44 protein-coding genes and 2 pseudogenes are annotated in these 46,970 nt (G+C 71.5%); 16 read left to right on the plus strand and 30 right to left on the minus strand.

Going from position 1 to position 46,970, the window contains the following annotated elements; genetic code table 11:
* Together IE241_RS32945 and IE241_RS32950 are read left to right on the plus strand one after the other, a co-directional pair.
* The coding region (locus IE241_RS32945) for a transglycosylase SLT domain-containing protein (protein WP_190025548.1) at positions 1–699 on the plus strand (699 nt) is incomplete at its 5' end.
* A gap of 154 nt (positions 700–853) precedes the next feature.
* Positions 854–1,411, plus strand: a complete 558-nt coding sequence (locus IE241_RS32950) for a DUF4232 domain-containing protein (RefSeq protein WP_190025549.1) — start codon at positions 854–856, stop codon at positions 1,409–1,411.
* A 76-nt stretch (positions 1,412–1,487) separates the two neighbouring features.
* Here the strand turns inward: IE241_RS32950 and IE241_RS32955 are convergent, their stop codons facing one another.
* On the minus strand, positions 1,488–3,272 hold the full coding sequence (locus tag IE241_RS32955; RefSeq protein WP_190025550.1) for a protein-arginine deiminase family protein: 1,785 nt from the start codon (positions 3,270–3,272) through the stop codon (positions 1,488–1,490).
* 98 nt (positions 3,273–3,370) lie between these two features.
* Entirely contained in the window at positions 3,371–3,931 is a 561-nt protein-coding gene (locus IE241_RS32960; protein WP_308433776.1) for a GNAT family N-acetyltransferase, read from the minus strand.
* Positions 3,932–4,133: 202 nt separating this feature from the next.
* Here IE241_RS32960 and IE241_RS32965 point away from each other — a divergent pair, with 202 nt between their 5' ends.
* Complete coding sequence (locus tag IE241_RS32965; RefSeq protein ID WP_190025551.1) at positions 4,134–4,880, plus strand: HNH endonuclease family protein; 747 nt, start codon at positions 4,134–4,136, stop codon at positions 4,878–4,880.
* A gap of 41 nt (positions 4,881–4,921) precedes the next feature.
* Here IE241_RS32965 and IE241_RS32970 read toward each other — a convergent pair whose 3' ends face one another.
* The 7 genes from IE241_RS32970 to IE241_RS33000 form a co-directional block, all read right to left on the minus strand.
* Positions 4,922–5,437 carry a GNAT family N-acetyltransferase gene (locus IE241_RS32970; RefSeq protein WP_190025552.1) on the minus strand — a complete coding sequence of 172 codons (516 nt, stop codon included), beginning with the start codon at positions 5,435–5,437 and terminating at the stop codon, positions 4,922–4,924.
* A gap of 235 nt (positions 5,438–5,672) precedes the next feature.
* A complete protein-coding gene (locus IE241_RS32975; RefSeq protein ID WP_190025553.1) occupies positions 5,673–6,308 on the minus strand; it encodes a GNAT family N-acetyltransferase in 636 nt (211 codons plus the stop codon).
* Between the two features lie 57 nt (positions 6,309–6,365).
* A complete protein-coding gene (locus IE241_RS32980) occupies positions 6,366–7,616 on the minus strand; it encodes a glycosyltransferase (RefSeq protein ID WP_190025554.1) in 1,251 nt (416 codons plus the stop codon).
* A complete protein-coding gene (locus IE241_RS32985; protein WP_190025555.1) occupies positions 7,613–8,389 on the minus strand; it encodes a MerR family transcriptional regulator in 777 nt (258 codons plus the stop codon). Before IE241_RS32985 ends, IE241_RS32980 begins: the two co-directional genes overlap by 4 nt.
* Positions 8,390–8,477: 88 nt before the next feature.
* On the minus strand, positions 8,478–9,218 hold the full coding sequence (locus IE241_RS32990) for an NADPH-dependent F420 reductase (RefSeq protein ID WP_190025556.1): 741 nt from the start codon (positions 9,216–9,218) through the stop codon (positions 8,478–8,480).
* Positions 9,219–9,313: 95 nt separating this feature from the next.
* Complete coding sequence (locus IE241_RS32995; protein WP_190025557.1) at positions 9,314–9,778, minus strand: DNA-binding protein; 465 nt, start codon at positions 9,776–9,778, stop codon at positions 9,314–9,316.
* Between the two features lie 112 nt (positions 9,779–9,890).
* On the minus strand, positions 9,891–10,442 hold the full coding sequence (locus IE241_RS33000) for a GNAT family N-acetyltransferase (RefSeq protein ID WP_190025588.1): 552 nt from the start codon (positions 10,440–10,442) through the stop codon (positions 9,891–9,893).
* Between the two features lie 147 nt (positions 10,443–10,589).
* Here IE241_RS33000 and IE241_RS33005 point away from each other — a divergent pair, with 147 nt between their 5' ends.
* The gene (locus IE241_RS33005) at positions 10,590–11,981 is read left to right on the plus strand and encodes an FAD-binding oxidoreductase (RefSeq protein WP_229900174.1); all 1,392 of its coding nucleotides are present in this window, start codon (positions 10,590–10,592) and stop codon (positions 11,979–11,981) included.
* 43 nt (positions 11,982–12,024) lie between these two features.
* On the opposite strand, the gene IE241_RS33010 is transcribed toward IE241_RS33005, so the two are convergent.
* Entirely contained in the window at positions 12,025–12,786 is a 762-nt protein-coding gene (locus IE241_RS33010) for a class I SAM-dependent methyltransferase (protein WP_190025558.1), read from the minus strand.
* A 104-nt stretch (positions 12,787–12,890) separates the two neighbouring features.
* Between IE241_RS33010 and IE241_RS34730 the strand changes: the two are divergent.
* Positions 12,891–13,682: pseudogene (locus tag IE241_RS34730) on the plus strand (alpha/beta hydrolase fold domain-containing protein); the annotation flags it as partial.
* Between the two features lie 45 nt (positions 13,683–13,727).
* A complete protein-coding gene (locus IE241_RS34525) occupies positions 13,728–14,615 on the plus strand; it encodes a Vgb family protein (RefSeq protein WP_229900190.1) in 888 nt (295 codons plus the stop codon).
* Between the two features lie 143 nt (positions 14,616–14,758).
* On the opposite strand, the gene IE241_RS33020 is transcribed toward IE241_RS34525, so the two are convergent.
* Positions 14,759–15,940 carry a multidrug effflux MFS transporter gene (locus IE241_RS33020; RefSeq protein WP_190025560.1) on the minus strand — a complete coding sequence of 394 codons (1,182 nt, stop codon included), beginning with the start codon at positions 15,938–15,940 and terminating at the stop codon, positions 14,759–14,761.
* 352 nt (positions 15,941–16,292) lie between these two features.
* Between IE241_RS33020 and IE241_RS33025 the strand changes: the two genes are divergently transcribed.
* Positions 16,293–17,090 (plus strand): aldo-keto reductase family protein, encoded by a 798-nt coding sequence (locus tag IE241_RS33025; RefSeq protein WP_190025561.1) that lies wholly within the window; start codon positions 16,293–16,295, stop codon positions 17,088–17,090.
* 127 nt (positions 17,091–17,217) lie between these two features.
* Positions 17,218–17,814: a GNAT family N-acetyltransferase gene (locus IE241_RS33030; protein WP_190025590.1), complete on the plus strand. Its 597-nt coding sequence runs from the start codon at positions 17,218–17,220 to the stop codon at positions 17,812–17,814.
* Here the strand turns inward: IE241_RS33030 and IE241_RS33035 are convergent.
* The 6 genes from IE241_RS33035 to IE241_RS33060 form a co-directional block, all read right to left on the minus strand.
* Positions 17,783–18,898, minus strand: a complete 1,116-nt coding sequence (locus tag IE241_RS33035) for a PP2C family protein-serine/threonine phosphatase (protein ID WP_229900176.1) — start codon at positions 18,896–18,898, stop codon at positions 17,783–17,785. The two genes, IE241_RS33030 and IE241_RS33035, sit on opposite strands and share 32 nt — an antisense overlap.
* Positions 18,899–19,079: 181 nt before the next feature.
* A complete protein-coding gene (locus IE241_RS33040; RefSeq protein WP_229900178.1) occupies positions 19,080–20,303 on the minus strand; it encodes a beta-ketoacyl-[acyl-carrier-protein] synthase family protein in 1,224 nt (407 codons plus the stop codon).
* An 840-nt stretch (positions 20,304–21,143) separates the two neighbouring features.
* Positions 21,144–21,299: a DUF6131 family protein gene (locus IE241_RS34530; RefSeq protein ID WP_229900180.1), complete on the minus strand. Its 156-nt coding sequence runs from the start codon at positions 21,297–21,299 to the stop codon at positions 21,144–21,146.
* 91 nt (positions 21,300–21,390) lie between these two features.
* On the minus strand, positions 21,391–22,119 hold the full coding sequence (locus IE241_RS33050) for a DUF4097 family beta strand repeat-containing protein (RefSeq protein ID WP_190025565.1): 729 nt from the start codon (positions 22,117–22,119) through the stop codon (positions 21,391–21,393).
* Between the two features lie 185 nt (positions 22,120–22,304).
* Entirely contained in the window at positions 22,305–23,084 is a 780-nt protein-coding gene (locus IE241_RS33055) for a 3-oxoacyl-ACP reductase family protein (protein ID WP_190025566.1), read from the minus strand.
* A gap of 45 nt (positions 23,085–23,129) precedes the next feature.
* Entirely contained in the window at positions 23,130–23,612 is a 483-nt protein-coding gene (locus tag IE241_RS33060; protein ID WP_190025567.1) for a MarR family winged helix-turn-helix transcriptional regulator, read from the minus strand.
* Between the two features lie 151 nt (positions 23,613–23,763).
* On the opposite strand from IE241_RS33060, the gene IE241_RS33065 reads away from it, so the two are divergent.
* Positions 23,764–25,701 carry an eCIS core domain-containing protein gene (locus IE241_RS33065; protein ID WP_229900182.1) on the plus strand — a complete coding sequence of 646 codons (1,938 nt, stop codon included), beginning with the start codon at positions 23,764–23,766 and terminating at the stop codon, positions 25,699–25,701.
* Between the two features lie 16 nt (positions 25,702–25,717).
* Here the strand turns inward: IE241_RS33065 and IE241_RS33070 are convergent, their stop codons facing one another.
* Positions 25,718–26,386 (minus strand): maltokinase N-terminal cap-like domain-containing protein, encoded by a 669-nt coding sequence (locus IE241_RS33070; protein ID WP_190025568.1) that lies wholly within the window; start codon positions 26,384–26,386, stop codon positions 25,718–25,720.
* 174 nt (positions 26,387–26,560) lie between these two features.
* Between IE241_RS33070 and IE241_RS33075 the strand changes: the two genes are divergently transcribed.
* Positions 26,561–27,103, plus strand: a complete 543-nt coding sequence (locus tag IE241_RS33075; RefSeq protein ID WP_190025569.1) for an FHA domain-containing protein — start codon at positions 26,561–26,563, stop codon at positions 27,101–27,103.
* A 39-nt stretch (positions 27,104–27,142) separates the two neighbouring features.
* Here the strand turns inward: IE241_RS33075 and IE241_RS33080 are convergent, their stop codons facing one another.
* A complete protein-coding gene (locus IE241_RS33080) occupies positions 27,143–27,859 on the minus strand; it encodes a dioxygenase family protein (protein ID WP_190025570.1) in 717 nt (238 codons plus the stop codon).
* A 37-nt stretch (positions 27,860–27,896) separates the two neighbouring features.
* A complete protein-coding gene (locus IE241_RS33085; protein WP_190025571.1) occupies positions 27,897–28,982 on the minus strand; it encodes an AraC family transcriptional regulator in 1,086 nt (361 codons plus the stop codon).
* 301 nt (positions 28,983–29,283) lie between these two features.
* Here IE241_RS33085 and IE241_RS33090 point away from each other — a divergent pair, with 301 nt between their 5' ends.
* Entirely contained in the window at positions 29,284–29,538 is a 255-nt protein-coding gene (locus IE241_RS33090) for a DUF1540 domain-containing protein (RefSeq protein ID WP_229900184.1), read from the plus strand.
* 136 nt (positions 29,539–29,674) lie between these two features.
* Positions 29,675–30,211: a flagellar hook-length control protein gene (locus IE241_RS33095; protein WP_190025573.1), complete on the plus strand. Its 537-nt coding sequence runs from the start codon at positions 29,675–29,677 to the stop codon at positions 30,209–30,211.
* A 62-nt stretch (positions 30,212–30,273) separates the two neighbouring features.
* Here the strand turns inward: IE241_RS33095 and IE241_RS33100 are convergent, their stop codons facing one another.
* Positions 30,274–31,911 (minus strand): CocE/NonD family hydrolase, encoded by a 1,638-nt coding sequence (locus IE241_RS33100; RefSeq protein ID WP_229900194.1) that lies wholly within the window; start codon positions 31,909–31,911, stop codon positions 30,274–30,276.
* Positions 31,912–32,159: 248 nt separating this feature from the next.
* On the opposite strand from IE241_RS33100, the gene IE241_RS33105 reads away from it, so the two are divergent.
* Complete coding sequence (locus IE241_RS33105; protein WP_229900186.1) at positions 32,160–32,888, plus strand: TetR/AcrR family transcriptional regulator; 729 nt, start codon at positions 32,160–32,162, stop codon at positions 32,886–32,888.
* Between the two features lie 30 nt (positions 32,889–32,918).
* Here the strand turns inward: IE241_RS33105 and IE241_RS33110 are convergent, their stop codons facing one another.
* The 9 genes from IE241_RS33110 to IE241_RS33150 all read right to left on the minus strand — a co-directional run bounded on the left by IE241_RS33110 (position 32,919) and on the right by IE241_RS33150 (position 43,239).
* Complete coding sequence (locus tag IE241_RS33110) at positions 32,919–33,710, minus strand: ABC transporter ATP-binding protein (protein ID WP_190025576.1); 792 nt, start codon at positions 33,708–33,710, stop codon at positions 32,919–32,921.
* Positions 33,707–35,905, minus strand: coding sequence for a prolyl oligopeptidase family serine peptidase (locus IE241_RS34735; protein ID WP_190025577.1), 2,199 nt, complete (start codon positions 35,903–35,905; stop codon positions 33,707–33,709). Before IE241_RS34735 ends, IE241_RS33110 begins: the two co-directional genes overlap by 4 nt.
* Complete coding sequence (locus IE241_RS33120; protein ID WP_190025578.1) at positions 35,898–37,244, minus strand: MFS transporter; 1,347 nt, start codon at positions 37,242–37,244, stop codon at positions 35,898–35,900. Before IE241_RS33120 ends, IE241_RS34735 begins: the two co-directional genes overlap by 8 nt.
* Positions 37,241–39,163: an FtsX-like permease family protein gene (locus tag IE241_RS33125; protein WP_190025579.1), complete on the minus strand. Its 1,923-nt coding sequence runs from the start codon at positions 39,161–39,163 to the stop codon at positions 37,241–37,243. The genes IE241_RS33120 and IE241_RS33125 overlap by 4 nt, the downstream gene beginning before the upstream one ends.
* A 160-nt stretch (positions 39,164–39,323) precedes the next feature.
* Positions 39,324–39,413 (minus strand): class III lanthipeptide, encoded by a 90-nt coding sequence (locus tag IE241_RS33130; RefSeq protein ID WP_190025580.1) that lies wholly within the window; start codon positions 39,411–39,413, stop codon positions 39,324–39,326.
* Between the two features lie 66 nt (positions 39,414–39,479).
* A complete protein-coding gene (locus IE241_RS33135) occupies positions 39,480–39,569 on the minus strand; it encodes a class III lanthipeptide (protein WP_190025581.1) in 90 nt (29 codons plus the stop codon).
* Positions 39,570–39,645: 76 nt separating this feature from the next.
* Positions 39,646–39,735, minus strand: coding sequence for a class III lanthipeptide (locus IE241_RS33140; protein WP_190025582.1), 90 nt, complete (start codon positions 39,733–39,735; stop codon positions 39,646–39,648).
* 6 nt (positions 39,736–39,741) lie between these two features.
* Entirely contained in the window at positions 39,742–42,318 is a 2,577-nt protein-coding gene (gene lanKC, locus IE241_RS33145; RefSeq protein ID WP_190025583.1) for a class III lanthionine synthetase LanKC, read from the minus strand.
* Between the two features lie 171 nt (positions 42,319–42,489).
* On the minus strand, positions 42,490–43,239 hold the full coding sequence (locus IE241_RS33150; protein ID WP_190025584.1) for an ArsR/SmtB family transcription factor: 750 nt from the start codon (positions 43,237–43,239) through the stop codon (positions 42,490–42,492).
* Between the two features lie 517 nt (positions 43,240–43,756).
* Between IE241_RS33150 and IE241_RS33155 the strand changes: the two genes are divergently transcribed.
* From IE241_RS33155 to IE241_RS33165, 3 genes and pseudogenes are all read left to right on the plus strand, one after another.
* Entirely contained in the window at positions 43,757–44,806 is a 1,050-nt protein-coding gene (locus IE241_RS33155; protein ID WP_190025585.1) for a helix-turn-helix domain-containing protein, read from the plus strand.
* Positions 44,807–45,095: 289 nt separating this feature from the next.
* Positions 45,096–46,172: a mechanosensitive ion channel family protein gene (locus IE241_RS33160; protein ID WP_190025586.1), complete on the plus strand. Its 1,077-nt coding sequence runs from the start codon at positions 45,096–45,098 to the stop codon at positions 46,170–46,172.
* A gap of 332 nt (positions 46,173–46,504) precedes the next feature.
* Positions 46,505–46,970: pseudogene (locus IE241_RS33165) on the plus strand (transglycosylase SLT domain-containing protein); the annotation flags it as partial.

Consider the following 46,970-nt stretch of genomic DNA (forward strand, 5'->3'; position numbering starts at 1 on the left):
AAGATTCACAAGTTCTCTGTTGCCGGTATTGCTGCGACCGGTGCCGCTGTCGTCGCGGTGGCCGTTGCTCCGCATGCTTTCGCTGCTGATGCGGCTCCGGCTGCTGCGGTGAAGCCGGTGGCGTGGAGTGCTGAGGCTTTCGGTCAGACGCAGCAGGCCGACCTGGAGAAGCATGCTGACGCCGCCGCCAAGGCCGGCGCGGACGCTGCCGCCGAGGCGAAGGCGGGCAAGGAGCGTGCCGAGAAGCAGGCCGCCAACCGCTCCACCGAGCGCAAGGCCATAGCCGCCAAGCCGGCCGCTGCGGCGAAGCCCGCTGCCAAGCCTGCTGCCCCGGCCAAGCCCGCCGCCAAGCCGGCTGCTCCGGCGAAGAAGGCCTACGCGGATGATCTTGAGGGCTGGATCGGTCAGTCGCTGGACATTCTGCGGGCGAAGGGTATCCCGGCTTCGTATGAGGGCATCAAGAAGAATGTGATGCGTGAGTCGACGGGTAACCCGCGGGCGATCAATGACTGGGACGTCAATGCGGTGAACGGTGTTCCGTCGAAGGGTCTGCTGCAGATGATCGACCCGACGTTCAAGGCGTATCACGTCGAGGGCACGTCCTGGGACATCTATGACCCGGTCGCCAACATCACCGCCGCCTGCAACTACGCGGCCGACAAGTACGGCTCGATGGACAACGTCAACTCCGCGTACTGATCAGCACCACACACTGCCGAGGGCGGTGGCACCCCACACCAACGGGGCGCCACCGCCCTCGCCGCATAGCCGGGGTTTCCGTGACCCGGGAGGAATGGACGGGCCAAGATGAGGTAGCCGGAAAGCAAAGACGTTCGAACGCTGGAGGGACACGATGTTACGGAGCACCCTGGGCAGGACAGCCGCCACGACCGCGGCGATAGCAGCGATAGCGGCGACGGTGGCAACCGCCACCGCCGTCGGCGGCGCGGAAACCGCCTCGGCCGCCCCGGCCGCCGGACGGACCCCGACCTGCGACGTATCGGGCCTGAGGGCCTCACTGACCGACAAGGGAGGCCACCAGAACGGCATGTCCCACGAGGGCACCGTGCTGGTGCTGACCAACACCTCCGGCCGTACCTGCGCGCTATACGGCTATCCCGGCCTGCAGCTTGAGGACGCCCGCCACCAGGCGGTCGGCACGAGCACCTCCTGGGGGAGCACCTACTTCATCCCCGACCCCGGCAGGAGCACCCTCGTCCTGAAGCCCGGGGGTTCCGCAGAGGCCGCGCTGGCATGGGCACACGCCGACGCCCCGCGGATGGTGCAGGCCGGGTACCTGCGCATCACGCCACCCGCATCCCGCGACCACCTGACGATCCCGTTCGAGAAGACGGTGACCAACGGCCACCTCTCCGTCACCGCGTTCACGGACAGCATCAACGTGTCCTGACGCTTCTCGGCGGAGCAGCCGCTTCACCTGCCCGGCCGGAACCGGGCAGCCGGCTGCCCTCGGCTGCCCTGCACCGTTACGTGATCTCGCGGAGGGCGTTCGTGGCGCAGTGCACTTCGCCGCCGCTGAGGTGGGCCCAGGAGAAGTTCTCCACCCAGTGCACCCGCACGCCTCCGGCGGCCAGGGCGCGCTCGGTCTCGCTGCGGAAGAGGTCACGGCCGGCGATGCGCGGCCCGTGGGGGCTGGGGGCGGCGAAGTCGCGGGCGGTCAGGGACAGCCCGTTGGCGAGGGCGGGGGAGAGGGCTATGTGGCGACGCGGCTGGCCCTTGCCCGATTCCGTCCTGTAGTAGAGGACCGGGAGCCGGACGATCTCCTGCGGTTTCAGGCCGGTTTCCCGCAGCAGGACCGCGAGCTGTCCGTCGATGTGCCGGGCGGCGTCCTCGTTGTCGCCGGCGTGCTGCTCGTAGCGCAGGAACTCGTCGACGGTCGGCTTGGCCTTCGCGGCCGTGTCCGCGAAGAGGCGCTGGCTTCCCTCACCCGCTCGCTGGGCCTGTTTCAGCAGAGCCACGGCCTTGCGGGGGTCGGAGACCGCCAGCGTCCAGCCACGTGCGTTGTCCGCCCGTACGACGTGGACGGTCTCGTCGACATGGCCCACCAGCAGCCAGGAGGTGTCCAGGACTACCGCAGGCTGCTGTCCCTGGGCGTTCAGCATCCCGACGAACGACGGATCGGGGCGGCGATCGGCACTGCTGCCGTAGAGGACCCGGCCTTGCGGATGACCGGCGTACGGCGGCAGGGACTCGAAGTTGCCCGTGAAGTTCAGCAGCTCGTCGACGTTCTTCTCGCGCCGGGACGTGGGCGTGTACTGCTGGACCACGCCCACATCGGGACCGCGCAGGTCACGGTAGAGGAGCCGGCCGGCGCGGCGAAGGCTCGCGGAGCGGCCGTCGGCGGACGTCCAGTAGTTGGGGGAGCGCAGCAGGATCCGCAGCGTTTGCCGGCCGTGGGGCGTCGTCTTGGTCACGTAACCGGGCTCGGCGATGTCCTGGCGCCAGATGTCCTTCCACCACTGCGCGGTGCCGGGCTGGAACCGCACGTCGCTCTCGGGAAGGCCGGACTCCTTCGCGGCCTTGCGCAGGGAGTCGGCGAACTCCTGCCACTGGCCGGGAGGACGCGTCGCGGCGGGGACCTCGACGGGCTGCCCCTCGCCCGGGCCCGGCGCGGCGGCGAAGACGTGCTGCGCGCGCTGCAGGTCGTGCTGCAGGAGCACCGGGGCCACGTGCAGGTCCGCCCGGGCCGTGCGGGTGACCCCGTGCTGCGTGACGGACACCGTCACGTCGATCCGGCCGTCCCAGCGCTTGCGGTCGCGCACGATGTCACGGGCCTCCACGGCCAGCTGCACTCCGCGCCGCAGTTCCTCGGCGCTCAACCGCCCGTCGGCGCCCAGTGATACATACTGCCCGTCGCGCATCACGAAGATGCGCGCGTAAGGGCTTTGGGCGGCGGGCAGCCGGACCCGGCCGTCGGCATGGCTGCTTACGGCTATGGGCTTCACCCTCAGCGGGGTGAGGTCTTCGGCATCGGCGGCGCCGTTGACCACCTCGTCGGCGGCGTCGTTGCATGCGGCCAGCCGTTCGTCGACGGCCACGTCCAGCCGGTCCAGGTCGCCGGGGCGCAGGGTGCAGCGCCGGGCGTCATCGTCGAGGTTCGGCAGCACGGTCTTGCCCTCGGGCATGCGCAGCTCGGGCTGGGCGGGCGCGGCCGAGGCCTGCGCGCCGACGGGGGAGATCAGCGTGGCGACGACGGCCGCGCAGGCCAGCACACCGGCCACGGATGCCCGCCTGTTCAGTGGTCTTTTCATGTCCTCCACTGTCGCGCTGCCGGCCTCCGCGCCGCATCGGCTACCGGGTGGATCTCCGGTTGCACCCTTGTATCCAGCTCAGGGTGGAGCCTCTCCACTCACGGGTGGAGATCTGCTGACGGGCGGAGATCTGTCGCCCCGTGCGGGCACCCACGGGGCGCCTTCGCCGCGCCACCGGAGGCCGTGACGTCCGGTTCCCAGCGCAAGGTCATGTCGGGCAGCGCCTCCATGTTGCGACTGCCGTCGCTGGTGTCCACGACGGTGAAGCCGTGGCGCTCATAGAAGGCGCGGGCCCCGGTGTTCTGCTGGAAGACATGGAGGGACACCCCGCCGGAGGCGTGCCGTTTGACCGCGTCCAGGAGCAGTGTGCCGATGCCCCGGCGGCGGAGGTCCGGGCGCAGATAGAGGTGCTCGAGCATCTCGCCTTTGACGGCGGCGTAGCCGGCCGTCTCGGTGCCGCGCACGGCGACCCAGGTCCGGCATTCCCGCAGAACGACCTCCCGGATCCACCAGGCCACCTCGTCGGGGGTGTGCTGCTGCGGCGGCAGGTAGGGCATGGTCGCCGCCCGGGAATCCCTGTGGATGCGTGCGATCGACGCTGCATCCTCCGGCCCGGCGTGCCGGATCACGGTCTTGTCGTCCTTGTCGTCAATATCCACTGCAGGAATGTACAAGTGCAGGGGAGAGCACGAAAGGACGAAGCCCCCGGCGATGGCGGCTGCGGTGCCACCGCACAGGCATGCCGCATACCGGATTTGTCTTACACAGGCTTCAGTGGCATTTTCGTTCTGTTTGTGGATCTGTCCGGCGGGCAGCTTGGCAGCGGAACGTTCCGGCGATGGGCGGGGGATGACGGTAGTGATGAGGCATCAGGTACGGGCCGGTGCAGGTGCGGCACTGGTATGTGTGGCCGGGCTCGTCCTCTCGGGCTGCGGCGGGGACAGCGCGGACCGGGGCAAGTCCCCTGGCCGCAGTACGCCCCCTGCCGCGTCGGCCTCATCCCCGGGGCAGGGGCCGGGGGACGGGAAGCCCGGCGGCGCGGGCGGGGATGCCGGCCTCCCCGCCCTGCCGTCGGCGGGCGAAGCGAAGAAGCAGCTGAGCGGGCTCGCGGTGGCCAAGCCCCGTCCGATGACCGGCTACAGCCGCGACAAGTTCCCGCACTGGGCCCAGCAGGGCGACAAGTGCGACACCCGCGAGACGATCCTCGGACGCGACGGCAAGGACGTGAAGCGCGATGCGCAGTGCCGGGCGGTCTCCGGCACCTGGCAGAGCCTCTACGACGGCAAGACCTTCACCGCGGCCTCCCAGGTCGATATCGATCACATCGTGCCGTTGGCCAACGCCTGGCGGTCGGGCGCCGACCAGTGGACCACGGACCGGCGCAAGGCTCTCGCCAACGACCTCACCCACCCTCAGCTGCTGACCGTCTCGGCGGCGACGAACCGCAGCAAGGGCGACCAGAGCCCCGACCAGTGGCAGCCCCCGGCGAAGACCGCCTGGTGCGTCTACGGCCGGGCCTGGACCTCTGTGAAGTCCACGTACGGCCTGACCGTCACCGAGGACGAGAAGAAGATGCTCACGACGATGCTGGGCACGTGCACATCGTGACGCCGGGCGGGACGCGGTGACGCCCCGCCCGGCGGCCCGGATCAGATGCCGAACGGCGCGGCGTAACGGACGGTGCCGGCCGGCAGTGGGTGATCGGCGTCGAGGGCGAGCGCCATCATGGCCTCGTCCGGGACGTCGATGGTCAGCCCGATGCCGTGGGCCGAGGCCCGGGTGAAGCCGAACCGCGGGTAGTACGCCGGATGCCCCAGGACGGTGACGAAGTGCTCGCCCATGCCCTTTGCGGCCTTCAGAGCGGCGCGGACGGCCGCGGAGCCGGCGCCGGTCTTCTGGCACTCGGGGAGCACGGCGACGGGGGCCAGGCACAGGGCCGGGACGTCGCCGATGTGGCAGCGGGTGAGCAGCGCGTGGCCGACCGGCCTGCCGCCGGGGTCGGTGGCGACGATCGACAGGCCCTCGATCCACGAGGGGTCGGTACGCAGGGCGTCGACGAGGTCGGCTTCCAGCGGGGTGTCGAACGCGGCGAGGACGATATCGCGGATGGCAGGGATGTCGGCGCTGGTCTCGGCGCGCGTGATCCAGTCGATGCGAGTGGTCATGACGGTACGGAGATCCGTTCCAGTGAAGTTCGTACGGGTGTCGCCCCGCGAGCTCACGCTCCCGGCGAGGCACAGCAGGATGCGGTCAGACCGTCGCCCGGGACGTGAGGGTGACCCGGGCGCTGCGCACGGCAGTGGCCTTCAGCGCGGTCATCAACCTCACCTCCCCACATCTCTCGCTTTCGGATACGAACACCGAAAACCCTACCATCCGAGGTTGGTGTGGGCTCTGGAATTACGGCCTGTAGACGCACGCCGCCAGCCGGGCGTGTGCCTTCCAGCCCAGCGTCTCGTACAGCGCACGCCCTTCGTCCGTCGCCCCCAGGACGCCGAGGGACGCACCCTCGGCCACGGCGTGGTCGGCGAGCGTGCGCATCACGAAGGCGCCGAGGCCGCGGCGGCGGTGGGCCTCTTCGGTCACCACCCGGTCGACGACCGCCTCGCGACCGAGCAGGGCCACCTGCCCCTTGGCGGCGAGTTCGCCCGCGGCATCGTGCACCCGGACGTACGCGACGCCGCCGCCGCCCGTCTCCAGGGACCCGGTGTATCCCTCGGGTGCGACGGGCTCCGTCGCCGACAGGTCCACGGCCATCAGATGGCCGGCTTCCTCCTCGTCGACCACCCAGCCCCGCGGCAGCCAGGGCCCGACGTCCTCGGGCTCCGCGGGCACCTTGAGCCAGGTGTGCGGGGCGCTCACCGAGGCCGCGGCCTCGCGTACCGCCGACTCGTGGGCACCGAAGAGCACATGGCGCCCCACCTGTCCGGCCTGCCCCACCTCGATGTAGACGCCCCAGGGCTGCTCCGCGGGCCGGGGTGTGTGCCGGGACAGGGCCCAGCCCGAAGCCCACACCCTGACGAGTTCCGCAATCATGACGCCTCCCGATGTAACCGTCACTCAACGGGAGTGCACATTACGCGGCGCCATGGGTCACGGCACTTTCTTTTCGATCTCCTCGACCACCCTCGCCGCGCCGTCCTCCGCCTCCATGCGCCGTGCGGCCTCTGCAGCCCGTTCCCGGTACTGCGGTTCCCCGACAGCCAGCCGCAGCGCTTCCGCCAGTCGGCCGGCGGTCAGTTCCTTGTACGGGACGGGGGTGGTGCCTGCGCCCAGGGACGCGATCCGCCCGGCCCAGAACGGTTGGTCGGCCGTGACGGGAACGGGAATCGCAGGGACACCCGCACGGAGGGCGGCCGCGGCCGTGCCCGCGCCGGCATGGTGCACCACCGCGGCCGTACGCGGGAAGAGCAGGGCGTGCGGCACGTCCCCGACGGCCAGCACGTCGTCTCCCACAGCGGACAGCCCAGCCCACCCCGCCTGGAGGACGCCGCGCACCTTGGCCTTGCGGAGGGCCTCCACGGCGATCTCGCTGAGCCGCTCGCCCTCACCGGCGCCCATGCTGCCGAACCCGATGAAGACCGGGGGAGGCCCGGACCGGAGGAAGTCGTCCAGTTCGGCGGGCAGCCGCCGGTCGGCGGGGCAGTGGGGCCACCAGTTCCCGACGACGTCCAGCCCGTCGCGCCAGTCCCGCGGACGAGGTACGAGCACGGTGCTGAACCCGTGCAGGACCGGCCAGTTCGACGCCTCCTGCCGTCGCCGCACCGCCCGGGCTGCGGCGGGCGGCAGGCCCAGCCGGGCCCGTAGACCGGCCGCCGCCGTCGTATGGAGCCTGTCGACGACCCGCAGGGAGATGCGGCCGGCCGCCCGGTTGCCCCAGCGGCCCAGCGAACGCCCCCCGCCCATCACCGGCCCGAACTCGCCCGTGGGCGTCACCGGCTGCAGGTACACCCCCATGCTGGGGGCGCCCAGTGCCTCCGCCACGTGCCAGCCCAGCGGAGCCGTCGTGGTGGAGAACAGCAGCAGGTCCGCACCCGCCGCGGCGGCGTCGGCGATGCCCGGCCCCAGCTCCTGGATGAAGGCCGACGCCTTGCGCATGAGGTCGGCCGTGCCGCCCGGACTCCCTCCGGAAACGCGGGTCCCTGCGGCCTGGGCCCCGGCGGCCTGGGCGCGCGGGTCCGCGGGCAGGCCGCGGAACTCCAGCCCGCTCTCCGCCACCAGGCCGGAAAAGGAGGCGGGCGCGGCGAGGGCGACCTCGTGGCCGGCGTCCCGCAGGCGGACGCCGAGCCCGGTGTAGGGCGCCACGTCGCCCCGGGAGCCGGCCGCCAGGATGAGGATCTTCACCGGTCCCGGCCTCCCTCGGCGTTGGCGTGGATCGCCGCACGGAGGAACCGGTCCAGCCCGGGGCGCTGTTCGGACGGGGGCACGACGAGCGCGAAGGCCCGGGAGTCCTCGACGTAGTCGTCGGCGATGCGGCAGTGCATCTCGGGCGGACAGGCAGTGAACCACCGCCCTATGTGCCGGCGGTGTTCCTCGGCCAGCTCCAGGACCCGTGCGCTGTCCGGAGCCTCGCCCGCGTTGAAGGCGGCGATCAGCTCGTGCCGCCAGGCGGCCGCCTCGGCCATGATCTGCCGCCAGTCCTCCTTGGTGTGGGCGGCGGCCCGGGCCATCGACTGCCGGTGGCCCTCGCTGTGCCCCCACTTGAGGTGCGCGTCGGTTGCGTAACTGAGGTCGAAGGCGACCTCGCCGAACACCTCGAACCGCTCCTCGGGCGTCAGCTCGACGCCCGTGCGCTCCACCTCCATGGCCCGCTCGGCCACCTCGACCAGCCGGTGCAGCTTGGCTATCTGCTCGTTCAGCATCCGGTGGCGATCGCGCAGGTGCTTCAGCGCGCCGGCCGCCGGATCCGCCATGATCGTGGCGATCTCGTCGAGGGAGAAGCCGAGCTCCCGGTAGAAGAGGATCTGCTGGAGCCGCGCCAGGTCCGCGTTGCCGTAGAGCCGGTAGCCGGCGGGGCTGCGCTCGCTGGGACACAGCAGCCCCGCCTTGTCGTAGTAGTGCAGCGTACGGACCGTGACCCCCGCGAAGCCGGAGACCTGCCCGACCGAATAACTCATGGACCTGCCCTTCCTCTCTCCCGCGCCATGCTGCGGCCTGACGTGGGGTGAGGGTCAAACCGAGTGGCCGGCCCATGTGTGGCCCGCGCTACGCCCGGAACGCCTCGGACCGCTCCCGCGAGGCCTCGGCGAGGGCCTTGGTCACCTCGTCCGTCCCCGCCCGGAGGCCGTAGACGGGCGTCGCGGGCTGCTGGCGCCAGGAGTCGTCGATGCCCCCGGCGTCGACCGTGTCGAAACCGAGCTCGTCGACGAGACGGCGGACGATCTCCTTCGCCGCCTCGTCGTCGCCGGCCACCGGCACGGCGAGCCGGTCCGGGTGACCGGCCGGCAGCGGCTTGTCCAGGAGGTCCTGGGCGTAGGTGCCGTTGAACACCTTGATGACCGGGTGGCCGATGTGCTGCTCGGTCCACCGGCTCTCCGGTAGGCCGTCCTCGATGGCTGCGATCCGGCCGTCCCGCTCCTTGGGGTAGTAGTTTCCGGTGTCGATGACGGCGACGCCTTCCGCAGCCCCGTCGAAGAGCCCGGACGGCAGGCCGGGGACCGCCTTCAGCGGAACGGTCACCACGACGACCTCCGCGCCCCGCGCCGCCTCGGCGGCGGTGACAGGGGTCGCCCCCGTCTCGGCGGCGAGCTCCGTGAGGGTCTGCGGGCCGCGCGAGTTGGCGACGGAGACGTCGTGGCCGAGAGCGGTGAGCCGGCGCGTGAGGTTGCCGCCGATGTTGCCGGCGCCGATGATGCCGATTTTCATGGAGTGTCCTTCGAGGGCTCGTGGTGGTCTCGTGCCCGGGCCAACCCTCCCGGCACGACACCTATTCCACTCTTCTTCCACTCTTCGCGCTGTGCCGGGCGAGTTCCTCGCCCGTCCGGTCGAAGACAGCTCCGGGGGAGCCGCAGGTGGCCGGGGCGGAGGCCCCCCGCTTCGCCCTACTCCGCGACGGGCTCCGTGCCGGACGCGGTCCGGTCGGCCAGTCGCTCGTACCGCTGCCGGGCGGCTTGCGGGGTGCTGAGCCCCAGGCCGAAGGCGATCTCCTGCCAGGTCATGCCGCGGCCTCGCGCCATCTGCAGGAGACCCGCTTCCAGCTCGTCCATCTCGCTCCGGGCCGGCGGGATCAGGCTCAGGGCGGCGGTGATGTCGGTGCGGTCCACCTCCGCCTCGCCTTCGACGGGCTGTGCGGCCCCGCTGAGCAGGAACGACACGAGCCGTACGGCTTCGTGGGGCCCGAGGATGGACGGGTGGACCTGGCGGCGGCGCTGTTCGTCGGTGGCCGCATGCCGCTCGGCGATGCGGAACAGGGACGCGTAGACACGCTGTGCCCGCGCCTCGTCCGCGGACGGGGGCGTGAAGGGGTCGGTGGGCTGGTCGGCGGGCTGCTCGGGAATCGATGGCATGTGATCAGGATGAGATGGCATGTGAGTCGTTGTCAACTGAATGTTGTGAACACTCTGTTCAAGTGGCGATGCGCGCCTTGTGCGCCGCCGTCGAGGAATTCGGGCGACCCGCCTACACCCCGGCCGGCGGCCGCTTCACGGCCGGGATCCGGTACACCACGTTCCGGCGCAGCGGCCCGTCGGGCACCGTCAGGTCGTCGAAGTCGTCGGCGGGGTCGTACGTCATGCCGATACGGCGCATCACCGCCTGCGACCGGACGTTGGTGGCCGTCGTCACCGCAAGGATTTCGGACAGGCCGAGTTCGCCGAAGCCGAATTCCACCACGGCGAGGGCGGCCTCGGTGGCGTAACCGTGTCCCCACGCCGGACGGGCCAGGCGCCAGCCGGCCTCCACTCCGGTGAACGGCATGTCCTCGTCCACCGGGTCCAGCCCGGCGAAGCCGATGAATTCGCCGGTGGCCACGACCTCCACGGCCCACCAGCCCCAGCCACGCCGGTCGAGATCGGCCTGGAAACGGGTGATGGAAGCCTCGCTCTGCTCCCGGGTGAGCACCTCCGGGAAGTATCGGCGGACTTCGGGATCGGCGTTCATGGCCGCCCAGGGATCGAGGTCGGACTCCCGCCACGCGCGGAGTGCAAGTCGGTCGGTTCGCAGTTCGGGCATCACGCCAACCTAATCCGACCACGGTCGCAGGACGAACGCATAAGCAGGCGGGGGACCCCTCCGGGTGGGCGGCGCAACCTTCTGCGGGATGGAACAGCACCGCCCCTTCGTCCTTCCTCGGACGGAGGCAGTGCCACACCCGACTACGTGCGCGTCGTCAGCACGACCGAACAGGTCGTCGACGCCGTGCAGCAAGCGGTACGCCAGGGCAAGCGCATCGCCGTCCGCAGCGGCGGGCACTGCTTCGAGGACTTCGTCGACGACCACTCCGTCCGGGTCCTCATCGACCTCTCTCCGATGACCGCCGTCTCCTACGACCCGCAGCGCCGGGCGTTCGCCGTCGAGCCGGGCGCCTCGCTCGGTGAGATGTACCGGCGCCTGTTCCTCGGCTGGGGCGTGGCCGTTCCGGCGGGTGCCACGGCGGAGGTCGGCGTCGGCGGGCACATCCTGGGAGGCGGATACGGCGCCCTGTCCCGCCGCTACGGCCTGGGCGTGGACCACCTCCATGCCGTCGAGGTCGTGGTGGTGGACAAGGCGGGCAAGGCCCGCAGCGTGGTGGCCACCAGGGATCCCGGTGATCCCCACCACGACCTGTGGTGGGCACACACCGGCGGCGGGGGCGGCAACTTCGGCATCGTCACCCGCTACTGGTTCAGGTCTCCCGGTGCGAAGGGCTCCGACCCCTCGCGGTTGCTGCCCCGGGCCCCGGAGTCCGCGCTCACTTTCAGCGCTTCATGGTCCTGGAAGGACCTCGACCAGCGCTCCTTCACCCGGCTGGTGCGCAATCACGGCAGCTGGTACGAGCGCAACAGCGCCCCCGGCTCCCCCTACGCCGGGCTGTTCAGCGTCCTGATGCTCAACAGCCGCAAGGCCGGAACCGTCGACCTCGTCGGGCAGGTGGACTCCACCGGGCCCGGCGCGCAGCGGCTGGTGGACGACTACGTGGCCGCGGTCGGCGGCGGGGTCGGGGCGCGGCCCGGCCGGAGCCAGGTGGACCAGCCGTGGCTGCAGGCCGCCGCCACCGTGCAGGAGACCCCTCCGGCGTCCTTCAAGGCGAAGGCCGCCTACCTGCGCAAACGTTTCACGGACCGGCAGACCGAGACCATCCACCAGCATTTGTCGGGCAAGGAGGGCGGCGAGATCAGCGGCTCGCTGTGGCTCGTCTCCTACGGCGGGGAGGTCAGCACCGTCGCACCCGAGGCGACCGCCGTCGCGCAACGCGACTCCGTCCTCAAGGCGGTCTACCTCACCGGCTGGGAACCGCAGGACGAACCCGGTCCGCGCCTGTCATGGGTACGCGACTTCTACCGCGCCGTCTACGCCGACAGCGGTGGCGTGCCGGTCCCCGGCGCCGTCAGCGACGGCTCCTTCGTCAACTACCCCGACACCGACCTGGCCGACTCCTCCTGGAACACCTCCGGCACGCCCTGGCACACCCTCTACTACAAGCAGCACTACCCCCGCCTTCAGCGCATCAAGGCCCGCTGGGACCCCCGCAACGAGTTCCGCCACGCCCTGTCCGTCCGCCTGCCCGAGTGAACTCACCGGGCGGCCGATCGCCAGGCGCGGGCCTGACAGCTACTCAGGACCGGGTGGCCACAAGGAGGTCCACGACGTAGGTCTCCTCCACCGTTCCGTCCGGGAAGATCTCCCGCAGGCGGACGCGTTCGTCGTCGAGGAACGCCCGGGCCCTTGCCTCGCCGAGGACGAGGAACGCCGAGTGACTGCTGATGTTGGCGAGATGCATCTCAAGGGGGATGGCGCGGCTCCAGCGCACCTGGCGGCGTGTTACCCGTAGACCGGCGAGCCCTGCGATCTGCGCGGCGCGGGTGTCGTCAAGGATCGTCGGGGACGGTGGTTCCAGCCCGCAGTGGCGGGCGATGCGCTCGTCCTGGGCGGCCGTCCACGGCACGTCCGAGGCGCTGGTGTTCCACCAGAGGGCGAGCGCACCGTCCGGGCGAAGGACCCGCAGCGCCTCGGGAACGGCGCGGGCGGTGTCTGTCCAGTGCCAGGCCTGTGCGTAGGTGATCAGGTCACATGAAGCGTCGGCGAGCGGCAGGGCGTTGCCGTCTCCGCGGACGAGCGGCACGTCGGGCAGCGTGCGGCGGAACTGGGCGGCCATACCGCCGCCGGGCTCGACGGCGACGACGTCGGCGCCGCGCTCGCGGAGCAGCACGGTGGCGATTCCGGTGCCCGCGCCGACGTCGGCGACACGGGATCCGGCGAGGGGGCGTCCCGTGAGCTCCTCGACGGAGTCCAGGAGAGCGGGCGGGTAGGAAGGCCGGTTGGCTGCGTACTGGGCGGCGGCCAAGTTGAACGACTCGGGGCGTGAAACGGCAGACATCCGCCCAGGCTATCGACGGCCCGAAAATATACGCCAGACATATATTTACGTTGCCGTCTTGAGGGGGTGGAGCGCAAGATTACCCCCGACGTAAAGTTCATCCGATGGCGGCAAATGCCCGCCGGAGAACGAGATCTGACGAACCCTACGGAGAACCGTTCTTGAACATCACCACTGTCCCCGCAACCCCCGCACAGGCCGCAGCAGTCCGTGACAGCCTCGGCGCAGCGCTCGCTGTTTCACTGCCGGCCGACGCCGAGGTGTCCGGCGACTGGGTCCGCGCGCCTGGAGCCGGGGACGGTGCCGTCGTCTACGTGCACGGCGGCGGATTCGCCCACACCATGCCCGAGGCCGAACGCGTCATGGCCTACCGGCTGTCGAAGGCCACCGGACGGCCGGTCCTGCGGGTGAACTACCGGCTGGCGCCCGCCCACCCCTACCCCGCGGCCTTGGAGGACGTCCTGACGGCCTGGCAGGGCGTGCTGGACCAGGGCATCCCCGCCTCGAAGGCCGTCCTCTTCGGCGAGTCGGCCGGTGCCACCCTGGTGCTCTCCGCCCTCCTTGAGATCAAGCGGACCGGCGGAACGCCGCCCGGTGCCGCCGTCGCCGTCTCGCCCGTCACGGACCTGGCCCTCACCGGTGCGTCCCTGTCCGCCGACGACGGCAAGGACGTGATGAGCCGCGCCGTCCTGGAGGCCATCGGTGCCCAGTACCTCGCAGGCGCGCCCGCCGACCAGGCGCCGCAGTCCCCGCTGTACGGGGAACTGCGCGGGCTGCCGCCCCTGCTGATCGCGGCCGGCGCGGACGAAGTGCTCCTCGACGACGCTCGCCGGTTCGCCGAGGCCGCCGAGGCCGCCGGAGTGAGCGTGTGCCTGGACGTCCACGAGGGCATGCCCCACGCCTTCCACCTGTCCGACCGGGGAGACGTCCTCCTCGACCGGATGAGCCGGTGGCTGGCCGACCCCGTTCGTGAGTTCACCATCGGCACGCCGGAAGCCGGGCCCTACGCGCTGACCGAAGGGCCCGACGGTGCCCTGTGGTGCACCCTGACCCACCAGGGCGCGATCGCCCGCAGGGGCACGGACGGGAGCCTGACCGTCCATCCGGTCGGCGCGGACACAGGCCCCACGATCCTCGCCCAAGGGCCCGACGGGTCACTGTGGTTCACCCAGTACCGGGCGCACCGCATCGCCCGTATCACCGTCGAGGGCACCGTCACCTCCTTCACCCCGCCGACCACCGGCGGAGGGCCGTTCGGCATCGCCGCCGGCCCCGACGGGGCGATGTGGTTCACGCTCTCCGGAGCCGACCGCCTCGGCCGCATCACCACCGACGGCGACATCACCGAATACCCGGCGCCGGGCGCCTTCCCCGCCGCCATCACGGCGGGCCCCGACGGAGCCATGTGGTTCACCCTCAACCAGGGCAACGCGATCGGCCGGATCACCATGGACGGCCGGACGACCGCCTGCCCGCTGCCCACCGAGGCCGCTGCGCCGGTGGGCATCACCGCCGGGCCGGACGACGCGCTGTGGTTCGTCGAGATCGGCGCCGGACAGATCGGGCGCATCACGGTGGACGGCGAGCTCACCGAGTACCCCCTGCCCGACCGCGAGACCAGGCCGCACGCCATCACCACCGGCCCCGACGGAGCGCTGTGGTTCAGCGAGTGGGGCCGCGGCCGCGTCGGGCGGATCACCGTGGACGGCCGGATCACCTCGTACGACCTGCCCCGGCCCGACTGCGAACCGCACGGCATCGCCCACCACGACGGGGCGCTGTGGTGCGCCCTGGAAACGGGCTCTCTGGCCCGTATCGAGGTCCCGTAGTAATCCCGCAGCAATCCCGCAGTAACCACCTCTGCGGCGACGCGCCGGGAACAGGAACGCCCCCTTCACTTGGCTGATCTTGGTCTGCCTCACGGGCCGCGGTCCGGGAGAGCACGTGAAGTGGCTCGTCGACAACGGCTACCTCAAGCGGACGTGACTGAGCCTGTCGTTCGGGTGAGAGTCAGGGCGAGGAAGGCCAGGGCGGCCGAGACGGTCATGCCGAGGAACATCGGGAACGCAGTGTGCTCACCGCCCAGGCCTACCAGCGGGGCGGCCACGGCTCCCAGCAGGCCCTGACCGGTTCCGAGAACGGCGGAACCGGCGCCGGCCGCGTGGGGAACGCGCTCCAGGGCGAGGGCGGTCGCGTTGACGGTCACCAGGCAGATGCCGGTGAGCGCCACGTACACCAGCCCCAGGGTGTACGGCAGGGTGAGGGCGTCGGCCAGGGCGAGCACGGTGAGCGCGGCGGAGCTGCCGACCATGACGTACAGGCCGGTGCGCAGGAGCGCTGCGGGGCTGAAGCGGCCGACCAGCCTGGTGACGGCCACGGTGGCCAGGGCTCCGGCGACGCCGGTCGAGGCGAAGGCCGCGGACGTCTGCCCGACGCTCAGGCCGAGCAGGTTCTGGAAGAGGAACGACGCGCCGCCGAGGTAGCAGAAGAGCACGGCGAGGGAGAAGCCGAAGGAGAGGGCGTATCCCAGGTACGGCCGGTTCCCCAGGACCTCGCGCACCGCCCGCGCCGTGGCGGCGGCGCCGCCCGTACGGCGCCGGTCCCTGGGCAGGCTCTCGGGCACGGCGACGGCCGCGGACACGACCGCCACGACCGTCGCGGCGGCCAGGACCCAGAACACCGTCCGCCACCCGCCGTTCTCGATCACGACGCCGCCCGCGACCGGGGCGACGACCGGGGCGAGGCCGGTGAGAGCCATCACGACGCCGAAGAGCCGCGCCGCCGTCTCGCCCTCGGCCACATCGGCTATCACGGCCCGTCCGATCACCACTCCGGCGGCACCGCTGAAGCCCTGGACGAATCGCAGGGCGATCAGCCATCCCAGCGACGGGGCGAGCGCGCAGAGCGCCGTGGCCGCCACGCACACGACGCTGCCCGTCAGCAGCGGCACCCGCCGGCCGCAGCGGTCGGAAAGCGGGCCGAGGACCAGCTGGCCCAGCCCCATGCCGATCAGGAAGGCGGTCAGGGTGAGCTGGGCGCCTGATGCGTCGGTGTGCAGATCGCCTGTCATCTGCGGCAGTGCGGGCAAGTACATATCCGTTGCCAAGGGCATGACGAAGGCGAGCAGCCCAAGGGCCGCGATCAGGACGGGCATCCGAATACTCCAGAGAAGGCCGTACGAAACGTGCTGTGCCGGACGCGGATATGCGTCATCGCTGTCCGAGATCTCGACGGTAGAAGTGGATGATCCTGATCCGCTTCCTTCATGCGGCCGGAACTGTGGCATCCGTTTGACCTAGTTCCCCGGAGCGGGCTTCATCGGACCGGCACGCCCGGTCCGCAAGGCGACGGAAGACCCGGGTCCTAGAACCGGCCGGCCGCGCACCGCCGGCCCGTAGAGCGCTGCGACGCCCATCCCCCTTCTCCGAGGCCCGGGTTGGGCGCTCGCGCAGGCCGGAGGCAGCTCATACACTGCTTCCCTTTGACCGCCTGACTCGGAGATGCACATGAGCCCTGATGCGCAGCTGAACCCCGCCTCAGTGCCGGGGGAGTCCTTCGACCGCACCCTGGCCCGGCAGTGGCTGAGGGAACAGATCGCACAGGAGCCTCCGGTCCTCGTCCGGATCGCGGGCCTGCACAAGGAAGCGCGGTCCCAGGTCGTCCGGGCCTGCTGGGCCAAGAAGGAGCGGAGCCGGCAGGACCGCCTGCGCAGCACTCCGGTGACCGGCCTGCTGCGCAAGAACGCCGACGTGAACCCACAGCATCTCGTCGGCGCCGGCGTCTTCACCGCGGACCACATCCTCGAGCTGGGTGCGAGCAAGCTCGCCGCCCGGGCCCACATCGACGCCAACGCCGCTGCGAAGTGGGTGAACGCGGCCAGGGACGTCAAACGGAAGCAGGACGGCGACGAGATACCCGGAGCTCAGCCCGCGCAATGGGCCGAGGAGGACGTCGCCCTGGTCCGCGCCCTGCTGGTCCTCGACTCCGTCACCGTCCTCCGCTTCGCGTCGCACACCCAGGGGCTCGCCTACGTCGGCGAGCGCGCACGGGTCCTGCTTGACGCGACGAGCTGGATGCGCTGGAAGCTGAACGCGGGCAAACACGCCGGGGTGATCGCCGACATCACAGAGCTGGCCGAATGGATCTCCTCCGGGAGGGCGGGCAGCCACGGGCCTCAGGTCGAGAGCCACCTTGCCAGGCACCTCACCATGGTCGACGAGCTGCGGGACCCGAACGAGGTCGCCCGGCTGTGGGGTTACCGGCGCGACGACCTGCTGGAGCTCCTGAGGGAGGAAGCCCTCTAGGACCGAGGGGCCCTTCAGGACCGAGGGGCTTCGCAAGAAACCGCCTGCCACAGGCCCCCACGCCACCCTCCGTGCGAAGATCCTTTCGCAGGTGCGCCGGTTCCGACTGTGGAAGTGGAAGGTGACGATGTACGCGATACCCCTGGGCGACGACGGCGCGGAGCTGCGCCCGGTCGAACCGTGGCAGGCCGGGGAGTTCCTGGCCCACATGGACCGAGGGCGGGAGTTCATCGGGGAGCACAACGGGCTTCCCGACGTCGTCACGGACCTGGAATCGAGCCGGGCGTTCCTCCGGACGTACGCGGAGAAGGCCGCGGCCGACACCGGGCGCCTCTACGGCATCCGGTCGGGTGGCGAGCTCGTCGGCGGGTTCCTGCTGAGGAGGCTGGACATCGAGCAGGGAATCGCCGAGGCGGGCTGCTGGCTGGAGCCGTCGGCCGTGGGCAGGGGCCTGGTGACCCGGGCCGCGCGCGTGGTCATCGACTGGGCCGTCGAGGAGCGCGGCATCCATCGCGTGGAGTGGTGGGTGTCGACGGGGAACACGGCCAGCATCGCCGTGGCCCGGCGGCTCGGGATGACGAAGGACGGCGTGCTGCGGGAGAGCTACCTGTACCGGGGGAAGCGGTACGACGAGGAGATCTGGTCGGTGCTCGCGCCGGAGTGGCGGGCGGCCGAGCGGAGTCCGAGCGGAGTCAGCGGCTCACATCCCCCGTGCTCCGGTTGATGGCCAGCAATACCAGGTCATCGGTGATCCGGCCACCGGTGTGGCGGCGCACATCCGCGAGGAGGGCGTCGAGCAGCGCGTCCGGCGAGGGAAAATCCCGCCCGTTCAGCCGGGCGACGGGGTCGTAGAAGGCGTCGGAGCGGTTGCGCGCCTCGCTGAGGCCGTCGGTGTACAGGAACAGGGTCGTCCCCGGCGGGAAGGGCACGCAATCGGTCCGGTCCTCGACGGTGCCCAGCTCCCCCAGGGCCAGGGGCAGGGCAGGCTCGGACGGCTCCACGCTGCGGACCGCGCCGCCGTGCAGCAGCAAGGGAGGCGGATGGCCGCGGTTGACCAGCCGCAGTTCGTCGCCCGAGGGCGGGATCTCGGCCAGGACGCAGGTGACGAACCCCTCGGTCCGCTCGTGGCCCTGCCGCCGCTTCGCCTCCCTCAGCAGGGCCCGGTCCAGCCTGGCCGCGATCCGGACGAGCGTGGGTTCGTCGTCGGCGGCTTCCCGGAACACGCCGAGCGCCACGTCCACCGCCTTGACGGCTTCCATGCCCTTGCCCCGCACGTCGCCGACCAGGCAGCGTACGCCGTACGGAGTGTCCTGCACGCCGTAGAGGTCACCGCCGATCTGTGCGTCCTTCACGGCGGACTGGTAGCGCACGGCGATCCGGAAGGGGCCGATCGAGGCCGGCGGCCGGGGCAGTACGGCGTTCTGCACGGCGAGGGCGATCTTGCGTACGGACTGCAGCCGCACGTCGCTGTAGTACATGAGGCGGTTGACGACGACGGCGATCGCCGAGACGGTCGCGACCGCCGCCAGTTCGCTGCGGCCGCCGGAGTCCCCGATGAGGCCGAAGTGGGTGAGCAGCGCGGCGTCGGCGGCGCATGCGCCGATGCCCGCCAGGATCGTTGCGCGCAGCGACAGCAGAGCGGCGGCCGCCATCGGTGCGGCGGTGTAGAAGGCTTCGGCGCTGAAGTGCGGCGCGGTGTTGTAGTCGAGGACGGCGCCTCCGGCGAGCAGGATCACCGGCAGGAGCTGGAGGTGGCGCAGGAACCAGCGCCTCTCCGTGGTGCTGCTCCCTGCGCTCGGTGCCCTCACGTGCCTGCTCCCGCTCGTCCGTGCCGTAGGACCGTACGACACGCTCAAGCATCGTCGGGCCGGATTACGGCTGCCAGTCATGGTGCGGCCGTATGGGTACGCGCCGGAACGCCGTCACGACTGCTCCGGACGGCCCCGAGCTCCCCCCCGGCCGGGAGGGGGAGGCGAGGCCTGAGACGGCTCAGGGAGCCGGAGTGAACACGAGCGAGGCGTTGTGACCGCCGAAGCCGAAGGAATTCGTCAGCGCGGCCGTCAGCCTGCCGTGCCGGGGCTGCCCCGCGACGACGTCGAGCTTCACCTCCGGGTCGAGGGTGTCGAGGTTCTGCGTGGCGGGGATGACGCCGTCGCGGACCGCGAGGATCGTGGCGAGGGCGCCGATCGCGCCGGCGGCGCCGAAGAGGTGGCCGGTCATCGACTTGGTCGCGGTGACGGCCGGATGCGTGCCGATGGCTTCGGTGATCGACTCGGCCTCGACCAGGTCACCCTTGGGGGTGGAGGTCGCGTGGGCGTGGACGTGCTCGACCGCCAGGGGGTCCAGCCCCGCGGAGGTCACGGCCAGGCGCATCGCGCGGACCTGGCCTTCGGGATGCGCGGCCGTGATGTGGTGGGCGTCCGACGTGACGCCGGCACCGGCGAGCGTGGCATGGGCCCGGGCTCCTCGCGAGGCCGCGGACCCGGCGCGCTCCAGGACGACCACGACCGCACCCTCGCCGATGACGAAGCCGTCGCGGTCGGTATCGAAGGGGCGGGATGCCTGCTGAGGCGCGTCGTTGCGCGTCGAATGGGCCTTGGCCTGGGCGAATCCGGCCAGCGGCAGCGGATGGATACAGGCTTCCGTACCGCCCGCCACGACCACGTCCGCGCGGCCGAGCCGGATCAGGTCCAGGCCCATGGCGATCGCCTCGGCTCCCGACGCACAGGCGCTGACAGGGGTGTGGGCACCGCCGCGGGCCCCGAGGTCGATGCTGACCCATGCGGCCGGGCCGTTGGCCATCAGCATCGGGACGGTGTGCGGCGACACGCGCCGCACGCCGGAGGTCTCGAGGACGTCGTCCTGGCCGAGCATGGTCAGGGCGCCACCGGTCGCCGTGCCGATCACGACGGCCAGCCGCTCCGGGTCGACGTCGGGCCTGCCCGCGTCGGCCCAGGCCTCGCGGGCGGCGACGAGCGCTATCTGCTCGCAGCGGTCCATGCGGCGGGCCTGTACGCGTTCCAGGACCTCGGTGGGCTCGGTCTTGAGCCTGCCGGCGATCTTCACGGGCAGGCCGGCGGCCCACTCCTCCTCGATCGCACTGATCCCCGACCGCCCGGCCAGCATCCCCGACCAGGTCGAGGCGACGTCCCCGCCGAGCGGCGTTGTGGCCCCCAGGCCGGTGACGACCACGTCGTTCGTGTGCGCGCTCACTGAGCGAACCCCCTTTGTCATAGAGATACAACTCCCCGTGAAGCAGGTCGCGGGAAGAGATCGACTTGATGGCCACTTTGCCAAGGTGGTGATGGGTAATCAGTTGCGGTGGTCAACGGAGTTCGGCGTCCGAGATTTGTAGGAAGTGATCATTCACACGCGTCGCCGCTCCTGCCGGAAGCCGGCAGCCGGCAGCCGGACTGCATCCGCACCTGGTCCCGTTCGAGTCCTCATCCGCAGGGCGGAGGGAGCCGTACGACCGGGTGGGTAGCGGACTGTCCTGGTTTCCAGCTGTCCGGCGGGCGGTTCCGGTACGGGCGGCGGATGCCCGGGGCAGGGCCGTTGGACAAGCTCGTGGAGCAGACGGCCACTGCGAAGACGACCGCGTCCTCCCTCCAGGGAAAAGCTCGCATGGGCTACCCCGTCGACAGCCAGGACATCCGGCGGATCTCGGTCGACGCCCACAGCACCTTCGCCCAGGGCGACAAGCCCCTGCAACCCTGGGGAACGTTCCGCATCTATCACAAGGTCGAGCACACGGGCGGTGAACCGGAGGTCTACTGGGGCGACTTCAAGGTCGACTGCCTCACCACGGGCGGCCCCACGGCAACGGTGACCGGCACCCTTGAGCGCACCAGCCCCGGCCACCCCTGGCAGACCAAGCTCGAACCGCACGTTCGTATGGGCGCCCCGCGCCTCGCCGTGCTCAGGGACACTTCTCCGCGTGCGCCGGGCAGACTCGGTACCCTGCTCCCTTCCGCCTCGCTCGCCGCCGGGCACAGCCCTACCGGACCGTCTGCTCATGCGCAGCCGACGGCCGGAGACCGGCTCTCGCGCCGGCTACCAATAGTGACGGCGCCCGCCGACCGCGTGCCCCACTGCGCCGAGGATCCAGAGGATCGCGCCGATGACCAGCAGGATGACGCCTATGGTCCACAGGATCGCTATTCCGGTCAGGAACCCGATGATGAGGAGAATGACTCCGAGGACGATCATGGTGTCCTCCGATGTGACGGATATCCCCTGCTTTCCACTATCTTCCCCGGCCGGTTTCCACGCCAGTCGCTCCGCTTGCGGCTGCCGCTGCTCAGGAGCGCTTGACGGTGATGGCGCCGCTGCCCGTGGTCAGGTCGAGGCGGTGCGTAGCGGACGCGTCGTCGGTGAAGGCGATGTCCTTGCCGCCGCTGTCGCTCTTGGCGGTCACCCGGTACCGCCCGTCGGGCGCGGTCAGGGTGACGGCGCCGCTGCCGGCCTCGGCCCGGACGTCCTGGGGTGACGACGTGGTGAGGTCGATGGCCCCGCTGGAAGTCCTGGCGCTGACGGAACCGCCCTTGAGGCCGCGTCCGGTGATCGCGCCGCTGCCCGCCTGCACGTCGACGGTGCCGTTGACGTCGTCCACGTCGATGGCCCCGGAGCCGGTGGTCACCTTCACCGCGCCCGTCCTGGAGAGGGTGACCGCGCCGCTCGACGTCCGGCCGGTGACCGGGATGCCCGAGGGCAGGTCGACCGTGTAGGCCACTGAACAGTCCTCACCGCAGCCACGGAGCACCAGGACGCCGTTCTCGACCTGGTGGGTGGCGTTCTCCGGGCGGTCGCCTCCGTATTCCACGTAACGGTGAAGCTTCACGTCGGTCGCACCCTCGCTGCCACGCAGGGTGACCCCGCCCGAGCCGGTGTCCAGCCGTACGGCGGTGATCTTCTGCGACAGCGTGGCGTCGTCCTCGAAGTTCTTCCGGAACATGCCGCACGCGCTGAGCCCCCCGACGGCGACTCCGGCCGTCACGACAGCAGTGAGGAGACGGAGGCGCGCACGCATGGAGTTTCCACCAATCGTTGAGGTCGTTGAGGTCACCGAGGCGTCGGGCGCTCCCTGTGCAGAGAACGCCCGACGAGGCTATGCGCCCGGCCGGAGAAGCAGCCATGGGGTAAACCCCCGGGTTTCCGGTGTCACGGTTACCCCCCCCGTGCCCTGCCGCCTCCCCGTCAGCGTCCGGCCTCTGGCTAGGCCGTGTACCCGCCGTCGGCAGTGATGGTGGCCCCGGTGATGTACGCGGCCTCAGGACCGGCGAGGTAGGCGACGAGGCCGGCTATCTCCTCGGGCGTGCCGAACCGCCGCAGGGCGGTGGCCTCGGTCATGACGTCGTGCACGTGGGTGTCGGACGACGTCAGATCGGTGCTGATGGGGCCGGGCTGGATGTTGTTGACCGTGATCCCGCGGCCGCCGAGGTCACGGGCGAGGGCGCGGGTCAGGCCGGCGACGGCGGCTTTGCTGGTGACGTAGGCGGACAGCGTGCCGAAAGGGGTCCGGTCGGCGAATACGCTGCCGATGTTGATGATCCGCCCGTGATCGGGCATATGGGGGAGTACGGCCTGGGCGGCGGCGAACGGGCCGCGCACGTTGACGGCCATCGTCCGGTCGAAGTGTTCGAGGGACATCTCCTCGAACGGCGCGCTCGTGCCTATGCCTGCGTTGTTGACCAGGATGTCGATCCTGCCGTACTCCTCGGCCGTCGCGTCGGCGGCGGCGCGGATCCGGGCCGCGTCGGCGCTGTCTGCGCGGAGCGCCACTGCGTGGCCTCCTGCTGCGGTGATGGCTTCGACGACGCGGTCGGCGGCGGTACGGGACGAGTTGTAGGTGATCGCGACGCGTATGCCGTCCGCGGCCAGGCGCGTGGCGATGGCGGCGCCGATACCGCGGGAACCGCCCGTGATCAGGGCGGACTTGTACTCCTGAACGGCGGGGTGCGCGGAGTCTTCGGGGTGTGCGGAAAGTGCTGACATGGCGGTGCTTCCCTTCGGCCTGGGTGTTCGGTGAGTGCTGCGGCGTCAGCCGTCGATGCCGGCGCCGGGCTCGATGGCGGCCTCGATGGCGCGGGCGGTGGCCACGAACTGCGCGCGCTGTTCCTCGCTCAGCCCGGCGGTGGCGCGCTCCTCCAGCTCGGCCCACACCTCCGCGACGCGGGATTCGAGCGCACGGCCTTCCGGGGTCAGCGACACCAGGGTGACCCGGCGGTCCGCGTCGCTGCGCTGACGGGTGACCAGCCCGGCGGCGGCGAGCCGGCGCAGGGACTTCGCGACGGTGGAGTGGTCGAGCCCCAGGGTCTTGCCCAGGGCCTGCTGGGACTGGCCGTCGCGCTCCCACAGCTGCAGCAGCATGATCTCCTGCCCGGGATAGAGCCCTAGGTCGCGCAGCAGAGCGGAGGCCAGGGCCCGGTGGGTACGGGCGACTCCGAAGACCGCGAAACTGACCGGGTACCGCTCGCGCGCACTGGACAGGGGCGTGTCGCCGCCGGGTGGGGAATCGGTCATGTCTGTTCGTCCTCCATCGAGGTGCCGAAAATACGTTGCCGACCACGTTAATGAGGAGATGTGTGGTCGGCAACGTATTTTCGGCAAGGGGCGGCGGCTCATGTCCGCTGTCCGCGGTGGCGTGCCGTCGGGCCGTGGACATACTGGTGGCATGGCCGAGCATGTGCACCGGGCGGGCCGAAGCGAGGGGGCCTCGCCGCCGCAACGTCCCGTCATGCTCAGCCGCCCGAGCGGCATGTACGAGCAGCAGGCCCGAGCCGCCGCAGGCGGTCGCCCGTCGCTGTCGCGTATCGGCTCGAGCTTTGCCGGGCCGCCCGGGTTCACCCGGCTCTCGGGCTCCGCTGTCCGGACGGCGATCGCGCGGGTGCTCGTGGCACCCGGTCAAGCGCTGGAGCCAGCTGCGCGGAAGGTGATGGAATCGCACCACGGCTACGATTTCAGCCGGGTGCGGGTACACACCGACGCGCACGCGGATGCCTCCGCGCGACTGATCGACGCGGCGGCGTACACGGCCGGTCGGCACATCGTCTTCGCTGCCGGTCACTATCGGCCGACCATGCCCCGGGGGCGAGCGCTGATCGCCCATGAGCTGGCCCACGTCGTCCAGCAGGAGCCGCCTGCACACCCGGACGGGCCCCTGTATGTGCAGCGCTCCGGACGGCTCGGCTTCCTCGGTGACCTCTTCACCCAGGGCCCCCTGGAAGCCTTCTCCCGTATGTTCGGCGAGGGGGAGTTCAAGCCCGAGGAACTGCAAAGCTACCTCGGCAAGCTGCGCCGTACCGGCAAGCCGGAAGGCGACTATGACAGCGACAACAAGGCACGTGCAGTCGTCGCCCTATGGGCAGCCGGCGACCCTTCCGTCGCGCTCGACCCGCAGCTGAAGAGACTCCTGGTGCGCGACTTGTACGACGGCGTGGTGAGCCAGGGCGACGCCCGGGCCATCCTCACCATCCTGGAGGGCAGCCTCGGGCCCGACCTCGCCGTCGTCCTCTCCGCCTCCGGCGTACTCCCCAAGGCGCTCCACAAGTCCTTCGGCCGCCCGGAGCGGGCGAGGCTGCAGCGTCTCCTCGATGAGCGTGTCAAAGGGGGTTTCGCCGAGGCGGTGAAGGACCGGGTGGTACCCGCCGAAGGAGTGAGAGCGGCCTCTCATCTCAACGACGAGACGTTCCGCAAGGAATGGGAGAAGGCCTTCCAGGAGGGAGTCGCCGTGCTGGTGCGGGCCAAGAAGGAAACCCACGGATGCGCCTTCCCGCTGCCGGGCGAGCTGAAGTTCGACACGGAGCACTTCGTGTCGTCGCAGACGAACGTGGACCGGTTCAAGGGTCACGAGCGGATCGTCCCCAAGTCTGCGCTCCCCTACGCCGCCGTAGGGCTGCTCTTCCAGCACCTGGACAGGTGGACATGCGAGTGCCTGTTCTTCACTCAGCTCGCTCAGCTCTACGCGTGGAGAAAAATGCTGCCGGAGGCGGCGTTCAATGAGAAATTCGCCGAGTTCGCTCTCGGAGGCGGTCGCGGCACGTCCGTGGAGGGCCTGAAGTCCGCCCAGCGTGGGATCAGTGACCCCGACAGCCTCAAGCAGGCACCGGTCGGCTCGGTCGTGGTGTGGTTCAACAGGAGCGAGTACGCAAAGGGCACCGCATTCGAGTACGAGCATGCGATCAAGACGTCGTACGCGACCGAACGCGAACCGGAGAAATACGTCGCACACCCCTTCGAGGCCACGTCGCCGGGCGGCGAGACCAGGTGGCAGCTGACCGCCGACGAGATCAAACGGCATCTGGCAGAGGAGAACGCCGACTTCCCCTCACATTTCCGTCTGACTGCCGACGAGGTCGAAGAGCTGGCGCGCGAGGGGGTGGCTCCTTCGGTCATCACCGGCCTGCGGTCGATCGTGGGGGTCGACCGGGTGACGTGGGTGGAGTACCGCAAGCTGGTGCCGGTACGGCTGCTCGCCGGACTGACGAACCCCGAAGCGCTGTATCAGCTCGGCAAGATCCGCACCCGCGCCCGGAAGCAACCGGACGCGGGTGCGGCCGAGAAATACATCGAGCGTGAAATCGAACTCTATAAAATCGAGGTCCCGCGCTAGCCGCGGAGTGATCGTTTCAGGCCTGCGGGAGTGTCCGCAGTACGGCGAACAGCCCCCGGGCACGCGTGCCGTCCGGGAGCTGCCAGGAGCCGCCGACGTGGCCCTGCGCTCCCTCGGGGAGGGCGGCCGGGTCGTCGGGGCGGGGCCGCAGGACGCGGTGCAGGCGCAGGGTCGCTCCGTGGGCGAGGGACAGTTCGGTGGCCTCTTCGCCGTCGGTGGTGGCGGTGACGGCGAAGTCCGCCGGGGCCGGGCCCTCGCCGGTGAAGGAGCGGGCGACCTCCGGGTCGGGGGAGTCGCTGACGTTCTGGTCCTGGGCGGTCGCCCGGCCCTCGACCAGGGCGACCAGCTGGGTGACCAGCACCGGGTCGTGGCAGCCGTCGTAGACCCAGCGCCGCCCCAGCACTCCGTGCTCCATGGTGCCGACGAGGGCGTCGTCCGCACCCTCCAGCGGCGCACCGCGGTAAGTGAGCGGTACCAGGTAGGTGACCGGCCGGGTTCCGGAGGTGTCGGTGACGACCATGAACTCGATCCCGACCTCACCCTGCGGGTCGTCGAGCCGGAAGCCGCCGGACCTCGCCAGCTGCGGTCGGCCTGCGCCACCCCGGTACCACGGGCGGGAGGGGAGCCAGGCGGTGAGCAGCTCTCCCTTGGTCGGCTTGAGGGTGGTCCGGTGGATGACGGCCATGCCGTGGTCCTCCTTCGTAGGGCGGTGTGCGGGCGCCTTCACACCCTCCCATCCCGGCCCACGCCCGTGACGGGCGGCCCAGGGGCAGCTGATTCCCTGCCTGATTCCCCGTCAGTGCCGCGCACCTGTTTGATTTTATGGACAGGACGGGGCCGAAACCCGAGAATCACCCTCATGACGTCTCCTGAGTTCCGTACGCGCGTGACACGGCCCTCCGAGGCCGATCGTGAGCGGGCCCTGGCCATCCTGCGCGACGGCACCGGCGACGGCAGGCTTTCCCATGACACGTTCATGCGCCGCATGGACCTCGTCCTGACCGCCCGCACCAGCGCCGAGATCGAGCTCGCCATGGCCGATCTCCCCGCCCGCGGGCGGTTCTCGGACTTCATCCTGCGGACGGTGGGCCGTGTGTCCGCCTTCGGGGCCGGCCTGCGCGGGGCCTGGCGGAGCGCGCGGCTGCCCGGCCTCCGGCTCCCCGAGCCCGGCACGAAGCCGCTGACCATCGGCCGGGCCCCGGTCTCCGACCTCCGCCTTGAGGACGACACGGTCTCCCGGCGGCACGCGGAGCTGCGCTGGCTCGACCACGGCTGGCGCCTCGCGGACCTCGGCTCCCGCAACGGCACCTACGTCAACGGCCTGCGTATCGCCGGATCCGTCCGGGTCGGCCCCGGCGATCACGTCGCGTTCGGCGACCTCGGCTTCCGCCTGTCGGTCTGACCCCGCCCCGCCGGGGCACCCCGGGCCGCCGGCTCCGTGCTACGTCCGGGGCCCGCCCGTGTTCACCACGAAGTCGAAGGTCGCTTGCTTCGCCGGGCCCGCCTGGCGGACGTTCATGAGCAGGGCCGCGTTGAAGAGCGGATCGGTGTTGTTGCGGGGCTCTCCGGGAAAGTAGAGCTGCGTGGTGAGGAGGGGACCGCCCGGTGCCTGCACCTTGACGTGGAGGTGGCGCGTACGGCCCGGGTAGAGGCCCGGCACGACGGTCGTCAGGCTGAACGCTCCCCGGGCGTCCGTGTACTGGTGCCCCCTCAACCGGAAGCCGAGGTTGTCGTACGCGCCCGCGTCGTCCGCCTGCCAGAAGTCCAGCAAGGCGTGTGCGACGGGACGGCACCCGGTCCCGAAGACGTAACCCCCGACCGTGAGCCGCGTGCCCTGCGTGCCGGGCTCCAGCAGCGAGGCGCGCTCGGGGGAGGCAGGCTTGAAGTAGGGACCCTCGATCTGCGGCGGAGTCGGATCGTCCCCGTCGTCGCAGAATGGAGTAGGCGGAAGAGGTGCGTCCGAGGGCCGGTGGTCCCGGGCGATGGCCACGCCGCTGCCGAGCAGCGCGGGCAGGGGCACGGCCACGAGGGCAGCCTTGAGCAGGGTCTTGCGGCTGACGGCCCGCCGGCCGTTCGCCTCCCCGCTGCTGATGTAGCTGATATCGCTGGTGCCGCCGATGTCGCCCGCGTCGCCGGTGCGGGCGTGATCGTCCGTCATGGTCCGCCTCCTGGGGGTGAGTGGCTCTCCGACGAACTTAGGGAGGCGAGCCCTGCGGATCGATGGACTCCGTTGGGGGAACGTGGTGATTCCCAAGGATTCTCTTTCCGGGGCTGCCGGGGCTGCCGGGGCTTCCGAGGCTGCCAGGACTGCCGGGGCTTCCGAGGCCTTCGTGGCTGCCCGGCTCCGCCGTCAGGGCCCTGCGGCGGAAGTCCCCGGGGCTGACGCCGGTCTCGCGCCGGAAGAAGCGGCAGAAGTACGCGGGATCGGTGAAGCCCACGCGCCGGGCGACCTGGCCGACGCCGAGGGAGGAGCCGGCCAGCAGCCGCTTCGCTTCGAGCGTCCGGGCGGCGCGGATGAGCTCGCCGGGCGTACGGCCGGTGGTCTGTTTGACAGTCTCGTTCAGATAGCCGACCGATACGCCGATGCGCGTCGCGTACGCCCCGACCGAGCGTCCGGCGCCCGCGGTCTCGGTGAGCAGGAGGTTGAACTGCCGCGCGACCTCCGCACTCCGGCCCGCCGCGGCGTCGGGTCTTCGCGGGCCGGGCAGGCGCAGGGAGCGCACGAGGAGGATGTGCAGGTACGCCTCCAGCACGGAGGCGTACCCGTCCGGCTTCGCGGCGAACTCCTCCGCCATGGCCCGGATGAGCGCGCCGACGCCCACGGAGTCGCTTCCGTCCCTGGCGCCCCCGTCGTCTCCGCTGCCCCCGTCGTCCCCGCCGGTGCGCGCGGCGGGGAGCCGGAGCCAGTGCCGCTCCGCGAGCGCGCGCAGCAGCTGCCGGTCGCCGGGGTGGGCGAGCAGGAAGTCTTCGGTGAACAGCGTCAGGATGCCGCGCAGACCCGATACCCGTTCCCAGTAATGCACCTGTCCGGGCAGGATGACGCACAGGTGGGGAGGGCGCAGGGGCTCGTGGACGAGGTCGATGACGTGGGAGCCCGAGCCGCCGGTCACGTAGACGATCTCGTAGAAGGTGTGCCGGTGCGGGTAGCCGGCCCGGGAGTCGGGGCCGAGGGAGTCGAAGGAGCCCATGGCGAAGGGCGGTACCTGCGGCGGTGTGATCTGCAGGCGGTGCAGGGGGAGGGGGTCGGTGTGCGGCATCCGGCCGCGTGTCCGCGTGGTCATCTCGCTACGCCTCCGTCCTGCACAGCCCGTCCTGCACGGCCCGGCCGAGGCCGCGGCCGGCCGGAACCCACGGTCAGCTGACCCCGGGCAGTGCGGCCCGGTCAAGGGGCCGGGGAGTCGGCCGGATCGTGGGTGTTCTCGTCCCGGCGGGCGGCCGCGGTGGCACGGCTCCCGCTTCCGGGTGAACAGGCCGGATCGCCGGTGTCGCCGTCCGGAGCCCGAGGAAGGCGTCGGGGGGAACAGTCCAGGGGCGCGCTGTGAGGAGAAGGCCGTGGAAATGCCGCAGGTGAGCGTATGTCAGGTGGATGAGTGCGCGTACAACCAGGACAGCGCCTGCCGCGCGCTGGCCATCACGGTGGGCGATGCCACCCACGCCCACTGCGACACGTTCTTCGTGTTCCCGGCCAAGGGTGGCGACTCCTCCGCCGTCGGCCGGGTGGGCGCCTGCAAGATGTCCGGGTGCCTGCACAACGTCGGCCTCGAATGCCAGGCTCCCGGCATCACCGTGGCGTCCCTGGGGGCCTCGGCGGACTGCCTGACGTACACGTCGAGATAGGCGCGGGGCGGGTCCGGGCCGGGCGCGGTTCCCACCTGAGCGGTGTCCGGTTCCGCCCTTGGAGGTTCTGTGAAGAGCGTGGAGAATCCCCACCGTTACGCCATCGCATCTCATGTCACATCAGTGAGGAGAAGCCATGCGCTCGGTGAAGACGGTCCTCGCTCTGGGAGTCGCGGCGCTGGCCGCGGCGGGGAGCATCGTGACCCCGGCTGCAGCCGCGACGCCCTCCGCGGACGCCAACGGCAAGGCCATGACCTGGACCCTGCTCGCGGACGGGCCCAGCGGGACGGTGCAGGTGGGCGGCGGCGCCCTGAGCAACCCCTATCAGGGTGACACGGCCACGACCACGGCACTGCCCGTTCTCTGCCTGAGAATCGACGGCTCGCCGGCCCCCGCCGGCATCACGCCCGGCTTCTACGCGGGCTGGGCGCGCGGCGCGGTCGCGGCCACCAATCCGATCCGCGGCACCCGCCTGACGAGCCGCGCGGTCGCCGACGGAGTCTGCGCCAACAACTTCGGAGCGGGCTGGCGCATGGCCGAGTTCCACGACGGCAGATACGGACCCGGCCTGGAGAGCTCGGGTGGCTGGAGCTACTGGGCCTACGGGGACGTCCCGGCCGGCACCCGTTTCTGGACGGCCATCAACGACCAGCCGGCCAACCCCTGGAACTGACGCACCTCCTCCGCCCGCGCCGGGCGAGACCGTGACGACCGCTCACCGCCCGGCGCGGACGGCTACCGTTCGGCGCCGCCCGACGAGCCGCCCGACGTGCCGCCTGCCTCGGCCGCCCCGGGGAGCGTCAGCGCCGAGCCCGTGTGCAGCGTGATGTGCACCGGCGTGAGGCCTGTGGCATCGGCCGCCGGCTCCCCGGTGCCGGGGTTACGGGCGAAGCGCGGATGTGCGCCTCCGCTGATCTGGAGGCGAATGCGGTGACCGGCAGCGAAGCGGTGGGCGGTCGAGCTCATCGGCACGGTGACCTCCGAGAGGCTCTGTCCGGTGGTCCGCAGCGCGGTCAGCCCGTCGCAGACGTTGAAGGAACGGCCTTGTGCGTCCACGTCGCACAGGCGGGCGAAGACGTCGGCGCAGCCGGTGTCCGTGGAGAGGCGCAGCCGTGCGGAGACCGGGCCGAGGACGTCGACGGGCCCGGCCAGGGGTGCGCTGGTGAACGTCAGTACGTCGTCCCGCGCTTCGAGCGCCTTGTTGTCGCGGGGACCGGCGCCGCGGGAGAGCACGGGCCCGCCCAGGGAGGGAGTGGGGTCGGCAGGGTCGTAGCGGAAGGTGGTCAAAGGCGTGGGCTCGCCGGGGGTCTGCCGGGTGAGCGCTCCGTTCGCGGCAGGGAACCAGGCCGTCATGCCTGACGCGGGCGGCCAGTCGTCGAGGTCCCGCCACGTGCCTTCGCCGCCGACGTGCACGCGCACGGGGGTGGGACGCAGCCCGGCGGGGTCGTCGCACAGGTGCGCGCGCAGCCAGGCGAGGCTCTCGGAGAAGACTTCGGGCCAGCCCTGCTGCAGTGCGGAGGTGTGGGTCCAGGGGCCGACCAGCAGGGAGGTCTCACATCCGGCCCGGCGCAGCCGCCCGTACTGCTCGAAGGTCTGGTCGGCCAGTGCGTCGTGCCATCCGGTGATCAGCGCGGTGGGTATGTCGAGCCGCTCGGCCGCCCCTGCGAGGGATGCGCCGTGCCAGTACGGGTCGCCGGCGTCCGGGTGCGTCATCACGTCGTCCAGCCAGGGCACCTCCCCGAGAGCGGACACATGCGCTCCGCGCAGCGGCCGCGCCGTGGTGATCTCGCGCAGACGGCGCTGCAGGCGCAGCACCGCCCTCGTGAAGGGGAGCACCCCCTGGTGCTGGTACGTCATGCCGGCGCCGACGACGAGGGCGTTCTCCAGGTGGAGTGCGCCGCCCGCGTGGAACAAGGCGTACGGGTCGTGCAGGCCGACCTGGACCACCATCGCCTTGAGCTCCGGCGGCGGGTCCAGGGCGAGAGCCCACTGCACATAACCCAGATAGCTGGGGCCGACGGTGCCCAGTGTCCCGGTGAACCAGGGCTGCTCCCGCAGCCACGACACCGTGGCCAGGCCGTCGGCGGCCTCGTTGCGCCACAGGTCGAAGCGGCCGCCCGAGCCGCCGGTGCCGCGGCAGCTCTGGATGACGACGTGGAAGCCCTGTTCGGCGAAGAGGACGCCGTACATCGGTGACCAGGGCAGGCCCCTGCCGTAGGGCGAGCGCACGAGCAGGGTGGGGAAGTCGCCCTGCGTGCGGGGGAAGTAGTGGTCCGTGCGCAGAGGGCTGCCGTCCGCGGCCGGCACCACGAGTCCGGGCTCCCAGCCGACCTCGTGCTGTGCGGTCGGCAGGCCGCGCCATGTCGCCCTCATCAGCCGTGAGGAGAGCGGCGGCTTCCCGGACGGCGCGCTCCAGGCGGCCTTCGTGGTCCTCGTGGCCCTCGTGGTCGTCGTGTCCCTCGGCGCGGCATCGTGCGCATGCGGTGTCATCGCGTCCCCCTCCATCGTTTACGTACGATGTACGAGAATAGAGGATGCTTGGATGGTTTCCGCAAATCGCAGCGGTGTTGACAAGGTGTGCAGGCAGCGCGCGCCGAGGTGAGAAGAGGAGCGAGGAGAACGTGACCCGTGGAGACGGCGCCGGTGCCGCCGGAGTCGACCCGCAGCAGCTCTGGCTGACCCCGGCCCGGTCCGGCAGAGGGCGTAAACCGGCCTTCAGCCGCCGGGCGATCACGGCCGCGGCCGTCGACCTGGCGGACGCCGAAGGACTGGAGGCGGTCACCATGCGGCGCGTCGCCGCCCGGGTCGGGGCCGGAGTGATGTCGCTCTACAACTACGCGCCCGACAAGGAGACCCTGCTGGAACTGATGGTCGACCACGTCAGCGGCGAGCTGCCGACCACGGAGCCCCTCACCGGGGACTGGCGCACCGACCTGAAGGCCATCGGTCACCTGCAGCGCGCCCTCATGCTCCGGCACCCCTGGCTCCCTGCCGCGCTGTCCGCCCGCCGGACCCTCGGCCCCCACACGCTGGCCTTCCTGGAGCGTGCCCTGGCCGCCCTGCGGCCGACCCGGCTGGACGGTGCCGCCAAGGTGGAGGTCTTCGCCCAGCTCACCGGATTCGTCGCCGCGCACGTCGCCCACGAGATCGCGCAGGCCGCAGCCGCACAGTCACCGGAGCGGGCCGCGGCCGAGGCCCGCTACCTCGCAGCCGTCGCCGCGGACGGCCACCACCCCGAGCTCGCAGAGGCCCTCGCCGCGCCCGGACGACCCCTCACCCCCGAGGCCACGTTCGCCCGTTTCCTCGGCCGCCTGATCGACGGCCTCGACACGGCCTCGGACGCAGACTGAAGCACCCGGCCGCACCTCCCCGCGGCCCGGCTACGGGGTGTTGAAGCGTTTCATACGGGCCAGGATCTGGTCGGCGTCCGGGCGGTGGAGTTCGTCGGTGATGCGGCCGTCTGCCAGGAAGACGACGCGGTCGGTGTAGGCGGCGGCAGCGGGGTCGTGGGTGACCATGATGATCGTCTGCCCCATGCGGTGGGTCAGATGGGCGAGGAGGGAGAGGACTTCGGCACTGGTGGGGGTGTCGAGGTTGCCGGTGGGCTCGTCGGCGAAGACGAGGTCGGGCCGGCCGGCGAGGGCCCGGGCGCAGGCGACGCGTTGCTGCTGCCCGCCGGACAGTTCGCCGGGGCGGTGGCCGAGCCGGTCCGTGAGGCCGAGCGTGGTGACGACCTGGTCCAGCCACTGCCCGTCCGGGCGCCGCCCCGTGATGGCCAGGGGCAGGGTGATGTTCTCCGCCACGGTCAGGGCGGGCAGGAGGTGGAACGCCTGGAAGATGAATCCGATCCGTTCCCTGCGCAGGCGGGTCAGCTGCCGCTCGGAGAGGCTGGACAGCCGGGTGTCACCGATGAGGGCCGTTCCGGACGTAGGCGTGTCCAGCCCTGCCAGGCACTGCATGAGCGTGGACTTGCCCGACCCCGAGGGCCCCATGATGGCGGTGAAGTGCCCCTGCTGGAACGACACGCTGACACGGTCGAGGGCTGCGACGCGACGTGCCCCGCTGCCGTACACCTTGGAGAGGTCCATCGCGGCCGCGGCCGGCGGGGCCGCGGGCGGGTGCTGTGCGGAGGGCTGGTGTGCCGCGCCGTGGCGCAGGTGTGCCCAGGTCATGCGGTGCTCCTCGAGGACGGTGCGAGTGCGGTCGGCTGCCGGTGCGCCCGGAGCGGCGAGGGCGCGTTCACGTCGGTGGCTGGCGGGGGCGGGCTCGGTCTGGTGGGCCCGGTGAGGCCGGTGCGCGTGGCGAGGAGGGCCAGGACGCGCGCGCCGAGTGCCGTGGCGGCGGTGCCGGTGCGGCCGTGGTGGCCGGTGTCGCACTGGTGGTCGAGGAGGACGGGCTGCGGGCCCGGCGTCGCCTCCTGGAGTGCGGCGCAGAGCTTCCAGGCGTGCCAGGGCGGGACTCGTGCGTCGTTGCCTCCGGTGATCAGGAGCGTGGCCGGGTAGGACTCGCCCTGCCGTACGCGGTGGTAGGGCGAGTACGCCAGGAGCGCTGCGAGCGCGGCCGGGTCGGCGGGATCCCCGTACTCGTCGTGCCACAGGCGGCCCAGACCACCGCCTGAGGTGTAGCGGGCCATGTCGGTGAGGGGCGCGGCGCAGGCGACCGCGGAGAAGAGGCGAGGGGCACGGAGCACGGCTGCGGCCAGCACCAGGCCGCCGTTGCTGGCGGCCAGCCCGGCGAGCTGCCCGGGCTCCGCTTCGCCCTGGGCCACGAGGGTGCGTGCTGCCGCGCACAAGTCGTCGACGGTGTGCGACTTGCCCGCGCCGCGCCCTGCTGCCGCCCAGTCCGCGCCGAACTCGCCGCCGCCCCGGGCGTGGACCCAGGCCACGCGCCCGCCGGCGGTGAGCCAGGCGGCGAGGATGGGGTCCCAGGAGGGTTCGAGGGGGATCCCGAAGCCGCCGTAGACGGTGACCAGGACCGGGGCCGGGCCCTTCCCGCCGGGGGGCGGGTCGCAGAGGGTGACGGGGAGGGCGGTGCCGTCGCTGCTGACGGCGGTCGTGGTACGGAGGGGGGAGTGGCCTGCCGGTGGGGTGAGGGGTGGTGCGCCGGGGGTGAGGCGATGGCTCCAGCAGCCGTCCCGTGGGTCGTCGGCGAGGATCCACAGCGCGTCGCCGGGACGGCCGTCGTCACCGTACGAGAGAGGCCCGATGCGCAGCCGGGCGTGCCAGGTCAGCACTGTGCTGCCCGGGCTCTCTGAGCCTGCGCTTGTGTCTGCGCCTGTACCTGCGCCCGGGGCCGGGTCCGGGCCCGCGGCAGCCAGGGACTCGGTCCGCGTGCCGACGGGCTGGAAGTCGAGGCGCCGGGCGGTGCCGTGCTGCCGCAGGACGGCCAGGCAGGGGGCCGGGCCCGGCCCCAGGACGCGTAAGGCCTTGATCTCCCCTGGAAGGTGCCCGGTGGGGAGCGGGGCGGGAGGTGTGATGTGCCCGCGGGTCGCGTCCGGCAGAGCCAGTGCCGAGATGTCCTGGCCTGTGGCGAGGTACAGATGGTCCGTGCCGAGTGCGAACGCGGTGATGCGGAGGCCGTGGAGGGGAAGGGGCTGCCAGTCGGGTGTGCCGTGGCCGTCCCAGCGCGTGCACCACCACTGTGCCGAGGGCGCCTTCGCCGTCCGGGTGCGCAGCAGCAGGTGGCCTCCCGGACCGCTGTGCAGCGTGATCCTCACCGGTCCGGGGACGGGCAGTTCCACGGTCCGGTCCGGGCCCGGGGCGGGGCTCGGGGCCCGGTCGTTCCGTAAGGAGCGGACGTGCAGACTGTGTTCGGTGCGGGTGCCGGCGCTGTAGAGCAGGAGGTCGCCGGCGCAGGCCACGGCCGGGTGAGGCGAGGCGTCGGAGAGGTACACCGCGGGTGTGGTCCCGTCGGCGGGGACCAGGTGCAGGCCGCCGTTCTCGTGCCCGTCGTGATGGAGCTGGACGAGCAGGGCGCGGCCGTGGGGGTCGGCGTGCCAGCCTGCTGTCCGGGTGGGGGAGGGGCGGTCGCCGGTGTCCAGGAGGGTACGGCTGCGTCCGTGCGGGTCGGTCGCGGTGAGGAGCTCGCTGCCCGAGGCTCCGAGCACATGCCGGAACAGCATCCCCCCGGCTTCCACCGGTGGGCTCAGGAGACGGCCGGCGCCGGCGGTCTCGATCCCGGCCAGCAGCGACTGCCAGGTTCGGTCGTCGGTGCGCTCCCGGTGGGCTGCCAGCAGGCGTTGCTGTGCGGCCAGCCACGCGCGCGTGCGGGGAGAGTCCTCCTCCAGCCACCGGTAGGGATCCGCCGGTTCACCGGTTTCCCGATCCGGCCGGACACCGTCACCGGCCGCCGGTACGTGGTCAGCCACGGTTCGCCTCCACCGCCGCGGAGTTCCCGGCGCGGGCCTCCTGCGCGTCCAAGGACTTCTGCGTGTCCGAGTGCTTCTCTGCGGCTGCGTCCACGGGCTGGTGCGCGTCCATGATCTCCTGCAGCTCCAGGGCCTGTTGCGCATCCGCGGCCACCGCATGGCGGGCCGTGGTGAACCAGCCGGTCACGGCCAGGAGGACGACCAGGGCCGCCGCTGCCGTGACCGTGGTTCCCAGGCCGAAGGCGTGTGCTCCGGCTCCCGCGAGCGTGGGGCCGAGGGGGGCGATGGCCTGGGAGAGGAAGCCGCTGGCGCTGTGGACGCGCCCCTGCAGCCGCGGCGGGGTGATGCGCATCTGCATCGAGGACAGCACCACGGTGATCACAGGGCCGCCGGAGGTGGCGATCGCCAGCATGAGGGCCGCGCCCCAGGTGCTGCGGACCGTGGCGAAGCCGAGCAGCGCGAGCGCGATGACGGCGGTGGCCAGCGCGATGGCGCGGCCTGCGGGGAGTCTGCGTGCCACCGGGGCGGCGACCAGGGATCCGGCGACGGCGCCTGCACCGAAGCAGGCGGTCTGCACCCCCACGGCCACCGTGCCCGCGCCGGTCCTGTCGCAGGTGGCGATGACCACGATCAGCAGGCCGTTGAAGACGAGGTTCAGGACGGTGGCGTTGAGCGCGCCGTAGCGCAGGAAGGGCGAGCGCCACAGGAAGCGCATGCCTTCGGTGACGGCCTTGAGCGGCGGCTGCGCCGTGCCGGTGGGGCCCGCCTTGGCCGGCAGGAGGAAGGCGCAGCAGGCCGCGGTCAGATAGGTCAGGGCGTCGGCGGCGAATACCCAGGCGGCATTGGCTTTGAGGAGCACGCCCGCCACGAGGGGGCCGATGATCAGTGCGAGCGCGGCGCGGCTCTGGACCAGGGCCAGCGCCCGGGGCAGGAGGTTGGCCTGGACGAAGGTGCGTACGGCCACGTTCTCGACGGGGGCCAGGGTGCTGCCCACGGCGCCGAGGAGGAAGGCCGCGACCAGGAGCGCGCCCGGGTGGACGGCGCCTGTCGCGCGGAGCACGGCCAGCGTGCCCAGCACCAGGGCGCCGGCGGCGTTGCCCAGGAGGAGGAGCGTGCGGCGTGGGTAGCGGTCCGCGAGCACCCCGGCGGGCAGCCGGGCCGCGACGATCCCCAGGGACAGCGCGGTGCTGGTGAATCCGGCGTGCCGGACGTCTCCGCTCACCTGGTAGGCGACCATGGGCAGGGCGATCACCGAGGCCGCCGTGCCCACGGCGGAGGCGGCCTCCCCGCTGAACAGCAGCCAGAACCGCCTGCCCAGCTTCTGCTTCGGCTGCTTCACACCGCTCTCCTTGCGAATTGTCGTTGGACGGTGGACATCGGATGGGCGGTCATCACCGAGGGCAGGGCGACCGCGAGGACGGCGGCTGCCAGGACGGCGACGGTCCACGGCACGTCCAGGGCGGGCAGCGCCCCGGTGCCCAGGGCGGCGGCGAAGGGGACCAGGCAGGCGACTGCCGTGGCGGCCGCCAGCGCCGCCCCGACGGCGGCCGCGCCGAGCGCTTCGTAGAGCACGCAGCGCAGCAGCTGGCCTCTGCTCAGCCCGAGGGCGCGCAGGTGGGCGCGCTGGGCGCGGCGGTCGCGCTGGGCCAGGGACGCGGTATTGGCCGCGGCCAGCAGCGCGTAGCCGCTGACGACGGAGACGATCAGACGGGAGGCGAGATCGTCGGCGGGACTGCGGGGCTGGAGGCGATCGAGGTACTGCGCGCGGGAGGCGACGGTCTGGCCGGGTTCCTTCGGCCAGGAGCGGTACGCACCGCTGAGCAGGATCCGGTCGGCGTACGGTTCCCGGGTGTGTTCCAGGGCGGTGGTGCGCGCGATGACGAACGCCGGGAAGGCGAGGTCGCGTTCGTAGACGGCGGCGAGGGTCAGCTCGGGGCGGGATCCGTCGGCCAGGGCCAGCCGGACCTTCTGGCCGAGGCGCCAGTGATGGGCCTCGGCCTGGTCGGCGCCGGAGGCGAAGGTCCCCTCCCGTAAGTCCGACAGCCGCCCTTCGCGTTCCTTGAGGTCCAGGGACTTCACGAGCGAGGAGCCGTCGGCTCCCCAGGCCTCCACGGGGGAGGGCTGGTCGTCGAGGGACGTGGGCGGAGCGGTGATCTGCGTGGACACCAGCACCGTGGCGGTGACGCCGGAGAGCGCTCCGGGCCCGCCGGAGGCCGCGGCCGGCTGCGCAGGAAGCCGGTGCCCGGGGCGGGCGGTGACCACGCCGTCGGCGCGCAGCCCGTCGGCGGTCTGGCGCGCGACGGCCTGTCCCATGGTGGCGCCGGTGCCCAGCAGGCAGACGGCGATGCCCACGGCGAGCAGGACGGGCACCGCCATGGCCGTCGTCCGCGCCGGAGCCGCCCGCAGGCCCGCGGCGGCGATACGTCCCACCCGCCGGTCCGCGATCCGCAGGAGGGCGCACACCGGCCGGCTGAGCGGGGGCACGATCCACGGCGCGAGGACGGCGAGCGTGGGGATGAGCATCAGGGCCAGGCCGGGAGCGACGGCAGCCCGGACCGTCGCCGGGAGCTGGGTGAAGGCCATGACGCACAGCAGCGGGACGCACAGCATCAGGGCCATGGCCAGGCCGGTCAGCAGCCTGGCCCGGCTGCGGCGGGACGCCAGGGACCCTTCCGTGTCCTTCATGAGCGCGCCCGGACTCACGCGCCCGGCGGCGAGCACACTGGCCATGGCCGACAGGACGGCGACGGCCCCGGTGGCGATGCACACGCCCACGGCCGTGCCCCACACCTGACCCGAGGACGGGAGGGAGGCCGCTTCGGGGAAGAGCTCCCGGTCCACGAGCAGACGTCGCCCCGCATGCGCCAGGGGCAGCATGCCCAGTGCTCCTACGGCGGCTGCGGCGACCGCGAGCCGCGCCACGTCGCCCGCGACCAGACGACGCAGCCGCCCGGCCGTGACCCCCAGAGCGCGCAGAACGGCGAACTGCCCGAGCCGCTGCCCCGTCCACAGCGAGACGGTGGAGCCGATCACCACCACGGCGGACATCAGCAGCATGGACAGCAGCAGGGAGAGCAGGCTGCGGGCATCCTCGGCCTGGGCCGCCGCCACGGACCGGGCGGGGAAGTCCGCACGACCTGCAGCGATCAGCAGCAGGGTGCAGGCGCCCACTCCTGCCGCCGTCACGGCGCAGGCCACCGCGGCTCCGGCCAGGCGGCCGGGGTGGACGCGCGCTTCGGCGAGGAAGAGGCGGCGCATATGCATCGGTCCGGCAAGGGGGCGTGAGGGTCGGGACGCCACGGACACTGTCTTCTGCCCTCCACAGTGCGTAAGCTGGAAGTAGCGCGGGGAGGCCACCCACATTGTGGCCTCCCCGCGCTTGTTTACGGCGAGCGGTGCAGCCGTTCTTGACCGTGTGTCAGTGGCACCCGGCGATGCTGACGGAGCTCCAGGGAGCGTCGAGGACAGTCTCCTCGTCGAGCTCCTGCAGGGCGAGAATGTTCTGCATTCCTTGTCACCTCCTTCAGGGGCACGGTGGGAAGGGGTTGGTCCCGGTCTGCGCCGGGGCGGTGTCTCAGTGGCAGCCGCCGAGGCTGATGGTGCTGATGGGGGCGTCGACGATGGTCTCCTCGTCGAGCTCCTGCAGGGCGAGAATGTTCCGCATCTCCGGTTCACCTCCCTTCTGCTGCTCGGCCGTTCGCTGTCGGGGCGGTGCCGCCCGCCGGGGGCACCTCACGACGTCAGTGGCACGCGGCGACGCTGACGGAGCTCCAGGGAGCGTCGAGGACGGTCTCCTCGTCGAGCTCCTGCAGGGCCAGGATGTTCTGCATGTCTTCTCACCTCCCTTCGCGGGCTCGCAGGGCCGGGTGGTCCGGAGCGTCGCTCCCGGCCGGCGGCCACCCGCACGTGGGGTGAGCGCCGGGGAGCAGACGGCTGCCGGGGTTCTTGGCGGCGGCAAGCGCGATCAGCGCGCCTGCGGAGCCGGTCGCCAGGTCCGCCGAGAGACGGACCAGCTGGTCGCCGTGCAGGACGTGTGCGTCCTCGTACGGCGCCAAGTGCAAGGTGAGGGCGCGCAGATGGCTGTCCAGCTCCGCTTGCCACCGTCCCGTGCGGGACAGGGCGTGGGAGAGCAGGTACGCCAGTCCGGAGCGGCCGCTGAACAGCCCGCCCTGCAGGACGACTTCCACCGCGCCGGCCCGGGCGGCACCGGCCACGATGCCGTCGGCACCGAGCGCGGCCGCCTGTGGCGGGGGGAGCGCGAGGGCGGCCATCGCGACGCCGGCGGAGCCTTCCGCGAGGTACGGCAGCAGCCGGCTCGAACTGTGCATCTGCAGCATGCCGTCCACGTCACGGGCGTGCGCCAGGTCGCAGCGCACGGCGCGTTCGGCCGCCGCCGCCCATTGCAGGTCTCCGGTCACTTCGGCGCAGCGGGCGAAGAGCACCGCGGGCCCCGACCAGCCGTGCATCAGCCCCGGCCGGTCCAGCAGTCCCTTGGTCCCCACGCGTTCGCGTACCCGCAGCGCGAGGGCGAGCGCTTCGTCCTTCAGCCCGACGTCCAGGAAGAGATGGGCGATCCCGGACAGTCCGCTGAACAGCCCCGGCGAGGCGGGCAGGGGGCCGGCCAGGAGGCGGTCGACGAGGTTCGCGCCCTGCGGGTGCCCCAGCCGGTGCAGGAGCCATGCGGCGCCCGCCATCCCGTCGTAGAGGCCCGCCGGTGTGTCCAGGGGAGCCCGGCGCACCGCACCGGCCAGCCACTCCACGTCGTCGTCGGAGACCGCCGTTCCGGCCGCGTGCTGAGCCCACAGCACGCCCGGCGTGCCGTACGCGAGCCCCAGTGCGGCGCCCGGGCGGTGCCCGGCCACGTCGCAGGGGTAGCGCCGGTCCTTACGGCCGGTGTCGGCCGAGCGGGCGATGCCGCGCAGCAACGTGTCCGTGGACGGCGGCGTGAGGGGCGGGGGTGGCCCGGCGAGTGTGCCAGGCGGCGGGAGGTGCGGACGTAACGCAGGTGACAGAGCCAGGCGTTCGGTCATCTGCCGGATGAACTCCGCCGGCAGGGAGGGGAATGAGGCCCGGGCCAGCTCGATCAGGGAGGCCACCGAGCGCGGGTTGCGCAAGGTCAGCACGGTGAGGGGGACGAGGGCCGCGAGCTGACAGCAGCCCAGGGCGAACAGGTCCGCCTCCCGGGGATCGGTGAGGGCGGGATCGGCGAAGCCGGGCGCCCCCAGTGCGGCGCTGCGGACCGAGCCGACCGGGGCGGCGAGCTCGAAGTCCACGAGCGCCACGGTGCCGTCGGGCCGGATCAGGATGTTGCGGTGGTGCAGGTCTCCGAAGGCCACTCCGGCCTCGTGCAGCGCCCGTACGCATTCCGCGACCTGTTCCATCCGCTCGACGACGGACGCGGCGAATCGGGTACGGGCCGCCTCGGTGGGCCGGTGGCGGGTGAGCGGGTGCTCGCGCCCCAGCCAGGCGCTGACGGTCTCGCCCTCGACGTACTCCATGGCGAGGTAGTGGTGTTCCCAGGCGGTGAACGCGCCGTACCGGCGCGGGACGAACGGAAGATGCCCGAGTCCGTCCAGGACCGCGTCCTCGGTGCGCAGCCTGTCGACGGCGTCCATGCCGTTGGCGTCCAGGCCGGCGTGCGGACGGGCTTCCTTGAGGACGACCTGTCTGCCCTCGCCGTCGTGCGCGAGGTACACGCCCCCGCCGTTGGAGAAGTGGAGCGCCTTGCGGACCTCGTAGCCGCCGAGAGAGGCCGACTCGCCGTCGGCCGCAGGCCGCTCCGCGAGGAAGTCCGGGACGTCGGCCCACGGGGGGAGGGTGAAGACCGGGCGGCGGTGGTCGGGCACCAGCTGCCCCTGAGGGGTGCGCAGCGCCGGTACGCGGGTGCCGTCCGCGCGTTCGCACCACATCAGGATGAAGGCTCCGTAACGAACCGACACCGGGCCGTCGTTCCAGCGCCGGTCGGACAGCACGTAGGGTCCGGGCCGCCCGCGCATCACCGTCTCGAGCTCATCCAGAGCCCTGCGCAGCTCGTCTGTGGTCCGGGGATAGACGGTCACGGCCTTGCCGCTCGCGGCCCGGTGGGCGTACTTGGTGTTCATGGCGGCGACGATCCGCCGGCTGCGCAGGAACTTCCACGGCAGCTCCAGCTGCCGGCAGACGGTCCAGGCCGCCTCTATGGTCTCCTCGGCGGCGCCGGGCGTCGCACTCACGTGGATCTTCCAGCCCTGCTCCGGCAGCTTTCCGGTGTCACCGGGCATCAGGAATTCCCATACGCCCTGGTGTTCCCGCCGCCAGCCCTGCGGGAGTTCCCGCACGGAGAGGGAGAAAAGAGAATCCGAGTCCTGGCAGCGCTCCAGCGGCTCGTACCACGTGGAATCGGCGATCGTGTACGCCTCGTAGCTCGGATCCATTGTGCCCTCCCTCTGTGTGCCGGGCGGCAGGTTTCCTGTGCCGCCGTCGATTCACTGAAATGGGTTCCCGGTCGCCGGAGTTCTGCGACCGGGGAGTGGAACGCTTTTCCGTTCCGCTGTGATAATCCTGCGCCTGCCGGCCGCCGGCCCGCAATCGGCGTAAGTTCACGCTTAAGCGGAGATCTGCCTTCCGGCCGCGGCGGCCGCGGGCTCCCGTCTTTCCCGGCCCTGCTGAAAGGCCGTATGACGCAGCGTGGGCTCCTGACGCAGCGTCGGCTCCGCCGGGCGCCGTTCCGCGGCCTCGCCGCGCAGCAGGAGGCGGCCGAGATGAGTGACGGTGTGGATGGCATGACTGCGGCTGCGGCGCGTCGAGACCAGCCCGGCGGCCCGCAGGACGGCCATGTGCTGGCTCACCGCGGCCGCGGACACGCCCAGCCGTTGGGCCAGCTCGGCGTTGGTACAGCCCTCCCGTAGCGCACGGAGCGCGGCCGCTCTGGTCCGCCCGACGAGGGCGGCGAGACTGTCCGGCCCGCAATGCGGACCGCCCGCCCGCCCGCCGCCCAGCAACTGCGTGAGCTCCTCCGGTCCGGGACGGTCGGGAAACACCAGCACGGGCGCGCGGTGCACTCCCTGCCGGGCAGGCGGGAGCACATGTCCCGCGCGCTGCAGGAACAAGGACGGAGCCAGCACCAGCCCGGTGCCGTCCAGCTCCATCTCCCCGGAGCGCACGCCCGCGATCTCCAGGGCGGGCGGGTTCCAGCGGATTCCCGGACCCAGCGAGTCCAGCAGCACTTCCACGCCGTCGCGGCACATGATGTCCCGCAAGGTGTCGCGGACCTCGCCCAGATAGGCACGGATCCGCCCCCAATGCGGTGCGACGGCCATCTGCTGGAAGTCCTGGACCGCGGAACGCAGGGACACCGGGGGAGCCCCTGCGCCGTTCGGCGGCACCACGGTGTGGCGTCCCCCGCCGGTACACAATTCCAGCAGCTTTCCCGGACCGCCCGGAACCCGGATCAGCGTCGCGACCCGCTCCATTCTCGGATCGGCCCGCCGGCCGCCCCCGCACACTCCTTGCCGCCATGCGCGAAATCCCTCTCCCCGGCCCTCCCGGAGCGCCTCCAGGGCGAACAAGGCCTCCATGGAGAGGAGATCCGCTTCGCTGATCCTCACGCGTGCCAGGTCGTCGACCGAGAAAATGATGCGATACACGAGAGCGGCCCCCGCAGCGATCGGCTCCACCCTGAGTGCGCGGCAACGTCCTGGTGCCGGCGGACGGAGCGTTGGCCAATGCTGATGTGCATGGTTCCCGGCTCCCGCGCCGCACGGGGGATGGATAATCGAGTCCGTCACCTCAGGAGGCCCGTCAGGAGGCCCGTCAGGAGGTCCGTCACCTCAGGAGAGACGGGTGACGAAGGGCGCGGGCTAACCTCCTGACATGGAGGCACTCGTCGTACGGTTGTCGCAACTCGATGCGGAAGCAGAAGGCGCGATCCGCGTCGTCATGTTCTACGACACGCTGATGCGCCGCCGGGTGGACCTTCCGGCGCTCGCCCGGGCCTCGGCAAGCCTGGCCGAGTGCGTGGCCGGGATACGGCTCTTCGGCACGGGGCGCTTGATCCGCATAGGACCCGACGGCCGTGAGGCTCCTGCCGCTGAAGCTCTCGCCCCTGAAGCACTTGTGTCCACGACGGTGCCGATCACGCTGGACGACGAAGCGATCGGCGCGGTGTGGCTGGAACGTTCCGGCCCGCCCGGCCCGTTCGACGACCTGCTGCTGGACCGGCTCGCCCTCGCCGTCTCCGCGGCCGTCGAGCGACACGGCCCGGCCTTCACCACCATGGCCGACCCCGCCCTGGTGGAGCTCGTGATCAGCCCCGGCAGCGACGAGGCCGCCAGAGCCCGGGCGCTGCGGCTCATGGGCTTCTCCGCCGGCCTGCCGGTCCGCGTCGTCGCCGTACGGTCGGAGATCCCCCTCGACCAGGTGGGCGGATCGATCTGCGCGGCCCGTCCGGTGAAGGCGGCACAGGTGGCGGACGTGGGCGTCATCCTGGCCGCGACGGTCGCCGCCGACCGGCTTCCGGCAGGCGTACGCGCGGGCATCGGCATCGCCGGCAACCCGGTCCTGTCATGGCAACAGGCCCGCACCGCCCTCCGCTTCACCAGCCCGCGCGAACCCGTCGTGCACTACGCCGGACTGGGCGCACTGGCCCTGCTCGCCGAAATACCTCAGGACGTCTCGCGGGACAACGCCGACGTGGCCGCGATCGCCCGCATGGCCGGCAGCCCGGACGATCTGGAGACCCTCGACGCCTACTGCACCACCGGATCCCTGCGCCGGGCGGCCGATCTCCTGCACCTGCACCACAGCAGCGTGGCCCGGCGCCTCGAACACATCGGGACGACCCTGGGGATCGGCCTCACCGAGCCCGCCGGACTGGTCCGCGCCAGGCTCGCCCTCACCGCATGGCGGCTGCTCGACGACTGACACCCGGCTCCCCGCGCGCACCGGACGATCCCGGCACGCACCGGACGAGCTGCCCCTTCGAGGTGACAGCGCGGGCCCGCTGACGGGGCGTCCGGAAAGAGCCACCCGGGCGTGCAAGGGCGAAACCGGCGTGGTGCAGGATGACTTCTCGTGCCGGGCCCTTCCGTGGCCCGGCACGAGCACGATCCGTCGGGACAGACAGGTACAAGGTGACGAATCATTACTCCGGGCTTCCGGCGATGGCGTACGACGCCCCCGCTCCCTCCTCCGCAGGGCGGGGAGGACACCGGTGAACCGGGATCTGACACTGCATGACATCATCGTCGCCGGCATCGCCGTGGCCGCAGGCCTGGCCCTCGCCCTCGTGCTGCGGGTGATCCTTCGCTGGCTCGGCGTACGCGCCCTCAGGACCCGCTGGCAGGGCGACGACATCATCGTCGACGTGCTGCGCACGCTCGCACCGGGGTGCGCGGTCGCGGCCGGCGTGGCGGCGGCCGCCGCAGCCCTCCCGCTGACCAGCCAAGTCGGACACATCGTCGACGAGGTGGTGATGGCCTGCATCGTCCTGATCGCGACGTTCACCGCCGCCCGGGTGATCAGCGGTCTGGTGCGCTCCATGGCGCAGTCCAGATCGGGCGTGGCCGGATCGGCCACGATATTCGTGAACATCACGCGCATCGCGGTGCTGGCCATGGGCTTCCTCGTCATGCTGGAAACCCTCGGCATATCCATCGCCCCGCTGCTCACGGCCCTCGGCGTCGGCGGCCTGGCGATCGCCCTGGCCCTGAAGGACACCCTGGCCAACCTCTTCGCGGGTGTGCACATCCTCGTCTCCAAGACGGTCCAGCCCGGCGACTACATACGGCTCAGCAGCGGCGAGGAGGGCTACGTCCGCGACATCAACTGGCGCATCACGGTGGTGGAGCAGCTCAACAACAACCTGGTCATCATCCCGAACGCCAAGCTCGCCGGCACGAACATGACCAATTTCAGCCGGCCCGAACAGAAGCTGTCCGTCACGGTGCAGGTGGGCGTCGCCTACGACAGCGACCTGGAGCGCGTCGAGCAGATCACCGTCGATGTCGCCGAGAGCGTGATGAAGGATGTCGCGGGCGCCGTACCCGACCATGAGTCGGCCGTCCGGTTCCACACGTTCGGGGACTCCCGGATCGGCTTCACGGTGATCCTCGGAGTCGGCGAGTTCAGCGACAAGTACCGCATCAAGCACGAATTCATCAAGCGCCTGCACCAGCGCTACCGCGCCGAGGGCATCCGGATCCCCGCTCCGGCGCGGACCGTCTCCCTGCAACAGACCGGGGAGCCCGCCATCCCGCATCCCCGCGCGTCCCTCGACCAGGCTTCGTAGGCCCGGGTCCCGGGGGCTCCGGAATTCGCTGACGCTGTGCGTGTGAGTGCTCGCTGTGTGTCGTCTCGGGGGCTGCTCCGTGTGAGGGCGCCCATGAGGCCTGGGTCACTTACGAATGCCGTTAGTGGAATTCGGCGGCGGAATTAAGGCGCCGGGTCGGGTTTTCGTGTGCGGGCGATGAATGGGCGTAGTAGGTCACAGGCCTTGTCAGGGTTTTCGGTGGTGGCTAAAACTTGTGGAGTCGCTGGGCGCCGTCGACCGAGAAACGGCGCTTGTTTTTGCGCCGCTTCAGGGCCGGGCGACATCCCGCGATCGGAAGGTTCAGCTCAGTTATGCGCTCCACCGTCTCCGCTTATGTTCGTCTGCCGAAGATTCACAAGTTCTCTGTTGCCGGTATTGCCGCGACCGGTGCCGCTGTCGTCGCGGTGGCCGTTGCTCCGCATGCTTTCGCTGCTGATGCGGCTCCGGCTGCTGCGGTGAAGCCGGTGGCGTGGAGTGCTGAGGCTTTCGGTGAGACGCAGCAGGCCGACCTGGAGAAGCATGCTGACGCCGCCGCCAAGGCCGGCGCGGACGCTGCCGCCGAGGCGAAGGCGGGCAAGGAGCGTGCGGAGAAGCAGGCCGCCAACCGTTCCACCGAGCGCAAGGCCATAGCCGCCAAGCCGGCCGCTGCGGCGAAGCCCGCTGCCAAGCCTGCTGCCCCGGCCAAGCCCGCTGCCAAGCCGGCTGCTCCGGTGAAGAAGGCCTACGCGGATGATCTTGAGGGCTGGATCGGTCAGTCGCTGGACATTCTGCGGGCGA

It is taken from the genome of Streptomyces hiroshimensis (genome assembly GCF_014650335.1).
Classification (GTDB): Bacteria; Actinomycetota; Actinomycetes; order Streptomycetales; family Streptomycetaceae; genus Streptomyces; species Streptomyces hiroshimensis.

Bases quoted from the DNA above. Each gene is read 5' to 3' on its own strand.
- IE241_RS32950 (WP_190025549.1), top strand. From the start codon at position 854: ATGTTACGGAGCACCCTGGGCAGGACAGCCGCCACGACCGCGGCGATA.
- IE241_RS32955 (WP_190025550.1), bottom strand. From the start codon at position 3,272: ATGAAAAGACCACTGAACAGGCGGGCATCCGTGGCCGGTGTGCTGGCC.
- IE241_RS32965 (WP_190025551.1), top strand. From the start codon at position 4,134: ATGAGGCATCAGGTACGGGCCGGTGCAGGTGCGGCACTGGTATGTGTG.
- IE241_RS32970 (WP_190025552.1), bottom strand. From the start codon at position 5,437: ATGACCACTCGCATCGACTGGATCACGCGCGCCGAGACCAGCGCCGAC.
- IE241_RS32975 (WP_190025553.1), bottom strand. From the start codon at position 6,308: ATGATTGCGGAACTCGTCAGGGTGTGGGCTTCGGGCTGGGCCCTGTCC.
- IE241_RS32985 (WP_190025555.1), bottom strand. From the start codon at position 8,389: ATGAGTTATTCGGTCGGGCAGGTCTCCGGCTTCGCGGGGGTCACGGTC.
- IE241_RS32995 (WP_190025557.1), bottom strand. From the start codon at position 9,778: ATGCCATCGATTCCCGAGCAGCCCGCCGACCAGCCCACCGACCCCTTC.
- IE241_RS33000 (WP_190025588.1), bottom strand. From the start codon at position 10,442: ATGCCCGAACTGCGAACCGACCGACTTGCACTCCGCGCGTGGCGGGAG.
- IE241_RS33010 (WP_190025558.1), bottom strand. From the start codon at position 12,786: ATGTCTGCCGTTTCACGCCCCGAGTCGTTCAACTTGGCCGCCGCCCAG.
- IE241_RS34525 (WP_229900190.1), top strand. From the start codon at position 13,728: ATGAGCCGGTGGCTGGCCGACCCCGTTCGTGAGTTCACCATCGGCACG.
- IE241_RS33020 (WP_190025560.1), bottom strand. From the start codon at position 15,940: ATGCCCGTCCTGATCGCGGCCCTTGGGCTGCTCGCCTTCGTCATGCCC.
- IE241_RS33025 (WP_190025561.1), top strand. From the start codon at position 16,293: ATGAGCCCTGATGCGCAGCTGAACCCCGCCTCAGTGCCGGGGGAGTCC.
- IE241_RS33030 (WP_190025590.1), top strand. From the start codon at position 17,218: ATGTACGCGATACCCCTGGGCGACGACGGCGCGGAGCTGCGCCCGGTC.
- IE241_RS34530 (WP_229900180.1), bottom strand. From the start codon at position 21,299: ATGATCGTCCTCGGAGTCATTCTCCTCATCATCGGGTTCCTGACCGGA.
- IE241_RS33050 (WP_190025565.1), bottom strand. From the start codon at position 22,119: ATGCGTGCGCGCCTCCGTCTCCTCACTGCTGTCGTGACGGCCGGAGTC.
- IE241_RS33055 (WP_190025566.1), bottom strand. From the start codon at position 23,084: ATGTCAGCACTTTCCGCACACCCCGAAGACTCCGCGCACCCCGCCGTT.
- IE241_RS33060 (WP_190025567.1), bottom strand. From the start codon at position 23,612: ATGACCGATTCCCCACCCGGCGGCGACACGCCCCTGTCCAGTGCGCGC.
- IE241_RS33065 (WP_229900182.1), top strand. From the start codon at position 23,764: ATGGCCGAGCATGTGCACCGGGCGGGCCGAAGCGAGGGGGCCTCGCCG.
- IE241_RS33070 (WP_190025568.1), bottom strand. From the start codon at position 26,386: ATGGCCGTCATCCACCGGACCACCCTCAAGCCGACCAAGGGAGAGCTG.
- IE241_RS33075 (WP_190025569.1), top strand. From the start codon at position 26,561: ATGACGTCTCCTGAGTTCCGTACGCGCGTGACACGGCCCTCCGAGGCC.
- IE241_RS33080 (WP_190025570.1), bottom strand. From the start codon at position 27,859: ATGACGGACGATCACGCCCGCACCGGCGACGCGGGCGACATCGGCGGC.
- IE241_RS33085 (WP_190025571.1), bottom strand. From the start codon at position 28,982: ATGACCACGCGGACACGCGGCCGGATGCCGCACACCGACCCCCTCCCC.
- IE241_RS33095 (WP_190025573.1), top strand. From the start codon at position 29,675: ATGCGCTCGGTGAAGACGGTCCTCGCTCTGGGAGTCGCGGCGCTGGCC.
- IE241_RS33100 (WP_229900194.1), bottom strand. From the start codon at position 31,911: ATGAGGGCGACATGGCGCGGCCTGCCGACCGCACAGCACGAGGTCGGC.
- IE241_RS33110 (WP_190025576.1), bottom strand. From the start codon at position 33,710: ATGACCTGGGCACACCTGCGCCACGGCGCGGCACACCAGCCCTCCGCA.
- IE241_RS33125 (WP_190025579.1), bottom strand. From the start codon at position 39,163: ATGCGCCGCCTCTTCCTCGCCGAAGCGCGCGTCCACCCCGGCCGCCTG.
- IE241_RS33130 (WP_190025580.1), bottom strand. From the start codon at position 39,413: ATGCAGAACATTCTCGCCCTGCAGGAGCTCGACGAGGAGACTGTCCTC.
- IE241_RS33135 (WP_190025581.1), bottom strand. From the start codon at position 39,569: ATGCGGAACATTCTCGCCCTGCAGGAGCTCGACGAGGAGACCATCGTC.
- IE241_RS33140 (WP_190025582.1), bottom strand. From the start codon at position 39,735: ATGCAGAACATCCTGGCCCTGCAGGAGCTCGACGAGGAGACCGTCCTC.
- lanKC (WP_190025583.1), bottom strand. From the start codon at position 42,318: ATGGATCCGAGCTACGAGGCGTACACGATCGCCGATTCCACGTGGTAC.
- IE241_RS33155 (WP_190025585.1), top strand. From the start codon at position 43,757: ATGGAGGCACTCGTCGTACGGTTGTCGCAACTCGATGCGGAAGCAGAA.